This is a genomic window from Martelella mediterranea, from assembly GCF_004342225.1.
Taxonomy (GTDB): Bacteria; Pseudomonadota; Alphaproteobacteria; order Rhizobiales; family Rhizobiaceae; genus Martelella; species Martelella mediterranea_B.
Genome location: NZ_SMAR01000008.1, coordinates 1 through 57,671, shown reverse-complemented (window position 1 = coordinate 57,671; position 57,671 = coordinate 1). Strand labels below are relative to the sequence as shown.

The following is a 57,671-nucleotide window of genomic DNA, read 5'->3' as shown; positions in this document are numbered from 1 at the left end:
CAGAAAGTGCGTCCTCTGGCCCGCATGGGGTACATGGATTATTGCGATGGCGGGGAGCCGTTCATGATGAAGCGTCCCGCATAGAGTGCTGATCAGGCGTTTCCGAACGCCTGTTTGATCATTCCAATATGTGCGGGGTGCGCTGCAAGTTTTCCGGCAAAACCGGAACGCGCGGCGCGCTCGCAATCACTTTCATAAAGGCTTGCTTCGACAGTGCTGCCGGTGAAATCGATGGCCGGTATGCCAAGGCGCCGCGCCGCGAGCATCGTAGCCACAGCGCCGTAGCGCATACTGTCGCTGGCTTTGTCGTCACCGTTACGCTGGCCATCCAGCGTGAAGGCATCATAGCCAAGCGCGATCAACCGCTCCAGGCGATGACTAAACTGACCGGCATTCAGAAGTCCGCCAGCGTTATCTCCGATCATCGCGATCAGTGCGATGGACCCTTCGTCGAGTCCGTTTCGTGCTTCGACGACGCGCAACAATGTTTCTGCCATCTGAATGCGCGCTGCATGTTCTACGCCGCGCAGAATGATGCCATCCGGTGCAGCGCTGGCCGCAGCCGTGAAGGCCGAGACATTGTAGGCTTCGGAAATCGGGTCACAGATCAGGAAAACGGGCAGGGCAGGCAGAAGCGTACGAAGCGTCGAAACGCGTTCTGAGAGGTTTTGGCACCCTGTCACAGGCAGACAGAGACAGTCCGGCTTCGTATCATCCGGGGCAAGAGGCGGCTGGTCATCAAATGGTGTGTCCAGCATCCAGACTTTCATACGGCGAATGTCCATGCCTGCCCTCCTTAGTTGCCGGTTCCGCCATGAGGTGCCCTGGTAACCGGCTCCTTGATAATCAGCATGCCTGAGTTAGCGCGCGTTGCAAGCGATCATCGGCGGTTTCCACGCTTATGTAACAGTTTTGTGTCGTGTTTGGTCATTCTTGCCGTTTTGCAAGAGGCAGGGTACATCCCGGTAGGAGCGCCAAAATTCGTTTCGGCGGCGGCAGCCTTGCCGATCCTCAGCTCAGTTCATCCCACTCGGTGCCAGTTTCATGATTCGTAGATTTTTCTCCTATTACCGGCCTTATCGCGGGCTTTTCATTCTGGATTTTGGCTTTGCTGTCTTGTCGGGGCTGATGGAACTGGGATTTCCGGTCGCGGTGCAGATCTTTGTCGACAGGCTTTTGCCGGGTCATAACTGGATGCTGATTTCCATTGCGGCGCTTATTCTGCTGGGCGTTTATTTTATCAATACCGGCCTGATGACAGTTGTCACGTATTGGGGGCACCGGCTTGGGATCAATATCGAAACCGATATGCGCCGTGAGGCCTTCGCGCATGTGCAAAAGCTTTCTTTCGCTTTTTTTGACAACAACAAGACCGGACATCTGGTTGGCCGTCTGACCAAGGATCTGGAAGATATCGGCGAGATCGCTCATCACGGGCCTGAGGATGTATTCCTGGCTCTCATGACGTTTGTCGGCGCGTTCGTGCTGATGGCTGTGACGAATCTGGAACTCGCCCTCCTGACGGCGCTGGTCGCACCACTGATCATCTGGGTTATTACTCATTTCGGCCAGCGCATGACCGTCAATGCGGAAAAGATTTTCCGCCGCGTGAAGGGTTTTAACACGCGGATCGAGGAAAATGTTGGCGGGATGCGTGTGGTTCAGGCTTTCGCCAATGAAGACCATGAACAGGCCTTGTTTGAGGCTGACAACCACAGTTACCGTGAGACCAAGCTTGAAGGCTACTGGTACATGGCCGCTGGCCTATCGCTGTCCTATATGGGCATGCGTCTGGTGCAGATGCTGGTTATGGTCGCCGGAGCATGGTTTGTGATCCGCGGTGAACTGACTGAAGGTGGCTTTATTTCCTTCCTGCTTCTTGTCAACGTCTTCATGCGCCCTGTCGACAAGATCAACGCGATGATTGAACTCTATCCGCGTGGGCTTGCCGGCTTTAAGAGTTTTACCGAACTGATTGATACAGAACCCGATATTGCAGACCGGGCGGATGCAAAACCGGTAGAAATGGTCCTCGGCGATATCGTCTTCGACAATGTCGGATTTCGGTACGCGGTGAATGGCCGCCCCGCGCTGAAAGAGATTTGCCTTTCGGTGCGTGCCGGTGAGACGATTGCTTTCGTGGGCCCATCCGGCGCGGGCAAAACAACCATTTGCTCGCTGTTGCCACGTTTTTACGAGGTGACGGATGGCGCGATCCTGATCGATGGGACCGATGTTCGCGATATTACGCTGGCCTCACTGCGCTCACATATCGGCGTTGTGCAGCAGGATGTATTCCTGTTCGGCGGAACGGTTCGCGAGAATATCGCCTATGGAAAGCTCAATGCCAGTGATGCAGAAATCGCTGAAGCAGCCCGGCATGCGCGGCTGGATGAAGTGATTGAGGCGCTGCCGCAAGGGATGGAAACTGTTATTGGGGAGCGTGGTGTCAAGCTTTCAGGCGGGCAGAAGCAGAGACTGTCTATTGCCCGGATGTTTCTGAAAAATCCGCCAATTCTGATTCTCGATGAGGCGACTTCGGCGCTCGACACTGCAACGGAACGGGCTATTCAGGCATCGCTTGACCAACTTGCCAAGGGGCGCACGACGCTCGTGATCGCCCATCGTCTTGCAACAATCCAAAATGCCGACCGTATTGCTGTCGTCGAAGGTGGGCGGATCATCGAGACCGGAACGCATGATGACTTGCTGAAAGAGAGCGGGGCTTATGCCCGGCTTCACGCTGCCCAGTTCAGTGGGGCTTGAAAAAGAAACCGGCGCTTTGAAAAGCGGAGCGCCGGTTTGAATATGCTTTTACTGAATGACGACGATCTTGACCGGCAGATTGTCGACGCGGTTATAAAGATCGATCACATCCTGGTTCAGCATGCGGATGCAGCCTGAAGAAACGGCTTTACCGATGGAATTCCATTCCGGGTTGCCGTGAACGCGGTAGAGCGTGTCCTTGCCATTTTCAAAAATGTAAAGCGCGCGTGCACCGAGCGGGTTCATCAGTCCGGCCGGCATGCCGCCATTCTTCTCGGAATATTCTTTCAGCTCGGGCTGGCGCTCGATCATTTCCTGCGGCGGGAACCACTTCGGCCATTCCTGCTTCCATTTGATCACACCGTTGCCACCCCAGGAAAAGCCTGCGCGACCAATGCCGACACCATAGCGCATGGCCTTTCCGTTTTCCTCGACGAGGTAAAGGAAGCGGTTCGGTGTATCGACGATCACGGTGCCTGGAACTTCGGTGGTTTCATAATCGACCCGCTGACGATAGTACTGAGGGGCTATCTGTTGCCACGGAACAGCCGGAATCATGTATCCGTTGTCTTCAAGCGGGCCGTACATCGCATTCAGCTCGGCTTCCGTGTAGGGCGTGCCTGCAACAAGTGGTTTGCCGGATGGGCTCATGCCATCGCGTGTGCTGACACACCCTGCAAGCGCTGCTGTGGCGGAAAGTGTGCCGAGGAGAAACGCCCGGCGTGACACCGTTTTATCGATGAACATCAAAGCCTCATAACTAAAAGGGAATATGCAGTTTATAACTGGCTTGTAGCTGAGCGGGTCCCCGGTTCAAAGAAATCAATGGTCACAAAAGCGGGAAATTTAAACTTGGTGCTTTGAGTGTGACCGATTTCCATCAGTTTCTTTCATCCTGATACCTCAGCGCCGGGCCGCATGCCTCTTTGAGAACGAGTTGCGATTGCTCTTAAAACCGCCTTGCAATAGGAAAAGGGCGCAAATCGTATATCTCGAAGTCAGGCAGGAACCCACAATGGCGAAAGCGGACCGCATCAAGGCCTTTGTCATCAATGTTGAGAAGAACACGTTTCGGCGCGAGCACTTCTTCTCACAGGCAGATCAGGTGGGCATGGCGGTCGAGGTTTTTTCAGCCATTACTCCGGATACGCTGGATGAAAACTTTCTGACTTATGATGAAAAACAGGCGCGCCGTTTCACAGGACGGGCGATGATGCAGACGGAAAAGGCCTGTGCAGCGAGCCACATCACGCTGTGGGATCAGCTCGCAGAGGATCCGGAAGCCGACTATTACCTGATTATGGAAGACGATGCCGTTTTCAGCGCGAACCTGGCGGACATTCTGAATGAAACCGACCTTCAGGAAATCGGATTTTTGAAACTGAGTGGTAAAAAACAGCGGCCGCAGAAGAAAATGCAAAGCCTTTCAGGTGGCCGCCAATGCGTGCGTTTTGCGTATGGTCCGCTTGATACGGCGGCCTACCTGATATCGCGGCAGGCAGCGAAGACGCTTGCGGGTTATTGCCGTCAGCTGTTCGCGCCGATTGATATTATGATGGATCGCAGCTACGCCCATGGTGTCGCGGTGTTCGGCATTCTGCCATATCCGGTTTTCGCTGATTTCGATGTCGATACGGCCAGCCCGCTTTCCAGTGATATCGGCACACGATATAAATTCGCAGACGATATCACTGTTGGCGAGCGGATCTGCGTGCGCCTTAATCGGATATTCGGCAGCGTGCAGCGCAGTCTTGCAGCTTACAGGCTGAACAAAGGATAAGAATGGGCTCCGGATCAGGGAATCTCGCAGCCCATATCTTTTCCAAGATTGCAGATCGATTTCAGCCTTTCCGTCATCTCTGGCGTCCAGTTTTCCGGATTTGTAACGGCAACCCATGCGTCGATATAGTCACGTGCGACATAGTTGTGGCCGTATCCCGCTGGCAGCGCCTTGGCCAGTGCCATATCGAGCGCCAGCTGAAACTGGGTGACCACCGGCATGAAGCGCAGCTTCGGTGATACATCAGGTGCTGGCTTTTCTTTCATCCACTGCGGTTCGAACCAGAATGCACCCGGCTCGAAAAAGACAATCGGGTCTGAGGCATACTGGAGGAAATTAATTCTGATCCTGCCCCATGCGTTGCCTTCGGATTCCGGTGTGCGATACTGCGAGGAAAAACGAACGACTTCATTATTGCCGACCTTCGGCAATACGTAGGGCGTGCCTTCGTTGCGGGCCGCAACAGTCTGTCGCCAGATTTCAGACGGGAAGGGCGGACCGGCCCACAGCGCACCAGCCACCGGCTGGTTCATCATCTGAAAGACATTGAAGGAATACATCGACGACCAGGCGCCGAGACTGATACCATGCATGAACAGCTGCGGACGGTCATCCTCCGGCAATGTCAGCCAGTAATCGTATATCGTCTGCATTGTCGCTGTTGCCTGATCAAGGCCGGTAGCTGTTTCTATCACCAGCGCCAGAGGGGATTGCAGGTAGGAATATTGCACAGCGACGGTCGCGATATCCCCGTTTTCGATGAATTCGAGTGTTTCGTGCGCGCCCGGATCCAGCCAGCCGGTGCCGGTTGGACTGGCGACCAGAAGGACTTTGCGATCAAAAGCATTGAGGCGTTTCAGCTCTTCGAGCGCCAGTCGGGCACGCTCTTTCGGGTCATCATCCTGAGCGCGGCCGACATAAACGCGGATCGGGCGTTTTGCCGGGCGACCCGAGAAGGCTTCAATGTCGGCTGCGGTGTCAGCGCCGGTGACGAAGTTGCGTCCCGGTTGCCCCATTGCTTCCCAGCTGACAAGCGATTGCGCACTGCCTGGGATCAGTGGATCTGTCGGAGCAGGCGGAGCCGTGTCAAACAGATCCTGTGCGGTTTCGTAGGAATCATCCAGGAAGACAACGATATTCGGCAGCACCCAGTCGCGGGAAGCAAGGAACACAACGCTGAGAACGACGGCCAGGCCGAGCACATTGGCTGCACGGGGTGCTATGTAACGGTAAAGCCGGCGTCGTAGCATATCGAAAATACGCTGAAAGCCGAGGCCAATGGCAAAAAGAACCAGAAAAACCGCTAGTCCAAGCCCAAGGATGCCGAAGCTGGAACTGCCGTCAAGCGGTTCCATGCCAACGCGAATCCGAACCGAGTTTTGCCAATCGGTTGCCATGTAAAGGCAAAAGACCAGAAGACCCAGTGCTGCTGCGACAATGATGCCATGAACCCAGATTGCAACACGACCCTCTGGTTCTGGTATTTCGATACCACGCCAGAGCGAAACCAGAAACCGGCCAATCATATAGCCGAGCGCCATGACAAGCCCTGCCAGTATGCCCTGAAGCACCCACCCGCGCGGGATCAGCGATGGCGTGAGCGATGCCGCGAAAAATACGAGGCCAAGCGAGAAAGCGAAGAAACTGAAGCGATATCGCTTGCTCCGGCGGGGCTCTGACATGTTGCGGTCCAATCTGTCGTTTCGTTCCGGTCCTGATTTTTAGTCTGAACGGGCTAAGGCTGATTTTGCAGAATGCTTTCAACGCCCTGTCTGAAGACATCCTGCTGCTCGCTCGCCGCGGCAAGAATGGCTTCAATTTCAAAAAAGTCCATTGTCTCGAATTGTCCCACAGGCGGTGCGATGAAGAGATCCGGCTGACTGGTCTGAAGCTTTTCGAGAACGATCGAATGCTGTGTTATGCTCATTGAGCCGGTCCACGTATCCATGGAACTTGGAATTTCGCCGGTATCCTCATCATCCGATCCCGTCACATCAATACCGATTGTCGCATAGCGGCTGGAATCAAGGATATCGAACGGTGTCGGGTTTACAAAACCACCGTCAATGAGCACGCGCCCGTCCACACGAACGGGGGTTAAAAGAACCGGTAGTGCAGACGAGGCGGCAATCGCGGGAAGCAGAGGTCCCTCGCTCATGATCTTCTGTGACTGGCCGTAAAAATCGGTGGCAACGACTTTCAGGGGAATGTCGAGATCGGAAAACCGGTCCGGAAAACCCTCTGGCAACAAAGACTTCAGCAAGACCTCCGGCTCGATAACCGCCGGACGAAACAGGTTGAAGAGTGAAGACCAATTATCGCCTGTGTCCAGAAGCAGCCGCTTGAAAAGCGAGGGGCCTCCAGAAAATGTTTCGAGCGCGAACTCGCGAATTCCGCGGCCAGACATCCCACCGCAATAAAGCGCACCGATGATCGAGCCCATGGATGTGCCGGCAATCTGCTGCGGGCGAATGCCCATGTCATCAAGCGTTTCAAGAAAGGGAATATGGGCGAACGCCTTGGCTGCCCCGCCGCCCAGCGCCAGAGCGATACCGTTTCTGGATGGCTGGGGAGTATCAGCGGGCGTCATGTCATCCTGCTCAGCACGTGAGGACCCGCTTGCCGCGGCCAGTCCAAGACCCGCAGCAAGAAGGAAATTGCGTCGTTTCACCATTCTGTCGGCCTCTATCGGATTTGGTCCGAGACTATAATTCTCTGTTCGCTGCCGGGCAAGCTGACGGTTCGTGCGTGCCCGGTCAGATCAGATAAAACAGGGATGTCAGATATCGAGATTTTCCGCAAAAGCGGCGTTTTCCTGAATGAAGCGGAAGCGCGCTTCTGCCTTCGTGCCCATCAGGTCATCGACGGCGACTTTTGTTCCCTCGAAGTCAATCTCATCGATATTGACCTGCAAAAGGGTCCGCTTGCCCGGATCCATCGTCGTTTCTTTCAGCTGGGCAGGCAGCATCTCACCAAGCCCTTTAAAGCGGCTGATTTCAACTTTTCCACGACCGGTAAAGACCGATTTCATCAGTTCTGCGCGGTGACCGTCGTCGCGGGCATAGGCTGTCTTGCCGCCCTGGGTGATTTTGTAGAGCGGCGGGACTGCCAGATAAAGATGTCCCTGACGGATAAGCTCCGGCATTTCCTTGTAAAAGAACGTAATCAGCAGTGAGGCAATATGAGCGCCGTCTACGTCCGCATCGGTCATGATGATGATGCGTTCATATCTTAAATCTTCTTCGCGATATTTTGTCCGTGTGCCACAGCCAAGCGCCTGGATGAGGTCTGCGAGGAGCTGGTTGGACGAAAACTTCTCCCGCCCGGCACTTGCAACGTTCAGAATTTTGCCACGCAGCGGCAGAATGGCCTGATTGGTCCGGTTCCGGGCCTGCTTGGCCGAGCCACCAGCGGAATCGCCCTCTACGAGGAACAGCTCGGCGCCCTCTGCACTTTTTTGGGAGCAATCAGCCAGTTTCCCGGGAAGACGCAGTTTTTTGACGGCTGTCTTGCGATTGACCTCACGCTCCTTGCGGCGGCGCAGGCGTTCTTCAGAACGTTCAACGACCCATTCCAGAAGCTTTTCCGCTTCTGCCGGGTTGTCGGAAAGATAGAGATCGAAAGGGTCGCGCAGGGCATTTTCAACAATGCGCTGGGCTTCGACAGTTGCGAGCTTGTCCTTGGTCTGGCCTACGAATTCCGGTTCCCGGATAAACACCGACAGCATGCCAATGGCCGAGATCATCACATCATCCGTGGTAATCTGGGCGCCGCGCTTGTTTCCCACCATTTCGGCATAGTTTTTCAGGCCGCGCATGAGCGCCTGACGCAGCCCGGCTTCATGGGTGCCGCCTTCCGGCGTCGGAACAGTATTACAATAAGAGTGCACATTCGGGTCGCCACCATACCAGGCAACCGCCCATTCGACCGCACCATGGCCGCCGGTCTTTTCGGTCTTGCCAGCAAATATCTCACGCGTGACCGTGAAATCCTTGCCAATGGTTGCGGCCAGATAGTCCTTCAGACCTCCGGGGAAGTGAAAAACGGCCTTTTCAGGAACATCGTCTTTCCCTTCAACCAGTGAAGGATCACAAGACCAGCGGATTTCAACACCACCGAACAGATAGGCCTTCGAACGGGCCATCCGGAAAATGCGCGCCGGGTCAAATTTTGCCCGCGGACCAAAGATTTCCGGATCAGGATGGAAACGAACGCGTGTGCCGCGACGGTTCTGAATAGATCCGCAGTCTTCAAGCTCTGTCTGAGGAACACCACGCGAGAAGGTCTGACGGTAAAGATGGCGGTTGCGCGCGACCTCAACTTCCAGAAAGTCGGACAAGGCGTTCACGACCGACACGCCGACACCATGAAGTCCGCCGGAGGTCTCATAAGCCTTGCCGTCGAACTTTCCGCCGGCATGCAGCTTTGTCATGATGACTTCGAGTGTCGACTTTCCGGGTGCTTGCGAGTGCTCTTCAACCGGTATGCCGCGGCCATTATCGGAAACGGTCAGTGTACCTTCGGTGTCGAGGTAAATCTCGATAAAGTCCGCATGGCCAGCCACGGCTTCATCCATCGAGTTGTCGATGACTTCAGCAAAAAGATGGTGCAGTGCCTTATCGTCGGTGCCGCCGATATACATGCCGGGGCGCATACGCACCGGCTCAAGACCTTCCAGGACGCGGATTGAGGAGGCGCCGTAATCGCCATCCTCAGATGGATCGACCGAGCTTTTGCGCTGCGGTCTGCTGCGCTCAGCTTTCGGTGCTTCCGCTGGGGCCGCCGGGCGTTGCTGGGCGGGCTTCTTGGCGCCGGCAAAAAGATCGTCGTTATTATCCATGGTTTCGGACAGACTTTCAAAAGAAACAGGTGCGATGAAAAGCCTTGTAGGCGAATCACTCAGCTATTTTGACAAATTATCACCCTCAACGCGATGATGTGCCAAATTGTCGCAGAATGGATGTGGAAAGTTTTTTAGCTGGCGACCGGTGTCGTGCCTCTGGGAAGGGGCAGTTTGTGGCGATTATCCGTTTAAATCGACATTGAATCGATTTGGTGTCTGACACGGGCCAGTTGTCCTTACTTTGTCCTAAAGCAAAGCCATTGTGGATAATCAGGCTCAAGAGGAAGCGTTCAGACCCGATTGGTGCTGTCAGATTTCGACGAACTGGTGAACGCGGCCTGAGCTTCGTGGTAATAGTCTGTCTTATCAGTAAAGGGAGAGGCAAACAGGATGGCTGCAGATATACGCCCGATGGTGGCCGGGAACTGGAAAATGAACGGCACCCGTTCCGAGCTGGATCAGATCAGGGCGATTGCACATGGCGTCAGCGGACCGTTGTCAAAGAAGATTGATGCACTGATCTGCCCACCATCTACGCTGCTTTATGTGGCGACGACGTTGACCGTGGACACAAAGCTTCTGGTCGGTGCACAGGATTGCCATCAGAAGGCCAGAACGGGTGCGCATACCGGCGATATCTCGGCCGAAATGATCAGGGATTGTTTTGCCACGCATGTGATCGTCGGTCATTCGGAGCGTCGCAAGGAGCATGGCGAAGACAATTATACCGTGTCTATGAAAGCGCGCGCGGCATATGATCAGGGCCTGACGGCGATCGTGTGCATAGGGGAAACACGGGCCCAGCACAAAGCCGGGCGAACGATGGATGTCATACACCGGCAATTAAATGAATCGATGCCGGCCGATGCCACGGCTGAAAATACGATCGTTGCTTATGAGCCGGTGTGGGCGATCGGAACCGGCCAGACGCCGGGAGCAGATGATGTCGCACGGGTTCACGCCCGGATGCGTGCAGATCTGGTTGAGCGTTTCGGAGCGCGCGGCGAGGCAATCCGGCTGCTTTATGGTGGGTCGGTGAAACCTCAAAACGCGCCTGAATTGTTGTCGGTTCCCCACGTCAATGGGGCGTTGATCGGCGGTGCCAGCCTCAAGGCAGCCGATTTCCTGGCGATCTATCATGCCTATGAAGAAATCCTTACTGGCCTATAAAGTACAATATTGCCTTTGATACCCTTTGAAAAAAGGGTTGGATTGCGCGCGCGGCTCATGTACAGAAACGCCAGAAAAACGAATTGCCCCGATGGAAACGGGGCTGGATTGGATTTCCATGCAGACGGTACTGATCGTAATACATCTGATAATCGTCGTTGCGCTTGCCGGTGTCATTCTTATTCAGCGCTCAGAAGGCGGTGGACTCGGCATCGGTGGCGGCTCCGGTTTCATGACAGCGCGTGGCACAGCCAACGCTTTGACCCGGACGACCGCGATTCTCGCGACGCTGTTCTTCATTACTTCGCTCGGGCTCGGCATCCTGGCGCGTTATCAGGGTAACCCTTCCGACATTCTCGACCAGATCGAGCAGAACGCCCAGACCGATGGTCAGGGGATTCTCAATCAGCTCGGCGGCTCGATTACGTCCGATTCACCTGCAGCACCTGCCGAAAACAGCTCCACCGTTCCGACGACGGGTGGAAGCGAGGCCGAAGCACCGGCTGTCAGCACACCGCAGCAGGATTCGAACGCGACCAGCGTTCCCACCGGCGACTGATCGCTGGTCATAACCAGAATTCATCCGGCGGGCCGTGTGCCCGCCGGATTTTCTTTGAGATTGTGCCCGCTCTTCTTCCTGCCGAATGGTGGGCGGACAGGCCGGGCATTGCAGTTTGATTGGGGCAGCGAGCGTCATTGCCGATTTTATTTTGTAAGGCACTGGCAGAATCGCTCAAAAAACGGTATCGGAATAAGCCCATGGCGCGATATATTTTCATCACCGGCGGCGTGGTTTCCTCACTTGGAAAAGGCATTGCCGCAGCAGCTCTGGGAGCTTTGTTGCAGTCACGCGGTTATCGTGTTCGGCTGCGCAAGCTTGACCCTTATCTCAACGTGGATCCGGGCACTATGAGCCCGACCCAGCATGGCGAAGTGTTCGTGACGGATGACGGGGCTGAAACTGACCTCGATCTCGGTCATTATGAGCGCTTTACAGGGCGCTCTGCGACGAAGACCGATAACATCACCACGGGCCGGATTTACAAAAACATTCTGGATAAAGAACGCCGCGGCGATTATCTCGGTGCGACGGTTCAGGTCATTCCTCACGTCACAAACGAGATCAAGGAGTTTGTCCTTGAGGGCAATGAGGACTTCGACTTCGTTCTGTGCGAAATCGGCGGCACTGTTGGCGATATCGAAGCCATGCCCTTCATGGAGGCAATCCGCCAGCTCGGTAATGACCTGCCGCGCGGAAACGCAGTTTATCTTCATCTCACGCTCATGCCCTACATTCCTGCGGCCGGTGAGCTGAAGACCAAGCCGACGCAGCACTCCGTAAAAGAGCTTCAGGCTCTGGGCATTCATCCGGATATTCTGCTGGTTCGTTCAGACCGCGAAATTCCTGAAGCCGAGCGGCGCAAGCTTTCGCTTTTCTGCAATGTACGCTCATCAGCTGTCATTCAGGCACTTGATGTTGCCAATATCTATGATGTGCCGCTGGCTTATCATCGTGAAGGGCTGGACGACGAAATTCTTCATGCATTTGGTATCGATCCTGCACCAGTGCCGCGCATGGATGCGTGGAAGAACGTTTGCGAGCGAATTCGTACGCCCGAAGGTGAAGTCGATATTGCGATTGTCGGCAAATATACCGGCCTGAAAGATGCTTATAAATCTCTGATCGAAGCTCTTCATCACGGCGGTATTGCCAACCGTGTCAAGGTGAACCTTGAATGGATCGAGTCCGAGGTTTTTGAGAAGGAAGATCCGTCGCCCTACCTCGAAAAGGTCAATGGTATCCTTGTGCCCGGCGGTTTCGGTGAGCGCGGGTCCGAAGGTAAAATCCGGGCGGCCCGCTTTGCGCGGACGCATAAGGTTCCGTATTTCGGAATCTGCTTTGGCATGCAGATGGCTGTGATCGAGGCAGCGCGCAATCTGGCTGGTATCAAAGATGCGTCCTCGACCGAGTTTGATCGCAACGCCAGTGAGCCGCTTGTCGGTCTGATGACCGAGTGGGTGAAAGGCAACAGCCTTGAGACCCGCAGTGAACATGACGATCTCGGCGGAACGATGCGTCTTGGTGCCTACAAGGCACGCCTTGGTGAGGACACCAAGATTGCGGAAATTTATGGCACAACCGAGATTTCGGAACGTCATCGTCACCGCTATGAGGTGAATTTCGGCTATCGTGAAAAGCTGGAAGCCTGTGGTCTCGTCTTCTCGGGCACCTCACCGGATGGCATTTTGCCGGAAACCATCGAATATGCCGATCATCCGTGGTTTATAGGTGTACAATTCCATCCGGAGCTCAAGAGCCGTCCGCTGTCACCGCATCCGTTGTTTGCAAGCTTTATTGCAGCAGCGCTGGAGAAGAGCCGGCTGGTCTGAAGACCAACGGCTGGCTGAAGTGTCCAGATATCGTTTCCGGCGGGGCCTGTTATGGTTGATATCAATGCGTTCTGGTTTGGTCCCAGGCTTGGTGCCGTGCACGCAGCATGCCTGAAATCTTTTGTCAGGCATGGCTACACTGTGCGGCTTCACGTCTATGAGCCGCCGACTGATCTGCCAGAAGGTGTCGAGCTTTTTGATGCGGAACAGCTCATGAAGCGGTCAGAACTGGTCAGTCATGGCAAAACCGGCAGTTATGCGCTGGCGTCCGATAAGTACCGCTATCGCATTTTACGTGCTGGTCTTGGTATTTATGTCGACGCTGATGTTTATTGTCTCAAACCTTTGCCTGAGCGTAACTATCTGATCGGGTGGGAGAATGACAAGGCTGTGAACGGCGCTGTGCTTGCGGCGCCTTCAGACAGTCGTCTGGTTGCCTATCTCAATGATGTTTTTCTGGACCGCAGTTTTATTCCGCCATGGGAGAGGAAGTCCAGAAGGCACAAGTTGATGCTCAAGAAGGCGATCGGTTTGGCAGCCGATCCAACCTCCATGCCGTGGGGAACGTATGGTCCGGCTCTGATCACACATGCGGTAAAGTCATTTGGGCTTGAAGCTGAGATTTTGCCAATCGATACGTTCTATCCTTTGCACTGCAGCCAGCTTTCGCTTCTCTATGATGCTGATATGACGCTGGCGGATATAACGACGCAAAGAACCTGCGTTGTTCATCTTTACAATTTTCTGCTGCCGGACCGCGCTATACCCGAAACCAGTCCTCTTGGCAGAATGCTCGCCGGGAAAGCGTAGTCTCTGGCCGCACGACAGTTTCTTATTAGGGATGATCTTCCGGGGTGAGAGCCGCTTCGGTTAGGATGGAATGAGAGCAATACGGCTTAAACATCTGAAGCTCGTAATTAGCGCGACTGACCGTCTTCGAGAGGTGTTAAAAGCCTCTCGATTTGGTCTGCAGGCACCGGCCTTCCAAGCCCGAACCCCTGCAGCACGTCGCAGCCGAGGCTTGTCAGAAGTTCGATTTGCTCCTTCGTTTCAACGCCTTCGGCAACGACGCGTATGTTCAGTGCCTTGCCGATATCGATAATGGATTTAATGATTGTGCGTTGCTCGCGCGAATGGGTGAGGGGCACCACCAGTTCTCGGGCGATTTTCAGCGCCTGCGGGGCGAGATGAAGCAGACTGGTAATGGATGTGTAGCCTGTCCCGAAATCATCAATCTCGATCTCGATTCCGAGCTTGCGTATTTCGCGCAGATTATACGCACTGATATCGTCCTGACGATCCAGAAAGATCGACTCCAGGAGTTCAAAGCTCAATGTCCGACCGGTGATGTCCAGCTTCTGAAGCGAGGTGACGAGCCCAGGGTCACTCAATCTGCGTGGAGAGATGTTGAGCGAAATGCGCGGTGTATCAAAGCCCTGAGCCTTCCAGCGGGCGCTATCCTGTAGCGCCTTTTCCATAATCGCTTTGTCGATCTGGTTCATCAGGTTCAGACTGTCCGCCAGAGGAATGAATTTTGCTGGCTCGACAATGCTGCCGTCGTGCTTCTTCCAGCGCGCAAGAGCTTCAAGGCCGCAAAGCCGGAGGGTCTTGGCATCAAACTGGGGTTGATAGTAGGGAACGAACGCGCCCTTTTCTATCGCTTCAATCAGGTTTTCCGGAGTGACCTGTGCCATGTTCCCCGATCTGCCTTTGTCGGGTTTGAACAGAGCGATACGGTTTGGTCCTTCTGATTTGGCGCGTCTGAGTGCAGAACCTGCATCCTGGAGGAGCGAACCTGCCCGCTCGGTATCTGAGTCTTGTGTGGTTGCGATGCCGATACTTGCCGTCGCTTTCAGTCTTTTTCCTCCCACCTGGATGGGTTTTGAAAGCTCCAGAAGTATGCGTTCTGCTGATTGCAGCAGGCTTTTTCGGCTACTATCCATGTTTGAGATCATGACGAATTCATCGCCGCTGATTCTGGCGAGGAAATCATTATGACGACTCATGTTCAGCAGCGTGTTAGCCACATGCTTAAGCAGTTTATCGCCAGCTTCATGGCCATAAGTCGCGTTTATTGAGCGAAAATTGTCGATATCGAATTGAAGCAGCGCAATCCTGGTTTCGTCACGCTTCGCAATATCGAGGCGTCTGGAAAGCTCTTCATCAAGGAAGCTTCTGTTGGGTAGGCCTGTCAGATAATCGTGATGAACCGCACGTTCTATATCCGACTTCGCGCGATCAAGCTCAAAGTTTCGCGCTTCTGCAACCTGTTTTGCGGTTAACAGCTCCTGTCGCATCCGCGTTTCTTCCGTTACATCCCAGTTGGTGCCGATGTAGGTCTCCACCCCCTCATCCGTCCTGAACATCGCCACGCGATGCTGGACATGGCGCAGCTCGCCGTCATTTTCCCGGTAGATGCGGAACCGGTCGGTAATTGCAGGGCCATCCACCGTGAGTTTTTGGGCCCGTCGCATCACATTGGCGAGATCATCTGGATGGACACGGGCTACAAAGCGGCTGGCAGGGACTTTGTCTTTTGCGTCTTCAAAGCCGTAAATCTCCGCCATCCGGGCGTCGATAGAGACTTCATTCGTCACAAGATTACGTTCAAAAACACCGATCTGCGACGTTTCAACTGCCAGCTCGAGTCGTCGGCGTGTGCGGGCCAGCAGAAGTTCACTCGTCTTTCTGTCGCTAATATCTCTGTCAGTGCCGACAATTCGTGAGGGTTTGCCATCTTCGAAAAACTCTACGGCGTCACCGCGACACTCGATCCAGATCCAGTGTCCAGCGGCATGTCTCTCTCGATATTCGAAGTTCATGTAATCAGGATTACCATCGCGTTGCTGTGCAATTGCCTGGCGGACAAAATCGCGGTCCTGTGGATGCAAATTTTGCAGCCATTCCTCCTCGGTGGAAAAGTCAAGTGGTTCATCGGGGACTAATCCGCGCATGATCCGCCAGGTTCTGGAATAGAACTTCTCTCCAGTACCATAGTTATGGTCCCATACGCCGAGACCTGAGCTAACCAGTGCATAGTTCCAGCGGCGTGCCCTGCTGGCTTCTGTATCGTGCTGCTTTTTCTGTCGTTCGATATCGACAAGGTGCAGAAGAACGGACGTTGTCTCGCCCTTATCGTCCGACAGCTCTGATATCGTTATCAGACACCAGTGCCAGTCGGCCTCTTTGCCGCATGTGATCCGGACCTCAGCTTGGGCGCTTGGTCCGGAATGCAACGAGGCCGATCCGAATAGGTTTTTGAGAAGTTTTCGATCGTCGGGATGAATGAGTTCTAGAAAGTCCGATTCGTCTGGCAGAGAACGCGTGCAAAAGTGTCTGAAGGACTGGTTCGCCGCCGTGATCGTCCAACGCGTCCGGTCGAGCAACACAAAGGCAACCGGCGAAGTCTCAGGGTCATCAGCGGTTGGTTTTACGCTATTTAACAACAGATCTAACGTCGATGCGCCTTCCACAAGCCATCCTTATATGCGAAGCAAATATTCTACGGTTGCGCTATGCAGAACCTCGTCAACTTAAATGCGCAGCTTGTAAGTGTTGTTCCCGATTCCTCCATTTGGGGATGATTGCGCCTTCTGAATTCAGATCAAAATTGAATATTGCGAATTCCCCATACGTCATAGTGGGATCGTTCGGCATGACATGTCAATCAAATGTGGAAGTACCTTCCGCAAAAATGCGGTAACAGGATCCGCACTCGCGGCTCCTGAACACGTGAGATCGGTTATATTCTGCGGGGATGCGTGCACCTTCTGGCAGTGTTTACCAAGTTTTCTCTTTAAAGGTGCTTCAAATCGATTCTTCGCTATTTGATGCGCGATAGAAAGCGTCCGAACATCAGCGTTCCTTCAGGCCAGGGGCCAAATCCAGCTTTGTCGTCAATATGCCCGGCTTCACCAATGTTGAAGAACTGTGATCCCCATGCATTGGCAATATCACCAGCGTGGTCAACGCTGCCAAACGGATCGTTACTGCTTGCAATCAGAATGGATGGAAAGGGAAGGGGGTCGCGCGGGTACGGGCCGAATGTCATAAGATGTTTCGGCCGGATCTTAGGATTGTCGACCTCGGGTGGTGCGACGAGAAACGCACCGGCAACGGGTTTATCAAAATGCGGTAGCGCATGGATGAGAGCCGGTACACCAAGTGAATGAGCAACCAGAACGACAGGTCTGGTTGTTTCATTCACATGGGTCGTCAGACGGGCGACCCAATCGTCACGTTCCGGCTTCTCCCAGGACTTCTGTTCAACACGCCGTGCAGATGCCAGATTTCTCTCCCAGCGGGACTGCCAGTGGTTTCGCCCGGAATTCTTGAAACCGGGAACGATGAGGATATCTGCTTCGGACGCTTTCATGGCTGCGCTTCAGGTTCTTCGTGTCTTTTGAATGGTTCAGGCTTCGCCGAAAACGCGCTGGAAAATCGTATCCGCGTGCTTGGTGTGGTAGCCGAGATCGAATTTCTCGCGTATCTGCTCTTCGCTGAGTGCCTTGCGGACATCCTCGTCGGCAAGAAGCTCTTCGAGAAAGTCCTTCTGTTCTTCCCAGACCTTCATCGCGTTGCGCTGTACCAGGCGGTAAGCATCTTCACGCGAAACACCAGCCTGAGTCAGTGCCAGCAGAACGCGCTGCGAGTGCACAAGGCCACGGAATTTGTGCAGGTTGTTCAGCATATGCTCGGGATAAACGACAAGTTTGTCGATGACGCCGGTCAGGCGGCCCAGCGCGAAATCAAGCGTGACTGTGGCGTCCGGTCCAATCATGCGCTCGACCGAGGAATGGGAAATATCACGCTCATGCCAGAGCGCCACATTCTCCATGGCTGGCATGGCATAGCCGCGAACCATACGCGCCAGTCCAGTGAGGTTTTCCGTCAACACCGGATTGCGCTTATGTGGCATGGCAGAAGAACCCTTCTGACCCGGTGAGAAGTATTCTTCCGCTTCCAGAACCTCTGTGCGTTGAAGATGCCGTATTTCGACCGACAGCCTCTCAACGGAGGAAGCGATCACACCCAGCGTTGCAAAGAACATAGCGTGGCGGTCACGGGGAATAACCTGGGTGGACACAGGTTCTGCCTTCAGACCCATGGCAGCAGCAACATGCTCTTCGACGCGCGGATCAATGTTGGCAAAAGTGCCGACGGCGCCGGAAATTGCGCATGTGGCAATTTCTTCGCGCGCTGCAACGAGGCGTTCGCGGCAACGCGAAAACTCGGCATAAGCCTGAGCCAGCTTGATCCCGAATGTGGTTGGCTCGGCATGAATGCCATGCGAACGGCCAATCGTGATCGTGTCCTTGTGTTCGAATGCCCTGCGTTTCAAAGCGGCCAGAAGCTGATCCAAGTCATCCAGAAGGATGTCGCTGGCGCGGGTCAATTGAACGTTGAAGCAGGTGTCAAGCACGTCCGAGGAGGTCATGCCCTGATGAACGAAGCGGGCGTCAGGACCGACGATTTCAGCCAGATGGGTCAGAAATGCGATGACGTCGTGTTTGGTGACCGCTTCGATTTCGTCGATCCGGGCGACATCAAACTCTGCGGCACTCCCCTTTTCCCAGATGGTTTTCGCTGCGCTTTCCGGAATGACACCAATTTCCGCCAGCGCGTTGCAGGCATGTGCTTCGATCTCGAACCAGATACGGAACTTTGTTTCCGGGCTCCAGATGGCAGTCATTTGCGGGCGGGAATAGCGCGGGATCATAAGGGTCGTCCTTCAAGCTGATGTTGAAAAAGCGCTTAGCAAAGTCCGCTGCGGAAAACAATCTTTGCAGCTGGATCGTGTCTTTCCGGATAGTTATGGAGTGAAGGGCAGGGCGATCCAGCGACCGTCGCTCCCTTCAAAGCCATGGGAAAGAACTGTTATCAACGCCACATGGAGCGTTTCATTTTCAGCACTTCGATAGGTCATCACGCCGCCAAGGCGGTAACCGGTCGGGCAATTGCGGCTTGTCGGAATGCGGTTGTCTTCATGCAGAAGCTGCACATCCCCCTCACCTTGGGTCAGGCTGAGCCGGAAGCCTCTGGCATCCGGTGTCACAGCAGCGCATGCTGAAGTCGGGTCAAGCGCGAAGTCTTCAAGTAAGAGCGTGTATTCATCCGCAAGGTTTGGGTGCGCGCGATATGTGGTCTCGTCCGGGTTGGCGCTCATCTCGGTCACCGGGCTGAAAGCGGCCAGCGTGCCGGGATGGTTCAGCAGACGGTATTCCTGAATGCGATCCAATGCTTCACTGACGGCCTGAGCGCGAACGTCGCTGATCGTTGCGTTCTCATCTTCAATGCGCGCGCGGATCGGCGTTCCTTCAAGGAAAGCGTCACGCTCAGTGTCAAGGAAGTATATATTCGAATACGGGAAGCCGGAACCGTCTTCGATTCCGAATTCCTCAAACCCAAATACATCACCGCTCTCTGAAAAACCGAGCGGTGTGAAAGTCGCGAAATCACCCGCAACTGATGGTGTCGCCATAAAGGCGACCATCGCCGGGAAAATGGCTGCAATTGTATTGCGGGCAAAATGCATGGGGTCTCTCCTCCGGTGACTTCAGCTTGTCAGTCCGCCAGGGCGGATGCCGGACACGCTTTATTTGCTGGCATCGCGCAAGGCTTTGATTGATGGCGCGTAGCTACCGTTTTCTGCACGGCCAAAGATTGCTGAGCCAGCCACCAATGCATTGGCGCCAGCCTCGGTCACGGCACCAACCGTATCAGGTGCGATGCCGCCATCGACTTCAAGCTCAATCGGACGGTCGCCAATCAGCGCATTGGCCTGACGGATTTTTTCCAGCGTTGCCGGAATGAATTTCTGTCCGCCAAAGCCAGGATTGACCGTCATGATCAGGATCAGGTCGAGATCATCAATCACATGTTCAATCATGGAAACCGGCGTTGCCGGGTTCAGTGCAACACCGGCTTTCTTGCCCAGGTTGCGGATGTTTTGCAGTGAGCGGTGCAGATGCGGCCCGGCTTCTTCATGCACGGTGATGTAGTCGCATCCGGCTTCAGCAAAGGCCGGGATGAACGGATCGGCCGGCTCAATCATGAGGTGGCAGTCGAAAATCGCGTCGGTGTACTTGCGCAGCGATTTCACCACCGCGGGGCCAAATGTGATGTTGGGTACGAAGTGGCCATCCATGATGTCGAGATGGATCCAGTCTGCTCCGTCGGCAACGACGGATCTGACTTCTGGTCCCAGGTTCGAAAAGTCAGCTGACAAGATGGAAGGCGCGATGCGCAGGGGTCTTTTCAATGCTCTGTTCCTTGAGTCTCATTCGGGCGCTGCCTTGTAAGCACAGAAAGCCACATATTTCATTCGTCTGTGTCAAAGATGGGGACAAACTGGCCGTTCTGCCATGACAGCAGCATCAACGGATTATCTGAAAGTTCATGTTCAGGCGTGAAGGATACCGGCCCCAAGGGCGTATCAAAGTGTCGGGTCTGTAGTATTTTCTCGATATCAGTTTCTTCGCTATCAGCGGCGTTCAGCGCCTGAGTGGCGACCAGAACCGCCGCAGCGCCGGGAACAACGTAACCTTCGGCATTAATCCCGGCTTGTTGTGCATCTTCGCTGATCTCAGCTGCCGGGGGCAGGGTGGCGAATTCCGGCAGTGCGGCAGCCAATATGCCGTTTTCAAGTTTTACAGGTTCATCTGGCGCTCTGAGGGAATCACCTCCAAGAATCGTCAGACTTGCGCCGGATTGTGCTGCATCGCGTGCAATGATGGCCGTATCGTTGCGCGTACCGCCAATCAGTATATGGGTGGCGCCTGCCTGTTCCAGTCGACGGACAAGAGCGGCCTGCTGCTCCTGCGCAGGGCGAAATGTGTCAACGATCACCGGTTTTAGCCCGCGTTCCTCGATCCGGTTTCTGACGGCGTTGATAAGTTCACGGAAGTAGATGGTGCCATCATCAAGAAGGGCAACGGGCTTGTCAGCCCATTGCGACATGATGATTTCCGTCAGTTCGTCCGCTTCATCCTTCTGGCTTGGTGCCATGCGGTAGAGTGGCCATCCTGCCTTTAATGCTTCTTCCATCAGTGGTGTTGAGCGGACCGAAACGGTAATCGCCGGGATGCCAGCATCCTTCAGTATGGGAAGGGCGCTGCGCAGGGTTGCCGAACACATGAAACCAATTGCGATTTCAGCGCCGGCGGCAATCAGCTGGTCTGCGACGGCCACGCCACTGCCTTCTTCGCAGCTCTCATCGATGACCGTTACAACGGCGCCGGAATGACTGGCCTGCAACTGAGCACCCTCGGCGAGCTGCTTGCCCAGAATGCTGTAGTCGCCGCTGAGTGGGGTCACCAGCCCTATTGTTCCGCCGTCTACGGCATAGGCATGTCCGGCAAGCAGCATGGCTGTCAGAAAAAGGGTAAAGCGGGCGCGGAATGATCTCTTCATGGTCGGTCTTGGTGCTCATTCTTGGCTCTTGCCTCAGTCATACCCCTTGCCACCAGTGGGGGCAACGCCATAAGTACAGCTTCAGTATCCTGATTTACGGTTCCTGCAGATCCTGAACGCGGGATGCCGCACCAAATCCACGCTCGAGGGGGCCTTTATGCACGACGACTATCCACTGCCCGAGATTTATCGTGAGGCAATGGCGCGCTTTGCCGGGCATGTACAGATCGTGACGACATCGGATGGGGTCAGCCGTCGGGGGATTACGGCGACGGCTTGTTGTTCGATCTCGGATACGCCACCCACCGTGCTGGCCTGCGTGAACCGGCAGAAAGAGCGTAACCACCTGTTTAAAAGCAGTGGTAATTTCGCCATCAATTCACTTGCGGCGAAGCATCAGCCACTGGCTGACGCGTTCGCTGGGCGAGGGGAGCTCTCAGCTGAGGAACGCTTTGCCCGTGGCAGCTGGAGCACTGGTGCAAGTGGTGCGCCGGTTCTGGACGATGCGCTGGTCAGTTTTGACTGCCGCCTTGTCGATGCCAAGGTTGTCGCAACGCACTGGATTCTGATCGGTGAAGTGATCGCGGTGCGTATGGGCGATGACGAAGGAGCGCTCGTTTATTATTCGCGCGGCTATCGTAATCTTTGAGCCGACAAGCGCTTCGCATTTACATGTGAATAATTTTCAGTCTTGACTAAAAAAGCATCATCGGTTTAGATCGAAGCCATACTCAGTTTATTCTTTGTGGTTTTTATCAATCATTTTCAGAGTAGATTTTGTTCAGAATTGGCTTCATTCTTTTGAAACAAAAAAGCACGTTTTCGATTTGAGCCGCTTCTGCCTCCGCGCAGGGCGGCTCTTTCACTTTGCGCTGCATTCGGCATAGAAAAAGCCGCAGAAAAGTTCCTGCGGCCTTGATCGTTTATCGTCTTCATGAAGGAAACAAGCGCGGTTTTGGGCTCGCTTCAGCCTTTGGCGGCAACCAGCATAAAGGCTGGGATGTCGTCTCCGAAACCGACCGGCGTCGGCTCGTCATCGCGATCCTTGCGGCGCGAACGGCGGCGATCATCATTGGCCGGTTTGCTCTTCGTGTTCTGTCCGGAAGATGTGGCGGGCTGCTCAGCTGGCTTTTCGAGCTTTGCATTGTCCGGAGCTGCCTCGGCTTTCTTGGTGGTGCCGGAAGCTTTGCTGCCTGCACTACGTCCGCGGCGACCACGGCCGGAGGATTTTTCCTCAGTTTCTTCTTCCGCACCGAGCGAAGACAGGTCGCCATCCAGCCAATCAATCTTCCTGTCAATCAGCTTTTCAATGGCGTCGAGATGCTTCGTATCCTTCGGCGTGACCAGTGTGTAGGCCTTGCCCTTGCGTCCTGCGCGGCCTGTCCGGCCAATACGGTGGACATAGTCTTCAGCATGAATTGGTACGTCGAAATTGAAGACATGGCTGACATCGGGAATATCGAGGCCACGCGCTGCAACATCGGAAGCAACCAGAATTGGCAGTTTTCCGTCTCTGAAATTCTGCAGAATGGTCGTACGGGAATGCTGATCCATATCGCCATGAAGCGCACCTGCGGCATATTCGTGGCGCTGGAGAGAGCGTAGCAGGTCCGCGACAGACTTTTTCCGATTGCAGAAGACAATCGCATTTTTCAGTTCATTTTTCTCGCTGTCGATGACTTTACGCAGGGCTGCGCGCTTTTCGTAATCCTTCGACTTTGTCGCGATCAGCTTTTGCTCAACAGTCAACGCCGTCGAAGATGGCGGAGCGACTTCAATGCGTTCGGGGTTCTGCAGAAAACGATCAGCCAGTTTCTGAATTTCCGGCGGCATGGTTGCAGAGAAGAAAAGGGTCTGGCGTGTAAACGGAATCAGCTTTGCAATGCGCTCAATGTCAGGGATAAAGCCCATATCGAGCATGCGATCTGCTTCATCAATGACGAAGATTTCGACGCCGGTCATCAAGAGCTTGCCGCGTTCTGAGTGATCCAGCAGGCGTCCGGGTGTGCAGATCAGAACATCAGCGCCGCGTTCAAGCTTGCGATCCTGTTCCTCGAAGGAAACGCCGCCGATCAGAAGTGCGACGTTCAGCTTGTGATTGACGCCGTACTTTTCAAAGTTCTCTGCAACCTGCGTCGCCAGCTCGCGTGTTGGTTCCAGGATCAGGGTACGCGGCATTCTGGCTCGTGCCCGTCCGCGCTCCAGCAGCGTGAGCATGGGCAGAACAAACGATGCTGTTTTGCCAGTGCCGGTCTGCGCAATACCGCACACATCACGTCTGTTCAGTGCGTGCGGAATCGCACCAGCCTGAATGGGAGTTGGTTCGCTATATCCGGCTTCGGTAACAGCGGTGAGTACTTTGGCACTAAGCCCAAGATCTGAAAATGAGGTCAAAGGGAAACGTGTTCCGTTTTGCTTGTTGAAACAAACCGACGGTTAACGCGCCGTCTTCGCTTTTTACACGGGGCGGAATAGTCTTAAAAACAAGCAGAGTCAAGGAAACCGCAACCGCCTGACTTAAGCGCTTGCGGATTTACGCATGTAATCGGGAAATCGTGGCCGGAGTTAGGCCGGGTGACGCTGGAACCGCTCAGCCTTTTACAGATTCCAGAACCGCCGAAGCATGACCTGCTGCCTTAACTTTACGCCAGACGTTGAGGATTTTCCCATCCTCATCGATCAGGAACGTCGAGCGTTCGATCCCCATATAGGTCTTGCCGTACATGCTCTTTTCTTTCCAGACGCCATAGGCTTCGGCGATAACGTGATCCTCATCCGCGCCCAGATGAATATTCAGGTCGTGCTTTTCCTGAAACTTCACATGACTTTTGACTGAATCCGGCGATATGCCGATGATCAGGGTGTTTTCCTTCTCGAAGGCCTCAGCCAGAGATGTAAATTCAATGGCCTCGATCGTGCAGCCTTTGGTGTTGTCTTTCGGGTAGAAGTACAAAACCAGCTTCTTGCCGTGAGCGTCGGCCAGCGAAAATGTTTCTCCACTGCCAAGGGGAAGCGTAAAATCTGGTGCAAGGTCACCTGCGGTCAACTCACTCATGTCAATCTCTCATTCATACTGGGTTCAAATCAGATGTACCACAATCGGCATACGTTTCAGAACTTGAAACGGATTTTCATATTCTGCGCCGATTTGACAATCTCGTGAGTGTTTGATGCTTGAAAGCAGGTGCGGGATCATGCTGATTAGGTTGCAGAGCAACTGTTGAGGATTCGGATCGAATGCGGCCACTGCTGCTAACTTTGCTGGCGGAATGTTTGTCTTGAGCAGGAAGCGCCGGAATGATCCCTATATCAGAGGCGAGAAGACGCATTTCTCGCGGCGTGAGTGGGAAGCGCTGCACGCGCTTCCTTCAGCGCAGGCGCATGAGCCGACCATTGTGCACTGCAAGCCGCGCAGAACACTGGTGCATGCCTGCGCCCGTATGGCTGTTCTCATCAGTTTACTTGTTGCGATATTGCTCGCTCTTGCAGTCTATATCATCGAAAGCGGATCTTTGGACCGCTTTCTCTCCGCAGAAGCCAATCAACAGATCCGCAACGCGATGCCTGATGGATATCACGCACGGATTGCATCAACAAAGCTTCGTCTTGGCAGCGGTCTCAATCTTCAGCTCAAGATCGACGGCGTTGAAATGCTGGGCTCTGAGAATGTTCCTCTGGCCGCGATCGGTGAAATGGCATTTTCACTCGATCCATGGAGGCTGATGCTTGGTCAGGTTTCGATCAACTCCGTTTCTGCCAGCGATATCAACTTCAATTCTGCTGCACTGCCTTCGACGGGCACATTTCGGCTGACCGAGCATCGGGTTGACACTCTGCCCCTGCTTGTCGAACAGATCTTTGATCGCACCGACTTTGCGCGCGGGATACTGACAGCAGCTGATACCCGCATAATCAAGCTGAGTAATATTGCTTTTCCTGTGGGGAGTGCTTCTCCGGGGCAGACCGTCGCGGTCAGCGTACAGTCTGCGACCTTCTCTCTCTTGAGCGATGGTGTGATGCGGGCCGATGGTGAAATTCTGCTCGACGATGAGACGATGCGATTTTCTGCTGAAGCGCTTGCAAAAGACGGGCGGACCGGAAGCCTTCAGGCAGAGGTTCGTAATCTCGATTTAACGCCCTTCCTTTTGCGCGGTGATGATGCTGGCAAGCCTGTTCTGGGGCTTGAAGGCGCCGCTGATGTTGCCTTGTCGCTGGAACGGGCCGATTCCGAGAGTGACCCTGAGGCCTATGCCGAAGTGGCTATCGGTCAGGGGCGCTTTGTTGCCGATACGATCGCCCGTGATTTTGAGAATGCCAGCCTCAATCTGACTTACGACACGACCAAAAACTCAATCGAGCTATCTGACTCATCTATTGATTTTGATGGCAGCGTCTTTCCTTTCAGTGGCGGTATTATCGATCTGGACAGGATCGATAATAATCCTGAACCTGGTTATGGACTTGATTTCCTTGTCAGCGGCGGCCGTTTCAAGTCACGTGAGCCCGGAATGCCACCGCTGATCTTCGACGCGAAGTTTTCCGGAGAATATCACGGTGAAACGCCCAAGCTGTTACTCGATAATATTGCAGTCAGCAGCCCGCAGGGGGTTATGGCAGGGTCCTTCAAGGCCGTGTTTGGTGATGCCAGCCCGGAACTGAGCTTTGGCGCGCGCATTGAGCACATGGATACGGAGGCTGTTAAGCAGCTCTGGCCTTTCTGGATTGCGCGCAAGCCGCGTGAGTGGGTCAGCCGGAATCTTCATGGTGGTCGTGTTGCAAGTGCGGATCTGGCTGTATTTATCCCTGAAGGCCGGATGGAGGGCGTCGGGGTTCCCCTGGAACTCGATGACAGTGAGCTTCGGCTGAAGCTGAACATTGAAGATACACGGATCACTCTGAACAATACATTTCCGGACGTGATGGAGAGTGATGCCCGCGTTTCGATTACCGGGTCACGGGTCGACGTCGAGATCGACGATGGCAGGCTTTCGGTTGATAAGGGCCGCTCGGTAGACCTCGATAGTGGCACGTTCACAATTGCTGACGCGTATGAAAAGCCGCTGACGGGTCAGGTCGATGTCAATTTGTCCGGGGCCGTTGAAAACCTGATCCGGCTTGCCGCTGCGCCGCCTATCAACGCGCTGAACAATACAGATTTTGCGGTTGACGATTTTTCCGGGCGCGCTGTCGTCAATGTTAAGTCGAATTTCATGCTCGAGACGGATTCCTCAACTCTGCCGGCGAACTGGGCGGTGTCGGCTGATATAGAGGATGTTGCTCTTTCGAAGCCTATTCGCGGCTACACTGTTGGCGGATTGACCGGCGTGATGCGTGCGCAGCCATCGCAGATCGCATTTGATGGCAGCGGGTCTGTGAGCGGCATGCCGGTGGATATAAACTGGCGCGAGCCTTTGGGGAGCGCCGAGAGCGATAGCGGCAGCCTCACATTGACCGGTGATATCAGTGAGGCGCAGCGCAAGTCGCTTCTGCCCGGTCTTGGGCAGTATGTCGGCGGGCCTGTCTCTCTGACACTGGATAGTGCCGGGGATGATAGTCGGGTCGCGCTGGATCTGACGCGCACGGTTTTGAGTATGCCCCCGCTTGGTTGGAAAAAAGCGTCTGGCGTTCCTGCTACTCTGACTTTCAACCTCGGGCAGAATGGTGATCACACGGTCATCGAGAATCTTGTGTTCAATGGGGCCGGTTTTAGTGCGACAGGATTGCTGAACCTCGACAAGGATGGTCTGGATTCCGCGACGCTGACCAATGTGGCACTCAGTGAAGGTGACAATCTCAATCTTGCCGTAAGCCGAACGCAGGGCGGTTATGATGTGACTGTCACAGGCAAGCAGTTTTTGGCGCAGAACCTTCTCACCAGACTGACCGGTGAAATGTCGGGTGCGACAGACGGGACTGGTGGTACTTCGGATAATTCAGGCCTGGTCGATCTCAGTTACGATATCGGTCGTGTGATTGGCATGAACAACAGGCCGATGTCCCATGTGAACGGCGATATGCTGCTGAATAATGGTAAGATTCAAACCGCGACATTTGATGCTTTTACCGCTACAGGACAGCCCCTTTCCGCATTTTTGAAGGGCAACAGTGGTTCGAAAAACATTCAGCTTAATACGTCGGGAACCGGTGAACTTTTGCGTTTTCTCGGTATCTATCAGAAGATGACCGGAGGCACGCTGAATGTGAATATGAGCGAAACCGCAGCGGGCTGGCAGGGCATTGCCAATCTCAATACATTCTGGATCGTCCGCGACGAGCAGCTGAAGCGGATGCTTTCCGCACCCACCGGCCGTGATGGCAAGAGCCTGAATGCGACCTACCGCAATCAGATTAATCAGACTGACCAGCGGTTTCAGAAGGCCCAGGCGGCGTTTGATATTTCCAACGGTGTCTTCCGTGTGACAGATGCCTTTGTGCGGGGAGATCAGGTTGGTGCGACGTTCAAGGGGATTGTGCGCGATGCTGCCGGTAATATCGATATCACCGGAACATTCATGCCTGCCTATTCGCTGAACCGGATTTTTGCAGAAATTCCACTTCTTGGTCCGATTCTCGGAAATGGTCAGGATAAGGGACTTTTCGGTATTACGTTCCGTCTGACAGGCAAAACGGCAAAGCCGGAGCTGATCATCAATCCACTCTCGGCCATCGCGCCCGGCGTATTTCGTCGGATCTTTGAATTCCAGCAAAATGACTGACATGAAAAAGGCGGGCCACTTGACCCGCCTTTTGAAGTTATCGCCTGCGCTGAGAGGCTCAGACCGGCTTCACGAGAATATGCTTCTTTTTTCCAAGCGATAGCTTGATGACGCCATCACCGGTGACCTCACCCGTTCCGACATTCAGACGCTCGTCGGAGACGGCCTTGTCGTTGAGCCTTACCGCGCCGCCTTTGATGTGGCGACGGGCTTCACCGTTTGAAGCTGCAAGCCCCGAACGAACCAGAAGCGTCAGCACGCCAATTCCAGCCTGCAGTTCTGCAGCCGGAATTTCGATCGTGGGAAGGTTTTCCGCCACAGCCCCTTCTTCAAAGGTCTTTCTCGCGGTTTCTGCTGCCTCTTCAGCGGCTGCACGGCCATGCAGCATCGCTGTGACCTCGGTCGCCAGGATTTTCTTTACGTCATTGATTTCGGCGCCGCCGAGAGCCGAAAGACGGGCGATTTCATCCATGGGGAGTGTGGTGTAAAGCTTCAGGAACCGTGAAACATCCGCATCTTCGGTGTTGCGCCAGAACTGCCAGAAGTCATAGGCCGAAAGCATATCCGGATTTAGCCAGATCGCACCATTGGCGGACTTGCCCATTTTGGCGCCCGATGCCGTGGTCAGCAATGGCGCGGTCAGTGCATAAAGCTGCGGCGTATCCATCCGGTGACCAAGGTCGATGCCGTTGACGATATTGCCCCACTGATCGGACCCACCCATCTGCAGCCGGCAATCGTAATTGCGGCAGATCTCGACGAAGTCATAAGCCTGCAGGATCATGTAGTTGAATTCGAGGAAGGACAGCGACTGCTCGCGGTCCAGGCGTGTCTTGACGCTGTCGAAGGACAGCATGCGATTGACCGAAAAATGACGGCCGACATCACGCAGGAACTCGAGATAGTTGATATCGCGAAGCCATTCAGCATTGTTGATCATCAGCGCGGGAGTGTCAGCACGGTCATAGTCGATATAGTTGGCAAAGCAGCGCTGGATCGAAGCAATATTGTTTTCGATCATATCGACGGTCATCAGTTTGCGTGCCTCATCCTTGAAGGACGGATCGCCAACCATGCCGGTGCCGCCGCCCATCAGGGAAATAGGGCGATGACCGGTCTTCTGAAACCAATGCAGCATCATGATCTGAATGAGCGATCCGGCATGCAGGCTGGGTGCAGTCGGATCGAAGCCGATATAGGCCGTGACCTGCTCCTTGACCAGAAGGTCATCGAGGCCGGTTTCATCGGAAATCTGATGAATGAAGCCGCGCTCGGAAAGTGTGTGCAGGAATTCGGATTTGAATTTCGACATAGCCTTATCTTTTCGTCTGCGATCCTGAATTTGATATAACGCGCGGGCTTTAGCACGGTTTTTCAGGAATGTGCACCTGTTTTGGTTGGCCATGCCGGGCTAAATCAGGTGGTGTCCATAACTGCAGGTGTATTTGTATGGCTTTTCCAATTCCTGAAACCGTCGTGACCGAAAGCGCGCGGCTTTCGTTTTCTGTTTTCAAACCGGAGGATGCGGTTGCGCTTTCCATCCTTCATTCCGATCCGGAAGGCGAACGTTATCTTTTTCGCGATGGTATGCTGTGGAGCCCGGACTATGCGGCCGGCGAAATCACCAAATGGCGTAAGACATTTGCCGAAAGAGGTTACAGCAAGTTCAAGCTGATCCGGAAATCAGATGGTGCTTTTATCGGTCGGGCTGGTTTCGGTTTCGATGAAACCCATGATGTCGCTGAACTTGGATATTCCATCGCACGCGCTGAGTGGGGAAAGGGGTACGCGACGGAAGCGGCCGCACACCTTGCGCGCTGGTTTTTCGAGACGGAGCTTGCAAGCCGTTTTATCGCCTTCGCAGTGCCTGAAAATCAGGCCTCGGTCGCGGTTCTGCGGAAAATTGGTATGCGTGAGATCGCTCCGCTTTCCGTCAAGGGGATTGTCTGCACCGCTTTCGAGCTGACCAATGCTGTTCAGCGCCTCAAGTGAAAAAGCAAACGGCCGGGAAAGGCCCGGCCGCTGAGAATGCATGCGTATCTTAGTTTACCTGATCCGCTTCGGCGCCGGTTCAGGCACCAGTTCGCCATCCATGCGGCGGTCAAGGTAGTCTTCGCATTCGGCCAGAAGCTCATCATTCTTGCCGGAGAAGAAGTGGTTGGCGCCGGGCACAACAGTCTGTGTGATCAGAATGCCCTTCTGCGTTTTCAGCTTTTCGACCAGACCGTTAACATCGCGCTGCGGAGCAACCTTGTCGGCGTCGCCGTGGATAATCAGCCCTGAAGACGGGCAGGGGGCGAGGAACGAGAAATCGTAAATATTCGGCTGCGGTGCAATCGACATGAAACCTTCGATCTCGGGTCGGCGCATGAGAAGCTGCATACCGATCCATGAGCCGAAGGAATACCCGGCAACCCAGCAGTTTTTCGAATCAGGGTGCAGGCTCTGCACCCAGTCGAGGGCTGCAGCTGCGTCGGAAAGCTCGCCTGCACCATGGTCGAATTCACCCTGACTGCGACCGATTCCCCTGAAATTGAAGCGCAGCGTGGTGAAGCCACGACGCTGAAACATGTAGAAGAGCTCATAAACGATCGGATTGTTCATCGTACCGCCGAAACGCGGGTGCGGATGCAGTATGATGGCAATCGGTGCGTTTTTCTCCTTGGATGGCTGATAGCGGCCTTCCAGGCGACCGGCCGGTCCATTGAAAATCACTTCGGGCATTGGCTCTCCGGAAAATTCGGTTCAAACATCCTAGAGACCTTGTTTCAGCAGAGATGACTTGACTAAATATGTCATCTTTTCTAAAACCAGTTTAGAATTGTTCGAAAAAAGATATTCGTTTCTGCGGTTCAAATAGGACAAGCGGGTAACGAATTTCAAGGAAAATGCGTAACGGAACCGTTTGGCAACGCAAATAAGGGCGATATGAGCGTCAATCGTATCTATCTCGACTGGAATGCGACCGCGAAGCTTCTGCCGGAAGCGCGTAAGGCCGTGCTGGATGGTCTTGATCTTATCGGCAATGCATCGTCGGTTCATCGCGAAGGACGCGCCGCGCGGGCACGCATTGAGGCCGCTCGCCGTGAAGTTGGTGCGATGGTGGGAGCTGAGCCGCAGCATATCATTTTCTTTTCCGGTGCCACTGAAGCCGCCAACTACATTCTTACTCCTGATTTTCGCATGGGACGCAGCGCCATCTCGCTTGGCGCACTTTATGTTTCCGGTATCGAACACCCGGCTGTTCATGAAGGTGGGCGTTTCCCTGCTGAAATGACGACTGAGATCGGGATTTCACGGGACGGTCTTGTTGACCTGGCGGATCTTGAGGCGAAGCTTGCAGCCCATGACCCATCAGCAGGGCTGCCGATGGTTGCGATCATGCTGGTCAATAATGAAACCGGCATTATTCAGCCGGTGGAGGCCGCGGCAAAGATTGTTCATGCGCATGGCGGCTTGCTTGTCGTTGATGCCGTTCAGGCCGCAGGGCGTATTCCGGTTGATATCGAGGCGCTGGGAGCTGATTTCCTGATTCTCTCTTCTCACAAGATTGGCGGGCCGAAAGGCGTTGGTGCGCTTGTTTCGCGCGGTGAAACGCTGATGCCTGCACCGCTTGTTCGTGGCGGTGGACAGGAAAAGGGACATCATTCGGGCACTGAAAACCTGCCAGGTATTCTGGGGTTCGGTGCGGCTGCGAAATCTGCATCGTTAGAAATTGAAACACGGAATGCGAGGATCGAAGCGCTGCGTGACAGGCTTGAACGCGGTATGCGCGATGCTGCAGCCGATGTTGAGATCTATGGTCAGGGTCTCAGGCGCGTTGCCAATACCTGTTTTTTTACGCTGCCGGGCATGAAGGCAGAAACCGGGCAGATTGCCTTTGATCTGGAAGGTGTTTCGCTTTCAGCCGGTTCGGCCTGTTCGTCCGGTAAAGTCGGGGAAAGTCATGTCCTAAAGGCGATGGGGCGCGATCCCGATATCGGGGCGCTGCGGATCTCGCTGGGATGGGAGACAAATGACGATGATGTGAGCCAGGCGATTGATGCGTTTGCGAAAATTGCCGGTCGCAGGAAGTTAGACGGGCAGGCGGCCTGAGCTAAAAACTTGCGAAAAGTCAATTTGAATGCGGGAAATGGGGTGAAACCCTCTCCCGGTTTGATTACATAAAGCGTTATATATCGCTTTTACACGAGAAGCCGCCGGACCTTGAATCCGGTAGAATTGGAGTGAAATATGGCTGCCGTGCAGGAAACTGTCGATCAGGTCGCTAAGATCGATGTTGATCAGTACAAATATGGTTTCGAAACGATGGTGGAAGTGGACAAGGCCCCCAAAGGTCTGTCCGAAGACATCATCCGTTTCATTTCGCACAAAAAACAGGAGCCGGACTGGATGCTCGAATGGCGTCTGGCCGCTTATCGGCGCTGGCTGACCATGGAAGAACCGAGCTGGGCGCGCGTTGACTATCCGAAGATCGACTTCAACGATCTTTATTATTATGCAGCGCCAAAATCGGTCAGTGGCCCCAAAACGCTGGATGAGGTCGATCCGGAGCTTCTTGCGACCTATGAAAAGCTCGGGATTCCGCTTCAGGAACAGGAGATCCTGGCAGGTGTTGAAGAAAAACAGCACCAGTCGAGCCGGGTGGCCGTTGATGCCGTCTTTGACTCTGTTTCCGTTGTGACCACGTTTAAAAAGGAACTGGCCAAGGCCGGCGTGATTTTCATGTCGATCTCGGAAGCCATGCGTGAATATCCGGAGCTGGTGCAGAAATATCTGGGGTCTGTCGTTCCGCAGGGCGATAACTTCTACGCAGCCCTCAACTCGGCGGTCTTTACCGATGGTTCCTTCGTGTTCGTTCCGAAGGGCGTTCGCTGCCCAATGGAGCTTTCGACCTATTTCCGCATCAACGAGAAGAATACCGGCCAGTTCGAGCGCACGCTGATCATTGCCGAAGAGGGCGCTTACGTGTCCTATCTGGAAGGCTGCACAGCGCCGCAACGTGATGAAAACCAGCTTCATGCCGCAGTCGTCGAGCTGATTGCGCTGGATGATGCCGAGATCAAGTATTCCACAGTTCAAAACTGGTTTCCGGGCGACAAGGAAGGCAAGGGCGGCATTTACAACTTCGTCACCAAGCGTGGCGATTGCCGGGGTGACAATTCCAAGATTTCCTGGACACAGGTTGAAACGGGGTCGGCTATCACCTGGAAGTATCCGTCCTGCATTCTGCGTGGCGACAATTCGCGCGGTGAATTCTATTCAATCGCCGTTTCGAATGGGCATCAGCAGATCGATAGTGGCACCAAGATGATCCACCTCGGCAAGAACACGTCGAGCCGTATCATTTCCAAGGGCATTTCGGCCGGTGTTTCCAACAATACCTATCGCGGTCAGGTTTCAGCCCATCGCAAGGCAGAAAACGCACGAAACTTTACGCAGTGCGACAGTCTTCTGATTGGCGATAAATGCGGTGCGCACACTGTGCCTTATATCGAGGCTGGCAATGCCTCGGCCCGTTTTGAGCATGAGGCGACCACGTCGAAGATTTCCGAGGATCAGCTGTTCTACTGCATGCAGCGTGGCATTCCGGAGGAAGAGGCGATTGCATTGATCGTTAATGGTTTTGTCCGCGAAGTCATTCAGGAGCTGCCGATGGAATTCGCCGTCGAAGCACAAAAGCTGATTGGTATTTCGCTGGAAGGCTCGGTCGGCTGATCGCCGGTCGTTTTTGCTTACATATTCAAGCGCTTGGAGCGCTACCTTATTCCTTGAAGGAAACACACAATGCTTGAAATCAAGAACCTGCACGCACGCATTGCCGAGGACGGCACGGAAATCATCAAGGGCCTCAACCTGACCATTCAGGACGGTGAAGTGGCAGCGATCATGGGGCCGAATGGCTCCGGCAAGTCGACACTCTCGTATATCCTTGCCGGTCGCGAAGATTATGAAGTGACCGAAGGTGAGGTGCTTTATAACGGCGAGAACATTCTGGAACTCGACGCAGCAGAGCGCGCCGCCAAGGGCCTGTTCCTGGCGTTTCAGTATCCTGTTGAGATTCCCGGTGTCGCCACCATGCAGTTTCTCAAAGTGGCGATCAACGAGCAGCGCAAGGCGCGTGGAGAAGACGAGCTTTCGACACCGGACTTTATCCGCAAGGTCAAGGAAGGCGCTGCCGAACTTCAGATCGATTTTGAAATGCTGAAGCGGCCGCTTAACGTCGGCTTTTCCGGCGGTGAAAAGAAGCGCGCGGAAATTCTGCAGATGGCGCTGCTTGAACCCAAGCTTTGCGTTATGGACGAGACCGATTCCGGACTTGATATTGATGCGCTGAAAATCGTTGCCGATGGCGTGAATGCGCTGCGCTCGCCGGAACGGTCGGTCATGGTCATTACCCATTACCAGCGCCTTCTCGATTACATTGTGCCGGATACCGTTCACGTTCTTTACAAGGGCAAGATCATCAAGACCGGCGGCAAGGAACTTGCGCACGAACTCGAAGCCAATGGTTACGCCGATATCATCGGCGAAGCAGCCTGAAGGCCGGGAGGTTAAATAATGAATGCGCAAAACCAGATTACGCTGACATCAGCGGAAGAGCAGTTGCTGGCCTCATTTGGCCGCAGCTTTGGTTCACTGCCGGGTGATGCATCGGTCACAACGATGCGCGATAAGCTCGCCGGTGAAATCAAGAAAGCAGGATTGCCAACGCGGCGCGTCGAAGCCTGGCATTATACCGACCTCAGAAACCTTCTGAAGGCGGTGCCGGAAGAAGCCGGTGAGGCGGTTAATCCGATCGCGGCTTTGTTTGCCGATACCAGTCTTTTGCCGCTCATTCAGGGCAAGGCATCAGCATCGCTCTCGGTCGATGGTGTTACCGTGTCAACCTTTGCCGAAGCGCTCGGCGGTGGCGATGGAGGTGAGCTGATTGCCGTTTCCCGTGACGACGATGCGATCGGCCGCATCAACGGTGCGATGGTCGCTGACGGCTATGTGATCAATATCGACGCGGGAACAGAACTTCAGCGCCCGCTGGAACTTCAGGCTGCGCACAGCGGTGGTCAGGTGCATGCGCGCCACGCCATTTCCTTTGGTGACGGTACAAGCGGCACATTTGTCGAGCGTCATGTCGCGCCGACAGATGCAGCCGCTCTCGTCAGTAATGTTACCTCGCTTACGCTTGGTAAGGACGCTGAGGTGACCTATGTGATCATGCAGGATCAGGGCGCTTCTGACAGCCATCTCGGAAAACTGAAGATCTCGCTTTCCGAGAATGCGAAGCTTAAGCTGCTGATCGTAAACACCGGCGGCAAGCTGGTGCGTCACGAAATCGAGTGTGAGGTTGAAGGCGAAGGTGCAGATCTGATGCTGCGTGGCGTCAATCTCCTGGGTGGGGATACGCATACCGACATCACCTTCAACCTGGGCCATAATGTTGCCAACACGACATCGACTGAAACCATTCGCAATGTAGTCTTTGATAAGGCACGCGGCGTGTTTCAGGGACTCATCCGCGTTGCGCCCGATGCGCAGAAGGTCGATGCCAAAATGGCCTGCAACACACTTCTGATGACCGATCACGGCAGCTTTTCGTCCAAGCCGGAACTGGAGATCTTCGCGGATGATGTACAGTGCGGTCACGGCGCGACAGTGACCGACATCGATCCAAACCATCTTTATTACATGATGGCCCGTGGTATTCCGCGCAAAGTTGCCAGTGGTCTGCTGATCAATGCCTTCGCCGCGGAAGTGGTGGAAGAGTTTGAAGACGAGCAGCTGACAGAGGCCGTCGAATCTGTGATTACAGAATGGCTGGACCGTCATGACTGAACAGGCATCCACCCAGAAAAACGCTGGCTATGATGTGGAATCTGTGCGGCGGGATTTCCCGATCCTGTCGCGCACGGTGCACGATGGAAAGCCACTCGTCTATCTGGATAATGGTGCTTCTGCGCAGAAGCCACAGGTGGTGATTGACACGATCAGCAACGCATATGCCCATGAATATGCCAATGTACATCGTGGCCTTCATTTTTTGTCCAATGCTGCTACCGATGCTTATGAAGCCGCGCGGGAAAAGGTACGCTCATTTCTGAACGCCGGTTCTGTGAATGAGATTGTTTTTACGCGCAACACGACTGAGGCGATCAACACGGTCGCCTATGGCTGGGCGATGGAGCATCTGAAGGAAGGCGATGAGATCGTTCTTTCGATCATGGAGCATCATTCGAATATCGTGCCCTGGCATTTTCTGCGCGAACGCATGGGTGTGAAAATCGTCTGGGCGCCGGTCGATGATGATGGTGTCTTTCACATGGACGCATTTGAAAGCTGCCTGACAGAGCGTACGAAGCTTGTTGCGATGACACAGATGTCCAATGCGCTCGGAACTGTTGTCGACGTCAAAGAGGTCACGCGAATTGCGCATGAGCGTGGTGTTCCGGTGCTGGTGGATGGCTCGCAAGGCGCGGTTCATATGCCGGTCGATGTTCAGGATATCGGCTGCGACTGGTATGTGATGACCGGCCATAAGCTTTACGGACCGTCTGGCATTGGCGTGCTCTATGGGCAGTATGACCGGCTAAAGGAGATGCGTCCTTTCCAGGGCGGCGGCGAGATGATTGCCGATGTCTTTGAAGATCGCGTTGACTATGCTGAGCCGCCGCACCGTTTCGAGGCGGGAACACCACCGATTGTTCAGGCTATTGGATTGGGCGCTGCCCTTGACTATATGCAAGGAATAGGTCGTGCGGCGATTGCTGCACATGAGGCTGATCTGACGGCTTATGCAAGAGAAACGCTGGGGCAGATAAATGCCCTTCGGATTATTGGCGATGCGCCGGGCAAGGGTGGCATTTTTTCCTTCGTTATCGAAGGTGTACATGCCCACGATATTTCGACCCTGATTGACCGGCGTGGTGTTGCCGTCAGAGCAGGTACGCATTGTGCCCAGCCATTGTTGACCCGGTTTGGCGTAACGTCGACCTGCCGGGCGTCGTTCGGCATGTATAATACACGTCAGGAAGTGGACGCGCTGGCAGAAGCCCTGGATTTTGCGCGGTCCTTCTTTGCCTGAGGGAGATATGTGATGAGTGTTGAAGAAACGGAAAATCAAGCTGCCAATGCTCCGGCAGAAAGCGGCTCGGCTATTCCGCCGGAAGAGCTGGCAAGGCTGTCCGATGATATCGTTTCGGCGCTGAAAACCGTTTATGATCCGGAAATACCGGCAGACATTTTCGAACTCGGCCTGATTTACAAGATCGATATCGACGATAACCGGTTTGTGAAGATCGACATGACGCTGACAGCACCGGGCTGCCCGGTGGCCGGTGAAATGCCGATCTGGGTTGAAAATGCGGTCAGCATGGTTGAAGGCGTGTCCGGTGCGGAAGCCATCATGACTTTTGATCCGCCATGGACGCCGGACCGGATGTCGGAAGAAGCAAAGATCGCTGTCGGCTGGTATTGACCGGTCCGGTTGCCGATGCTGCAATGAACCTCAACCCTGAGCCTTGAACTCAGGTGGCAAGGAGACATCAAATGGGCTTTCAAGTCATTACACTTACAGATGCAGCGGCCAGCCGCATCAACGAAATTGTTGCAAACAAGGGAGAGGACGCCCTAGGCATTCGCGTTTCGATCAAAAAAGGTGGCTGTGCTGGCATGGAATATGCCGTAGACCTCGTGACCAGCGAAAATGCGAACGACAAGGACGACTTCGTCGAGCATGCCGGTGCGAAAGTCTGGGTTGATCCGGCCGCAGCCCTTTATCTTCTCGGCACGCAAATGGATTTTGAAGTCACCAAGCTTCGAACCGGATTCGTGTTCAATAATCCCAACGAGTCCTCGGCTTGCGGTTGTGGGGAGTCGGTTGAACTTAAGGCGGCAGACCTCGCCGAACTGGCCAGAGCGCGGGAAGCCGCCGCGCACTGATTGTTATACATTTCGAGTTTTTGTGGGGCCGTGCTTGAAAGCGCGGCCTTTCTGTTTGCCCGGTGCTTTCATGCGAAAACACCTTCATCTCAGGCATGAACTGATTTATGGCCTATTTTGCGAGATAGGAAGGATCACGGATCATGCTGGAACTATTGCTTAAGAGTGTGCTTGTCGGCATGGCGATTGCTGCACCTGTCGGGCCGATTGGCGCTCTTTGCATCAATCGTTCTTTGACGCGCGGCTTCGTTTCCGGTGTGGCAGGTGGTCTTGGAACGGCTCTGGCTGATGCGTCTTATGGCGCGCTGGCGGCACTCGGCTTCGCTGCCTTTTCAGCTGCTCTTGCGAAAATTTCAACGCCGCTGGCCTTGTTTGGTGGTGCCTTCCTGATTTTTCTGGGGTGGCGCGAGATGCGCAAGACCGGAGCTGCGTCCGTGCAGGAAACTGCGGGCAGGGGGGACCTCATCCGTACTTTGCTGACCACCTATGTGCTGACCATCACCAACCCTGCGACGATCCTCTCATTTGTGGCGATTTTTGCCGGCTTCGGGCTTGCTGATGCCAGTGGCAATCAGGCGCTTGTTGTGGTGGTTCTCGGCGTTTTTGCAGGCTCCCTGCTGTGGTGGGTTTTCTTGAGTGGGTTGGTTGCCATTATCCGCCATAGATTGCCGGTAGAATTTGCCCATTGGGTGGCGCGCATTTCCGGAGGCATTTTGATCGGTTTCGGGCTGGTTGCTGTTTCGTCGGCATTTGCCTGAGTAAAGAAAAGCCCCGGTCAAATGCCGGGGCTTGTCATCTCAGGATTTCCGCACAGATGCTTACTTCGGTGCAATCATCAGTTCCGGACGGACCACTTCGTCATACTCTGCTTCGGTGACGAGGCCGGTGGCGAGCGCTTCCTCGCGCAGGGTCGTATTATTCTTGTGTGCGGTTTTGGCGATCTTGGCGGCATTATCGTAACCGATCTTCGGTGCCAGCGCTGTTACCAGCATCAACGAGCGCTCCAGACCGGCTTTGATGTTTTCTTCTCGGGCCTTGATCCCCGTGACGCAGTGATCTGTAAAGGATACGGCGGCATCGCCCAGAAGCTGCACAGACTGCAGGAAGTTATACGCCATCATCGGGTTGTAGACGTTTAGTTCAAACTGCCCCTGGCTGCCGGCAAAAGTCAGCGCTGCCTGATTGCCGAAGATATGCGCGCAAACCTGCGTCATGGCTTCGTTCTGGGTCGGGTTGACCTTGCCGGGCATGATCGAGGAACCGGGTTCGTTTTCCGGCAATGCCAGTTCGCCAAGGCCGGAGCGCGGGCCTGACGCCAGGTAGCGAATGTCATTGGCAATCTTGAAGCAGGCAGCGGCGGCAGAATTGATAGCCCCGTGCGAGAATACCATCGCGTCGTGCGCGGCGAGAACTTCGAACTTGTTCGGTGCGGTGACAAATGGCAGGCCAGTGATTTTTGCGACTTCTTCCGCAACTTTTTCTGCAAAGCCGACCGGTGCGTTGAGGCCTGTACCCACAGCCGTGCCGCCCTGCGCAAGGTGATACAAACCGGGAAGCGTCAGCTCGATGCGTTCAATCGCGGAAGCAAGCTGAGCCGAATAGCCGGAAAATTCCTGTCCCAGCGTCAGCGGCGTTGCATCCTGCGTATGGGTGCGGCCGATTTTGATGATGTCGGCGAATTCATTTTCCTTGGCGGAAAGGGCTTCGTGAAGATGCTTGAGGCCCGGGATCAGGTGGTGCGTAATCTGCTCGGCACAGGCAATATGCATGGCCGTCGGGTAGGTGTCGTTTGAAGACTGGCTCATATTGACGTGGTCGTTCGGATGAACCGGCTTTTTCGAGCCCTTTTCCCCGCCAAGAATTTCAATGGCGCGGTTTGAGATCACTTCATTGGCATTCATGTTGGACTGTGTGCCCGAACCCGTCTGCCAGACCACCAGCGGGAAGTGGTCGTTCAGCTTGCCGTCAATGACCTCTTGAACTGCTTCAACGATCGCATTGCCGATGTCTTGCGGCAGGCGGCCAAGCGCCATATTGGCCCTTGCTGCAGCCTGTTTGACAATGCCGAGAGCGCGAATGACCGAAAGTGGCTGCTTTTCCCAGCCGATCTTGAAGTTGCCAAGCGAACGCTGCGCCTGTGCGCCCCAGTAACGGTCTGCGGGAACTTCAATCGGGCCGAATGTATCGGTTTCGGTGCGGGTTTCAGTCATGTTTCCTCTACCTCTCTTCAAGCATTGCCGCATTGCGAATTCGCAAAACGCCATTGCGGCTTTATCGCCTCATGCAATCACGCGCAAACAGTGCATCTGTCAAGAAACAGTGTGAACTAATTCGATTAGAACTGAAAAATCGCTGTTTGCGCGGGGGCATTAAGAGATGTGATCCCTCGTTCATTGCCTGGACGTATTTCACCTGCCTTGAATAAATCCGAAACAATGTATTTAAAGCCTTGAGGTACGTCATTCAAATATGGGAACGAGTCACGCTATATCCGTTTTTAAAATGCACCGGGACGCAACGAGGTTTCCGGTCGGTTTGTTCGTGAGGGACAATGCGTACACTGACACGAAATCTGGCCGCAGAGTTTATCGGCACTGCTGCCTTGCTCACCGCAGTGATCGGTTCGGGTGTTATGGCTGATACCCTGGCGGGGGACGCCAAGGCGGTTGCTCTTTTCGGTAATGTGATTCCGACAATTGCGATGCTTTATGTCCTGATTACCGCGCTGCTGCCGGTTTCCGGTGCGCATTTCAACCCGGCTGTGACTGCCGTCTTCTGGTGGCGCGGGGAAATAGACCATCGAAACGCTCTTGGCTATATCGCTGTCCAGTGCGTTGGTGGCATTGCTGGCGTGTGTCTGGCCCATGCCATGTTCAGTCTGGATGTGGTGCAGTTTTCCATACATCCGCGAAACGGCTACGGGCAGTGGCTTGCCGAATGGGTTGCGACGTTCGGTCTCATGCTGACAATTCTGACCGTGCGCGAGACGCGTCCGGATTCCCTTGCCGTGGCAGTGCCGGTTTATATTCTTGCAGCGTGCTGGTTCACAGCTTCAACTTCATTCGCAAATCCTGCAGTCACTCTGGCGCGAATGTTTTCAGACACCTATGCGGGCATTCGCCCGGTGGATGTCGTTCCATTTGTGCTTTGTCAGTTGACGGGCGCATTTTCGGCACATTTTTGCGTCCTTGTTCTGGCGCCGTCAAAACAGTGATTCATCGTCTGTTAATCTATCGGCAATAAATTGATAAATTGAAAATCAGCATCGAATTCAACGCAAAGGGTGTTGTTTTCTTTCAACACAACCGGGAACAATGTCGCGATAGCATAATTGTTATTGGATCGACATGTGATCACAGGGTAGTGTTTCTCTAATTTAAGTTTGTTCTGATGGGGTGAGAAATTGCGCAAAATCCTTTCCGTTTGCGTTTCGTCGGTCGCTTTGGCGGTGGCGGTATCTGCGGTAACCGTTCCGAGTACAGCCAATGCTTTGACTTTGATGGACATTCTTCGCGGTCGTCAGAAAGAGGCTGATCGTGGCGCAGCTGTGCAGCAGCAGCAGCCGACGCAGGCACCAAAGCAGACACGGTCGTATTCCGTGCCGAAGGTCGCGCCACCTAAATATTATACCTACCGTGCAGACCCGATGCGCCTTGTCAGCATCAGCGAGATCAAGGATCCGGTTGTCACCGGTGCGATCGAGCCGGTTGAAAGCGCAGGCGAAGCGGAAAATGCTGAAGTCGCGTCGCTTGACACCGGAACGGCCAGTGATGCCCTGGCTCAGGAAACATCTGTTGCAATCGCTCACGACGATCCACGCCAGTATCTGACGGATGCGAAGGTCAGGGCAAACGATGACATCGCGTCAGCTCTGGAACAGTATTACTCCAATGGCGGAGCGCTCATCTGGGTTTCCGACGGTGAGATTACGCCTGCCGCCAAAAATGCGCTCAAAGTTCTGAGTAACGCCGCTGAGTACGGGCTTGATCCCGCCGATTATCAGGTTGAAGAGCCCGACCTTACGATGGCCGAAGATGACGCAGCGCGTGAAAAAGCGTTGATGCAGTTCGAGCTTGTGCTGTCAGCAGAGGCACTTTCCTACATGCAGGATGCCAAGCGCGGGCGTGTGGATCCGAATCGTATTTCCGAATTTCATGATCTGCAGCGTACGCCGGTTGATCTGTCTGCGGCGATTGAAGGTCTTGAAGCTTCCGACGACGTGACGGCGTTTATGGAAGACTACAACCCGAAAAGTGAGCGCTTCGCTGAACTGAAAACGGCGCTGGCGAAGATTCGCAACAGTGATGAGTATGTCGAGCCGATTGTCTTTTCGCCGGGCACCTATATGCATCCGGGTGAAGATGAAGCCGAACTGCCGAAAGTCGTTAAGGCCATCTGGCGCAAGAGCCCGTCTGAATTCCGTTATGATCATTCCGACTTCTTCGCAAACTACAATGGCGAAACCTCTTACACCGGTGATGCTGTTGAACTGGTGAAGGATTTCCAGCGCTCACAGGGGCTTTACGTTGATGGCGTGATCGGGCCGAAGACGATTTCCGCATTTGATGTGGAAACCAATGCCGACAAGCTTGAGAAGCTCGTGACATCGATGGAACGTCTGCGTTGGCTGCCGGACGATTTTGGCCCGCGTTATGTGTTCATCAACCAGCCCGCTTATCGCGCCTATTATCATGATGACAATGGCGAAAGTTTCGATATGGGCGTGGTCGTCGGCAATCCGACCAATCAGACCTACTTCTTCCGTGATGAAATCGAAACCGTGGAATTCAATCCTTACTGGGGTGTGCCGCGTTCGATCATCATCAACGAATATCTGCCGAAGCTTCGGGCGAACCCGTCCTATCTCGACCAGCGCGGTTTTGAAGTCAGCTATAACGGTCGTCAGGTCTCATCAGCTTCGGTGAACTGGGCTTCTGCGCCAATGGTCGATGTTCGTCAGAAGCCGGGCCCGAGCAATGCGCTGGGTCAGCTGAAAATTTTGTTCCCGAATGATCATGCGATCTACATGCATGATACACCGCAGAAGAAGTATTTTGAACGTGACGAGCGTGCACTCAGCCATGGCTGTATCCGCCTGTCCGATCCTAAGAAAATGGCGGCCGCCGTGCTCGGCGTTCCGGAAGCTGATATCGACGCGGAAATTGCAACGGGCGTGAACACGCCAGTCGAGGTTCCTCAGCAGTTCCCGGTTTATGTATCCTATTTCACCGCGTGGCCGGATGCGAACGGCGAAATCCAGTACTACGACGATGTCTATGATCGTGACATGTATCTGGAGCGTGCTTTCGACGCTGAAAGTGATGCACGCCAGAGCTGATCGTTGAATGAAAATAAGATAACTAAAAGAGCGGGGCGGCTGTGCAACCCCGCTCTTTCTTTGCTACCCGATGAGTTCTTTTATGAGCGCTGACGTTAGCTGGTCGTAATGATTGATGAGCCTGTCGGCGCCAAGCTCTTCAGGCGGGCGATCAGCATAGCCAAAGCTGACAGCTATAGCGGCCACCTTTGCGCCCTTCGCAGAATCGATATCATTGGAGCTGTCTCCGACCATCACCGTGCGTGCGGCATCGCCATTTGCACGTTCGATCGTGCCCAGCACGTGGCGGGGATCCGGCTTGCGGAAAGGAAAAGTGTCGCCGCCCGTGATCACTTTGAAGTGATGTGTGAGATCCAGCCCTTCCAAAAGCGGCATTGTCAGGTTTTCGCGTTTATTTGTGCATACGGCCAGATCATAGCCTGTCGCTTTCAGACGCTCCAGCGCTGCAACAATTCCGGGGTAAGGGCGGCTTTTTCCCGGCATGCCTGCCCGATAGTGCTCCGTGAACCGCGCAAAGCAATTGTTGAAGGTTTCTTCATCGAGCGTCGTCTTGTGGTAGTCGAACGCCCGTTCAATCATCACTCTGACGCCCTTTCCCACGAGAAGGTTCAACTGCTCAATTGTGAAAGGTTTAAGGCCGGCTGGCGCGATAGCGTGGTTCAGGCTTTCGATAAGGTCTGGTGCTGTATCGACAAGCGTGCCGTCCAGATCGAAAATGACAAGTGAAGATGACATGCGTTTTCCTCAGATAATCAGGGGAGGGATATGTGAGGCTATGAAAGCCGTATTTGCGTTTTGCGGTTTAATCTCGCTCGTATTGCTATAGATTGCAGTTTCTGAACAGTGCCGTTTAAAACGTGTGCTCAGTAAACATGAGCCACCGGGTTGTTCAAAGGGTCTTTCGTTTACCGCCTTCGGCGTGTAAACACCTTGGCATTAATCATATGGGAGCATGTGACGCATGGACGCGCGTCAGTTAAAGGTCAAAGCTGCCGAAACGGCTTTAGGATATGTCGAAAACGGGATGCGCCTGGGGATCGGTACCGGCAGCACAGCCCGTGAGTTTGTCACACTTCTCGGTGAGAAGGTGGCCCAAGGATTCGATGTGGCGGGTGTGCCGACCTCCGAAGCGACGGCGCGTCAGTGCCTTGAGCTTGGGATTCCGGTCAAGTCGCTTGATGAAATGCCAGAGCTTGATCTGACGATTGACGGCGCCGATGAAATCGATCCGTCGCTCAGTCTGATCAAGGGCGGCGGCGGAGCTTTGCTGCGCGAAAAAATCGTCGCATCGGCATCGAATCGCATGATCGTGATTGCGGACGATAGCAAGGTTGTCGAAAAGCTCGGTGCGTTTCCACTTCCCGTTGAGGTCATGCCTTTCGGGCTGGAGGCAACGCGACTGAAGATTGAGCGATATGCGACCGAGCTGGGCCTTTCAGGTGCTCTTAACCTGCGCCGATCAGGTGACGGACCGTTCATGACCGATGGCGGTCACTATATTATTGATGCATCATTTGGCCGCATTCCGGATGCACAGGCTTTATCAGACGCGTTGAATTCGATTCCCGGCGTCGTCGAACACGGCCTGTTCATCAACATCGCTACGTTGGCGATCGTAGCGACGGACAGCGGCATTCGCACATTGAAACCAATCGAGTAGACAGGAGTTCATTGATGAATTTTCCAGCAAAGGTCGGCCGATCTGTGGCTGTCGCAGTCGTCGCGCTTGCCGGACTTGGCGTTTTTTCTTCGGCATCCGCGCAGGATGCGACGCCGGAACATCTTGAAGCAGCGCGCAATGCGCTTGATGCGCTCGGCATAACCGAGCAGTTCGACGAAATCCTGCCGAATCAGGCTGATCTTGTTCAGTCGCAGCTGACACAGGTGTATCCGAACTATCATGAGATGATTGATCAGGTCGTGACCGATACAGCTGTTTCCCTGGCCTCGCGTCGCGGTGATCTCGAAAACGAAGCTGCGCAGATCTATGCTAAGATCTTCTCGCAGGAAGAACTGGTAGCTCTTGCTGATTTCTACAGCTCTGATGTCGGCAAGAAGTTCATTCAGTATGGCCCGATTGCGGCCCGTGAGCTGAGCCAGGCCGGTGACATATGGGCACGCGGTATTGCCCGTGATCTCAATGCACAGGCACAGCAGGAACTTAGCCAGCGGATTGCCGATCAGAGTGGCGGTGAAAACGCCTCTGAATAGGTCCCTGTTTTGGGGTGGTTTCCGGTAAATTATAAAGCCCGCCCTCGCGGGCTTTATTTTTGCAATACGGGACGCCATATGCCCTACCGATCATGCGAAGTAATTAAATGATATTGCGCGAAGGAGCGGACGGATGAGCACTTACGATTTTGACCTTTTTGTTATCGGCGGTGGCTCGGGTGGTGTGCGTGCTGCACGTCTTGCCGCGGGTATGGGCAAGCGGGTTGCCATTGCTGAAGAGTATCGCTTTGGCGGAACCTGTGTCATCCGCGGTTGCGTGCCTAAGAAACTGTTCGTCTATGCTTCTCAGTTCCCTGAACACTTCGAGGATGCGACCGGTTACGGCTGGAGTGTGGGAGAGCGCAGCTTCGATTGGAAGGCGCTGATCAGCGCCAAGGACAAGGAAATCGCGCGTCTTGAAGGCCTCTACAGAAAGGGGCTTGAGAATGCGGGGGCTGAAATCCTCGAAAGTCGCGCTGAAATCATCGGGCCGCATCGTCTGCGCCTTGTATCTTCCGGTCGTGAAGTGACGGCGGAGAAGATCCTTGTGGCTGTCGGTGGCGCACCAAACCTTCATCCGGAAATGCCTGGCTCGGAATTTTGCATTTCCTCAAATGATGCATTTCATCTGGAAGAACTGCCGAAATCCATCGCGATTACCGGTGGCGGCTATATCGCGGTCGAGTTTGCCAACATCTTCAACGGCCTCGGTGTCGAAACGACGCTTATCTATCGCGGCGAGGAAATTCTTCGCGGCTTCGATATGGATATGCGAACCAATTTGCGTGAAGCCATGGAGCAGAAGGGCATACGTGTGGTCTGCCGTGATACCATCCTTGATGTGGCGCAGGCCGCAGATGGCCGTCTGAAGGCTGAGACCAAAAACGGGCATGTTTTCAATGTTGACAAGGTGATGATGGCGCTAGGCCGTTCACCCAACACAAATGGTCTGGGGCTTGAATCTGTCGGTGTCGAGACGGATGCCAAGGGAGCGATCAAGGTTGATCAGTATTCGCGTACGAATGTCGATTACATCTATGCGCTTGGCGACGTGACGGATCGTGTTCAGCTCACCCCTGTCGCTATTCATGAGGCAATGTGCTTCATCGAAACCGAGTACAAGGACAATCCGACAACGCCGGATCATGACCTGATTGCAACCGCTGTCTTCTCGCAGCCTGAAATCGGAACCGTAGGGTTGTCTGAAGACGAGGCCGCTGAACGCTTTGAGGAACTGGAAGTTTATCTGGCCAAGTTCCGGCCGATGAAAGCAACTCTTTCCGGGCGTGAGGAAAAGACGGTCATGAAACTGATCGTCAACGCAGCGGATCGCCAGGTCGTCGGTGCGCATATTCTGGGTCACGAGGCGGGCGAAATGGCGCAGCTTGTTGGTATTGCCCTGAAGGGCGGCTGCACCAAGGATGCCTTTGATCGCACCATGGCCGTTCACCCGACCGCGAGTGAAGAGCTTGTGACGATGTATAACCCAACCTATCGCGTTAAAAATGGCGAGAAGGTCTGAGGTTTTCAGCGCCTTGATCTCAGCAGTTTGCTAAACAGAGGAACTGTCCATGAAAGGCCGCGCCATTCTTCATTTTCGAGCGGATCGGAAAGAGGATGGCGCGGCTTTTTCTGCAAGGGTGTCTTTCGAGACAGTGTAAACCAATCAATCATTTTTGACCTCTTCGGAATGAGATGACGATGATTTACGCTTTGAAGCAGAAGCGTTGTAGCTTCAGAAATGAAAGCGCTGTTTCATTCATGTATGCTTTGCGCCGTGTGCAAGCAGCGCTATAGATTCAGGTTTTTGAAGGCTTAATGGTGAGGGCGGAATGGCAGAGGCAGGCTGGGATGATCTTCACCTGTTCTACGTGGTGGCCGAAACCGGCGGCCTGAGTTCCGCTGCACAGCGCACCGGGATATCCGCCCCCACAATCGGGCGGCGAATGCTGGCGCTGGAGCGAACGCTGGGCAGGGCATTATTCGTCAGGTCCAAGCGCGGCTATCAGCTGGCTCATGATGGTGAAATCCTGTTTGAGCGCGTGCGTGCGATGCAGAATATTGCCGAGGATATTTCCGAATGGCATCGCCATGCCTTCGCCCTCCCGGTTGTTTCCATAGCTTCCGATCTGTGGCTTTCCGGTTTCATCGCCAGCCACATCCAGGATATTCGTGGGGCTGACGACAAGTTTCGCATTTGCAGCTGTTCTGCCGGTCCATCGCTTGATCTGACCTTTCGTCCTGCCGATGTTGCGGTTCTTCCCACCCGCCCGGACAGCGGTAATCTGGCTGTTCGCCGCTCGGTCAGTATGTCTTATGCAGTTTATAGACCGCGCGGATCCGACGTGGGGGATCTGCCCTGGATCTCGGTCGCCACGGCCTCAGCAGTGACGCCGCCCGATCGGTGGGTTTTTGAAAACCATGAACCGGGGATCATGACGTGGACAGAAGAACGGCATCTGGTCGCCGAGCTTATTGCAAGTGGTGCCGGACGTGGCGTTTTGCCCGTGCATCTGGGTGATGCCAGCCCAATGCTGAAACGCGACGGAGACGTGATTGAGGAACTGACCCACCCGCTTTTTATTGTGGCAAACGATGATGATCGCCACCGGCCGGAAGTGCGCACAGTGATTGAGCGTGTTGCTGATCTGCTGAAAGCGCACCGTGAAGTGCTTGCGGGTGGTTTCGAGGCCTGACGTGCGGGTATACAAAAAAGGCGGAAACGTCTATAAGCCCGCGTCTAAGGGAGTGAGGCAGGCCCGCAATGTTCCGGGCCGCCAAGTTTAGGTGATGACAATGGATAGTATCAATAACTGGACCCCGGGTAGCTGGCGCAAGAAACCGATTCTGCAGGTGCCAGAATATCCGGATCAGGAGAAACTCGCCGAGGCTGAGGCTTCGCTCGCTTCCTATCCGCCGCTGGTCTTTGCCGGGGAGGCGCGCAAGCTGAAATCGGCTCTCGCCGAAGTGAGCGAGGGAAGAGGTTTTCTGCTGCAGGGTGGTGACTGTGCGGAAAGCTTTGCCGAACATGGTGCTGATACAATCCGTGATTTTTTCCGTGCCTTTTTGCAGATGGCTGTGGTGCTGACGTTTGGAGCGCAGCAGCCGGTGGTCAAGGTTGGCCGCATCGCCGGTCAGTTTGCCAAGCCACGCTCTAAGCCGGATGAAACGATTGATGGCGTGACATTGCCTAGCTACCGCGGCGACATCATCAACGGTATTGATTTTACCGAAGCATCCCGTGTGCCTGATCCCCATCGTCAGATCATGGCCTACCGCCAGTCTGCCGCAACACTTAATCTTCTGCGCGCCTTTTCCATGGGCGGTTATGCCAATCTGGAAAATGTACATCAGTGGATGCTCGGCTTCGTGAAGGACAGCCCGCAGGGAGAACGCTATAAAATCCTGGCAGACCGGCTTTCTGAAACCATGTCGTTCATGCGCGCGATCGGCATTCGGGCCGAGAGTAATCATGCCCTGAGCGAAACTGATTTCTTCACCAGCCATGAAGCCCTGCTTCTTGGTTACGAGGAAGCGCTCACGCGCGTCGATTCGACCTCCGGTGACTGGTACGCCACCTCTGGCCACATGATCTGGATTGGCGACCGCACGCGCCAGGCAGACCATGCACATATCGAATATGCGCGTGGTATCAAGAACCCGATTGGATTGAAATGTGGCCCGTCCATGGATGAAGATGATCTTCTTCGTCTGACGGATATCCTGAACCCGGACAACGAAGCCGGACGTCTGACTTTGATTTGCCGTTTCGGGCATGACAAGGTTGCCGAGCATCTGCCGCGCCTCATCCGTGCCGTGGAGCGGGAGGGCAAAAAAGTCGTCTGGTCGTGTGATCCCATGCATGGCAACACGATCACGCTCAATTCATACAAGACGCGTCCGTTTGAGCGCATTCTTTCCGAGGTTGAAAGCTTCTTCCAGATCCATCGCGCTGAGGGCAGCTATCCCGGCGGCGTTCATATCGAGATGACTGGCAATAACGTAACAGAGTGCACCGGCGGTGCCTGGGCGCTGACGGGTGAAGATCTGCATGATCGCTATCATACCCATTGCGATCCGCGCATGAACGCCGATCAGGCGCTGGAGTTGGCCTTCCTGATGGCAGAACGTATGAAGAGCGCTTACGAAGAGAAGAAACTCGCAATCAACGCTTGATCCGAAGGGCCCTGCGGGGCCTTTCTTTTTGCGTAGAATCGCCTGCTTGATGTTTGATTTTTGCGGCAAAACATGGTGTCCATGAAACCGCAATGAAGCCAGTGAATAAGCGGATGTCATGACCATGGACCGGATGAAAATCGCCCTTGCCCAGCTGAACCCGACGGTCGGTGATGTTGTCGGTAATCTCGAGAAACTGCGTCACGCACGCAGGCAGGCGAAAGAGCAGGGCGCTGATCTTCTTCTTTCAACCGAGTTGTTTTTATCTGGCTATCAGCCAGAAGATTTGGTGATGAAACCTGCATTTCTTGAAGCCTGCCGAAAGGCGGTGGATGATCTGGCTGCGGATACTGCCGATGGCGGACCCGGCATCATCGTTGGTTTTCCGCGCATGGGCGAAAACGGCCGGCATAATTCGGTGGCGCTGCTGGACGGCGGTGAAGTGGTCGCAATCCGTGACAAGGTCGACCTGCCAAATTACGGTGAGTTCGATGAGAAACGCGTTTTTATACCGGGAGATATGCCGGGGCCGGTGAACTTTCGCGGTGTGCGCATTGGTATTCCGATCTGTGAGGATATCTGGGGCGATCTCGGCGTCTGTGAAACTCTGGCAGAAAGCGGCGCAGAGCTTCTCCTGTCGCCGAATGGCTCACCCTATTATCGCGGTAAGGTCGATGTCCGCCATCAGGTCGTGCTGAAGCAGGTGATCGAAAGCGGATTGCCGCTGGTCTATCTGAATACGCTGGGCGGACAGGATGAGCTGGTTTTCGATGGTGGTAGCTTTGGCTTCAATGCGGACAAAACTCTTGCGTTTCAGATGCCGCAATTTACCGAAGAGCTACGGCTTTGCGAGTGGGTTCGTGGTGACGAGGGCTGGCGAATCGAAGGCGGTGTCGTCTCTGATCTGCCGGTAGGAGAGGAATCAGATTATCGCGCCTGCGTTCTTGGCTTCGCGGACTATGTAAACAAGAATGGTTTCAAAGGTGTCGTTCTTGGCCTGTCCGGCGGTATTGATTCTGCCCTGTGTGCGGCCATCGCTGTCGATGCGCTTGGCACTGAACGTGTTCACTGTGTGATGCTGCCTTATCGCTATACGTCTGATGAATCGCTCAAAGATGCAGCCGATTGCGCGAAAGCACTTGGTTGCCGCTACGATATCGTCCCAATCGAAGAGCCTGTGATTGGCTTCCAGTCGGCGTTGTCTGATCTTTTCGAGGGCACGGAAGAGGGGATCACAGAAGAAAACCTGCAAAGTCGTACGCGCGGCACCATTTTGATGGCGATATCGAACAAGTTTGGTTCGATGGTTGTGACCACCGGCAACAAGTCGGAAATGTCCGTTGGATATGCCACGCTTTATGGCGATATGAATGGCGGTTTCAACCCGATCAAAGACCTATACAAGATGCAGGTTTACGGCGTTTCTGCATGGCGCAATACGAAACGGCCGGAAGGTATGTTCGGGCCAGAGACAAATGCCATTCCGCAGAACATCATTGATAAAAAGCCATCTGCTGAACTTCGGCCGAACCAGACGGACCAGGATTCACTGCCGCCTTATCCGGATCTCGACGATATTCTGGAGTGCCTTGTTGAGAAAGAAATGTCGGTCGACGCGGTTGTTGAACGTGGTCATGACCGGGAGACCGTTCATCGTGTTGAGCATCTTCTTTATATTGCCGAGTACAAACGGCGTCAGTCTGCGCCGGGCGTAAAGATTACCCGCAAGAATTTTGGCCGGGACCGTCGTTATCCGATAACCAACCGGTTCCGGGATCGCTGATGCTTGTTCAGGCCGGTGAAGGAGACGGAAATGGGCAGTTCTGTCGAAATCCATGGTCTGAAAGCCGGTCAGTCACGTGTTGTTTTTCAGTCTGATGCATTGATTGAAGCCCCAAACAGGGCGCCTGACGGGCATGCTTTCGCTTTTGTCCGCTACAGTAAAAATGCCTGAGGGCTGGAGTTTTCTATCGTTTTACGGGGAAAACAACGGTTCGACCACCGGTTTGCGGGCGTCTGGGCAAATTGTCATCAAGTTGAAATAAGACTCTGCTTTCAACAGCCTTATCCATGCAATGCATCGCAAGCGCCTGAAACAGGTGAACGGGACGAGGCCAATGGAACCCAGGAAATTCAGAACGCTTTTCATTTCTGACGTGCATCTCGGCTCTAAGGCTGCGAAGGCAGATTTTTTGCTCGATTTCATGCGGCATCACGAGGCTGACACGATCATACTCGTGGGCGACATTATTGATGGCTGGCGCTTAAAGCGCAGCTGGTACTGGCCTCAGGCTTTCAATGACGTTGTGCAGAAGATGTTGCGCAAAGCCCGCAAGGGCACGCGTATCGTCTACATACCTGGCAACCACGATGAATTTCTGCGCGATTTCCCCGGTACACATTTTGGTGGTGTGGAAGTTGCAAAGCAGATGATCTTTGAAGCTGGCGACGGCCGCAAATATCTGGTTATCCACGGCGACGAGTTCGATGTGGTCGTGCGTCATGCCCGTATCGTTGCCTATCTGGGCGACTGGGCCTACGACACTGCGATTGCCATCAATCGCGTTCTCGCTACGATCAGGCGCAAACTCGGCATGCCCTACTGGTCATTTTCGGCCTGGGCAAAACTACAGGTCAAACGGGCCGTTAATTTCATCGGTGAGTTTCAGCGGGTGGTCGTTGAGGAAGCCAAGAAACATGATGTTGATGGCGTTATATGCGGGCATATACATCACGCCGTGATCGATGAGATGGATGGCATTCGCTATATCAATACCGGTGATTGGGTGGAAAGCTGCACCGCAATTGCAGAGCATCATGACGGTACGTTCGAATTGATCTCCTGGCATAAGATCGTTGGTGTCTCGGAGGAGAATGAAGAAGAGCGGGTCGTTGACGAAGACTTGTCTTCGCTGCTTGCCGCTGCCAAATCAGATGAAAGGGCGGCCTGACAGGCTGTTCAAATTCGCGCTACCGCGCCGTCATCCGTCCCAGAAGATATTCAAAAGGCTTGCATTTTAACGTGCGGCATGGAAAGCCTTGTTTGATTGAGCACGAAGGGGACGCAGAACGGAGCACCGTAACCGTTTGCGCTGATTACCCCGATCGTGTTTGCTGAAAGCTTTCAAACTGGCTGAAACCGGAAAACGATATTTTGCAGACCGCAGACGAATCCAATGCTTCGCTGACGATTGAGCCCGCAGACGCAGGGCTTAAACTGCGGCTTTCCGGCGCATGGACGGTTTTCAGTGCGCGCGCGCTGGACGAGGAACTCGAAAGCTCGGCGTCGGAACTCAAAAAAGCTGGCAACGGCAAGGCCGAAATCGATCTGAGCGGCGTGAGCGAAGTGGACACCGCCGGTGCATGGTTGGTCCGTCGTGTCGAATATGCATGTCATGAAGCTGGCCTTAAGCCTTCGCTTTCCGGAATGAGTGACCGCGTCGCGGAGTTGATGGAAGCTATTCCCGACGCTTTGCCGGAGCCGGAGGCAAAGCCTGCGGCCGAAACTGGATTTTCAAAGCGCGTTCTGGAACCGATCGGTAAGTCCGGATATGCCGCCGCGCACGATCTTTCAAATGGTCTTGGCTTTTTCGGGGCGCTCTTCGTCGGTCTTTATGACCTTGTGACGCGCAAAGCCGGTGTGAATATGGCTGCCGTCGCCTCTCAGCTTGATCACGCTGGTGTCCGTGCCGTTCCGATTATTGCGCTGATGTCTTTCCTCGTGGGGGGGATTATCGCCCAACAAGGTGCCTTTCAGCTCAGCTATTTCGGGGCTGAACTTTTCGTGGTGGACTTGGTTGGCATTCTGCAGCTTCGCGAGATCGGTGTGCTTTTGACCGCGATTATGGTGGCGGGCCGCTCCGGCAGTGCGATTACAGCTGAAATCGGTGCCATGCGGATGCGCGAAGAGATTGACGCGCTCAGGGTCATGGGGTTCGATCCGATTGCCGTTCTGGTTTTCCCGCGCATGCTGGCGCTGCTGATTGCGCTTCCACTTCTGACAATTGTCGCAAATTTTTCGGCGCTTGCAGGTGCCGCACTGGTGGTTGATGTCTATTCCGGTATTACCTTTCAGACGTTTCTGCAGCGCCTGAATGAGGCTGTTGATATGTCTTCTGTCGTTTCCGGGATGGCAAAGGCACCGTTTATGGCGCTGATCATCGCCATTGTGGCGTCACTTGAAGGCATGAAGGTCGGAGGCAGTGCAGAATCCCTTGGACAGAAGGTGACGGCTTCGGTTGTCAAATCCATCTTTGTCGTGATCGTTGTCGACGGCATTTTCGCAATCTTCTACGCATCGGTTGATTTTTAAGGAGACAGAGTGAGCGCCGGCACGCAGACATTGCAGAAAAATGATGGCGAACCAATTCTGTCCGTGCGCGGCCTTACCGTTGGGTTCGGAGGGCCGACTGTGCTTGAAAACCTCGATCTGGATGTTTATCGCGGCGAGATTCTCGGCTTCGTTGGCGGATCGGGAACAGGCAAATCGGTGCTGATGCGCACCGTGTTGCGGCTGAATGCGCGCCAAGCGGGTACGATTGAAATTCTCGGCAAGGACTTTGATCGAGTCACATATGGTGACCGGCTTGGAATCGATATGCGCATTGGCGTTTTATTCCAGCAGGGGGCATTGTTTTCCGGGCTTACGGTTCTGGAAAATGTGCAGGTGCCGATGCGCGAATATCTTAATCTGCCTCAGTCGCTGATGGATGACCTGGCGCGTCTGAAGATTGAGCTGGTCGGTTTGCGTCCGGAGGCCGCAGACCGATATCCATCCGAGCTTTCCGGCGGTATGATAAAGCGCGCAGCTCTCGCTCGCGCTCTGGCGCTCGATCCCGATCTTGTCTTTCTGGATGAACCGACATCCGGCCTTGATCCGATTGGCGCCGCGGAGTTTGACGAACTGATTGCACGCCTGCGTGACACGCTTGGCCTTACCGTTTATATGGTCACGCATGATCTGGACAGCCTGCATGCGGTCTGCGACAGAATCGCGGTACTGGGAAAAAAACGCGTGCTGGTGGAAGGCACGCTTGATGATATGCTGAAATTCGATGACCCTTGGGTCCAGAGCTACTTTAAAGGAAAACGGTCGCGGGCGGTTTTTAACACTGGCGAAGATGGCCGGAAGGACTAACAGCAGGTATGGAAACCAAAGCAAATTATTCCGTCGTCGGATTTTTCATTCTGGTGGTTCTGGCAGCCGGTGCTGGCTTTATCTATTGGATGCAGGAATATGGTCGTCAGGGACCGGTGGCCGAGCTGGTCGTGCGTATTCCCGGCTCCGCCAACGGTTTGAGTATCGGGTCGCCAGTTCGCTTTAATGGCATCCAGGTTGGTTCGATCAAGAAGTTGCTGATCGATCCGAAGGATCCGCGTTACACGATTGCCAACACGGAAGTGAAGGCCAACACACCGGTTTATACGAGCACAACTGCGAAGCTCGAGCTTCAGGGGTTGACGGGCGCCGGCTATATTGAGCTGTCTTCAAATGGTGCGGAAAAAGGACCGAATATTCTGCAGGAGGCGATCGATAACGACACCTATGCAGAACTGACAGCCGATCGTTCAAGTCTTGCTAATCTTCTGACAACCGCAGACCGGATTATGAAACGTCTGGACAGCACAGTTGGTCAGGTGCAGGGCGTCGTTGATCAGATGAGCGGGCCGCTGACAGAGACGGTTAAAAATGTCGAGAGCTTCACCGCTGTGCTGGCCGACAATTCTGATGAGATCGGTAATTTTCTGCAGGCGGCAGGCAAGCTTTCCGATACTGTAGACGGGCTTTCCTCCAGTCTTGATACGACACTGGCATCACTTAACAAGGTCATCGAGGCTGTCGATCCGGATCAGGTTTCTACAATCATCGACAACGCTGGCACGATTACAACGAATGTCGCGAGTGCGTCCAAGAATCTTGACAGCGTAATAGATGAATTCAGTGGTGCCGTTGATACCTACAGGCAGTTCGGTGCAGAAGCCGACAAGGCTTTCAAGCGCGTCAACGAAATCGTAGACGCAGTCGATCCGCAGAAAGTCGGGAGTTCGGTTGACGATCTTGCAGAAGTGCTTGCTGAATCGAAAGCCGCTGTTGCCTCGATCCGGCAGGTTGCCGATAACGTCAATGCGCGTTCTGATGACATCGACAATGCCATTGCCAATGTTAGTGAGCTTTCGACCAAACTGAATTCTGCCTCGACGAAGCTGAATACCGTCCTCACACGTGTGGATGAAATTCTGGGTTCGGATGACACGGAATCGCTATCGGACCAGGCCCGTGCCACATTGACGTCCGTTCAGCAGGCCGCCGAAACGCTTAATGCCCGCATCGGACCGATCCTGAACAATCTGGATAATTTCTCCGGTTCCGGGCTGCGTGACGTACGTGGCCTGATCGATGATACGCGTCAGACTGTGAATTCGCTTGACCGTACATTGCAGGAACTGAGCCGCGATCCGCAGCGTCTGATTTTCGGTGGGCAGGATGTGAAATCTTATGATGGGCGCAACCGCTACTGAATGAAATCACGCTCCCGTCTTTCGAATGACGGGGCATGGCAGAAAAGGGGTTGAGATTTCAGTCTTTTTTATGTTCAGTGGCTGAGCGCTATCCGTTCGGAGGGGATTCCGGAGCGGGTGACGGTATAGTTATCATGGAGCGGACAGGCGTTTTGCCATGAAATGTTCGCCGGAAGGGTCAAAGTAATGATGGGTGCGGCGATTGAGAAAGCAAAGACCAAGGCAGGACCGTTTTTGGTCGCCGGGCTGGTCGTTGCCACGCTTTCCGGCTGTGCGCTGCGTCCCAACAATGACACGTTTGATCTGACAGCGAGTGCGGGAACGGTTTCGGCGGAGCGCGTTCGCGCCCGCAACCTGCAGATCCTGGTCCCCAAACCATCGGCGTTGCAGGCGCTGGATAGTCGTAATATCGTTGTTCGTCTGGGCGGTTCAGAGATCCGGTATCTGGGCCAGGCACAGTGGAGTGATCAGCTGCCGTCTATCATTCAGGCACGGCTTGTTGCCGGTCTTGAAAATACTGGCCTCTTCGGTGGCGTCGGTATGCCGGGCCAGGGGCTGGCGATCGACTACCGGGTCATTGTCGAAGTGCGTGAATTTGCGGTGGATGCGACCGGTCCCGGCGCCGCCAATGTCACGCTTTCAGTCAAGCTTTTGAACGATCGTACCGGCGTTGTTACAGCTCAGCGGTTGTTCAGCACGAGTGTTGCTGTGAATGCCAGCAGCTCTAATGGCGTTCTCGTCTCTGCACTTGATCGGGCGTTTGCCGATGCCCAGACAGAGATTGTGGCCTGGATTTCTTCAGAAATCTGAACGCCAGAGGGGTTTTCCTTTTTCGGCCTTTCTGTGCCTTGTTGAAAGGCTGCGGATTTTCCCACGTATTTTTCTTTGATTGAGTAACGCTGTGTCGCCCTACCAATGCGAGCGAACTTAATGACTTCGCTTCTTCTGTTCCACAGAATGGTGAGAGCACCCGCCCTTTGCAGGCGGTGTCGTGCGTTAAAACATGTCTGAACCCTCTATAGACCTGCCCCTGACGCTATTGAAAAATAGAAATTCACTATCATGTCCCGAACATTTTTCCTTGGAATGGTAACCACCTCCAAAACAGGGATATGAAAATGGATCCACTAAATAACGCGCAGCAGGCAGGGCAGCAGCCTGCTGCAAACCCGGCCCCCCAGCACCCTCCTGTCCGTCAGCATGCTCCGTTGAGGCGTACAGCGAATGTTGATCAGCAGCAACAATACCCTCCGCTAAGACGTATAGTGAATGTTGACCAACAGCAACAAAACCCTCCGCTAAGGCGTACAGCGAATGTTGGACCTGTCACGGTTTCGTTCCGCCCCAGGTTCTCGTTTAAGCCACTTTCCGTTCGAAAGCGACGGGGCTTTTCCAGCCCAACGCTGAGTGTCG

At 54.3% G+C, this 57,671-nt stretch carries 50 protein-coding genes (1 of these 50 running past the window's edge); 32 read left to right on the top strand and 18 right to left on the bottom strand.

Annotated elements, in window-relative coordinates; translation table 11 throughout:
• Positions 1-84, top strand: partial view of a flavin reductase family protein gene (locus tag EDC90_RS07495; protein ID WP_132310113.1) — the end only. Its footprint begins 516 nt before the window's first position; only the last 84 of its 600 coding nucleotides appear in the window; its start codon lies beyond the left edge, outside the window; its stop codon occupies positions 82-84.
• A gap of 8 nt (positions 85-92) precedes the next feature.
• On the opposite strand, the gene EDC90_RS07490 is transcribed toward EDC90_RS07495, so the two are convergent.
• Entirely contained in the window at positions 93-785 is a 693-nt protein-coding gene (locus tag EDC90_RS07490) for a hypothetical protein (protein ID WP_132310111.1), read from the bottom strand.
• A gap of 259 nt (positions 786-1,044) precedes the next feature.
• Between EDC90_RS07490 and EDC90_RS07485 the strand changes: the two genes are divergently transcribed.
• Positions 1,045-2,766, top strand: a complete 1,722-nt coding sequence (locus EDC90_RS07485) for an ABC transporter ATP-binding protein (RefSeq protein WP_132310109.1) — start codon at positions 1,045-1,047, stop codon at positions 2,764-2,766.
• Positions 2,767-2,814: 48 nt separating this feature from the next.
• Here the strand turns inward: EDC90_RS07485 and EDC90_RS07480 are convergent, their stop codons facing one another.
• Positions 2,815-3,513, bottom strand: coding sequence for a L,D-transpeptidase (locus EDC90_RS07480; protein WP_132310107.1), 699 nt, complete (start codon positions 3,511-3,513; stop codon positions 2,815-2,817).
• A gap of 268 nt (positions 3,514-3,781) precedes the next feature.
• On the opposite strand from EDC90_RS07480, the gene EDC90_RS07475 reads away from it, so the two are divergent.
• On the top strand, positions 3,782-4,546 hold the full coding sequence (locus tag EDC90_RS07475; protein ID WP_132310105.1) for a glycosyltransferase family 25 protein: 765 nt from the start codon (positions 3,782-3,784) through the stop codon (positions 4,544-4,546).
• A 14-nt stretch (positions 4,547-4,560) separates the two neighbouring features.
• On the opposite strand, the gene EDC90_RS07470 is transcribed toward EDC90_RS07475, so the two are convergent.
• From EDC90_RS07470 to parE, 3 genes are all read right to left on the bottom strand, one after another.
• Complete coding sequence (locus EDC90_RS07470; protein WP_132310103.1) at positions 4,561-6,228, bottom strand: alpha/beta hydrolase; 1,668 nt, start codon at positions 6,226-6,228, stop codon at positions 4,561-4,563.
• A gap of 53 nt (positions 6,229-6,281) precedes the next feature.
• Entirely contained in the window at positions 6,282-7,220 is a 939-nt protein-coding gene (locus EDC90_RS07465; protein ID WP_132310101.1) for a patatin-like phospholipase family protein, read from the bottom strand.
• A 105-nt stretch (positions 7,221-7,325) separates the two neighbouring features.
• Positions 7,326-9,386 (bottom strand): DNA topoisomerase IV subunit B, encoded by a 2,061-nt coding sequence (gene parE, locus EDC90_RS07460; RefSeq protein ID WP_132310099.1) that lies wholly within the window; start codon positions 9,384-9,386, stop codon positions 7,326-7,328.
• A gap of 393 nt (positions 9,387-9,779) precedes the next feature.
• Here parE and tpiA point away from each other — a divergent pair, with 393 nt between their 5' ends.
• The 4 genes from tpiA to EDC90_RS07440 all read left to right on the top strand — a co-directional run bounded on the left by tpiA (position 9,780) and on the right by EDC90_RS07440 (position 13,760).
• Positions 9,780-10,559: a triose-phosphate isomerase gene (tpiA, locus tag EDC90_RS07455; RefSeq protein ID WP_132310097.1), complete on the top strand. Its 780-nt coding sequence runs from the start codon at positions 9,780-9,782 to the stop codon at positions 10,557-10,559.
• A 118-nt stretch (positions 10,560-10,677) separates the two neighbouring features.
• Positions 10,678-11,118 carry a preprotein translocase subunit SecG gene (gene secG, locus EDC90_RS07450; protein WP_132310095.1) on the top strand — a complete coding sequence of 147 codons (441 nt, stop codon included), beginning with the start codon at positions 10,678-10,680 and terminating at the stop codon, positions 11,116-11,118.
• A gap of 200 nt (positions 11,119-11,318) precedes the next feature.
• Positions 11,319-12,950, top strand: coding sequence for a CTP synthase (locus EDC90_RS07445; RefSeq protein WP_132310093.1), 1,632 nt, complete (start codon positions 11,319-11,321; stop codon positions 12,948-12,950).
• A 51-nt stretch (positions 12,951-13,001) separates the two neighbouring features.
• Entirely contained in the window at positions 13,002-13,760 is a 759-nt protein-coding gene (locus tag EDC90_RS07440) for a glycosyltransferase (RefSeq protein ID WP_132310091.1), read from the top strand.
• Positions 13,761-13,867: 107 nt separating this feature from the next.
• On the opposite strand, the gene EDC90_RS07435 is transcribed toward EDC90_RS07440, so the two are convergent.
• The 6 genes from EDC90_RS07435 to EDC90_RS07410 all read right to left on the bottom strand — a co-directional run bounded on the left by EDC90_RS07435 (position 13,868) and on the right by EDC90_RS07410 (position 21,362).
• Entirely contained in the window at positions 13,868-16,186 is a 2,319-nt protein-coding gene (locus EDC90_RS07435) for a sensor domain-containing protein (RefSeq protein ID WP_132310089.1), read from the bottom strand.
• Positions 16,187-16,773: 587 nt separating this feature from the next.
• Positions 16,774-17,325, bottom strand: coding sequence for an RBBP9/YdeN family alpha/beta hydrolase (locus tag EDC90_RS07430; RefSeq protein WP_132310087.1), 552 nt, complete (start codon positions 17,323-17,325; stop codon positions 16,774-16,776).
• A 36-nt stretch (positions 17,326-17,361) separates the two neighbouring features.
• The gene (gene purB / locus EDC90_RS07425; RefSeq protein WP_132310085.1) at positions 17,362-18,669 is read right to left on the bottom strand and encodes an adenylosuccinate lyase; all 1,308 of its coding nucleotides are present in this window, start codon (positions 18,667-18,669) and stop codon (positions 17,362-17,364) included.
• 93 nt (positions 18,670-18,762) lie between these two features.
• A complete protein-coding gene (locus EDC90_RS07420) occupies positions 18,763-19,485 on the bottom strand; it encodes a DUF2259 domain-containing protein (RefSeq protein ID WP_132310083.1) in 723 nt (240 codons plus the stop codon).
• Between the two features lie 60 nt (positions 19,486-19,545).
• Positions 19,546-20,211, bottom strand: a complete 666-nt coding sequence (gene rpe, locus EDC90_RS07415; RefSeq protein ID WP_132310081.1) for a ribulose-phosphate 3-epimerase — start codon at positions 20,209-20,211, stop codon at positions 19,546-19,548.
• A 59-nt stretch (positions 20,212-20,270) separates the two neighbouring features.
• The gene (locus tag EDC90_RS07410) at positions 20,271-21,362 is read right to left on the bottom strand and encodes a branched-chain amino acid ABC transporter substrate-binding protein (protein ID WP_245510978.1); all 1,092 of its coding nucleotides are present in this window, start codon (positions 21,360-21,362) and stop codon (positions 20,271-20,273) included.
• A 157-nt stretch (positions 21,363-21,519) separates the two neighbouring features.
• Here EDC90_RS07410 and EDC90_RS07405 point away from each other — a divergent pair, with 157 nt between their 5' ends.
• Positions 21,520-22,011, top strand: a complete 492-nt coding sequence (locus tag EDC90_RS07405) for a flavin reductase family protein (RefSeq protein WP_132310079.1) — start codon at positions 21,520-21,522, stop codon at positions 22,009-22,011.
• A 317-nt stretch (positions 22,012-22,328) separates the two neighbouring features.
• On the opposite strand, the gene EDC90_RS07400 is transcribed toward EDC90_RS07405, so the two are convergent.
• Complete coding sequence (locus EDC90_RS07400) at positions 22,329-23,756, bottom strand: DEAD/DEAH box helicase (RefSeq protein WP_132310077.1); 1,428 nt, start codon at positions 23,754-23,756, stop codon at positions 22,329-22,331.
• Between the two features lie 196 nt (positions 23,757-23,952).
• On the bottom strand, positions 23,953-24,417 hold the full coding sequence (gene bcp, locus EDC90_RS07395; protein WP_132310075.1) for a thioredoxin-dependent thiol peroxidase: 465 nt from the start codon (positions 24,415-24,417) through the stop codon (positions 23,953-23,955).
• Positions 24,418-24,640: 223 nt separating this feature from the next.
• Here bcp and EDC90_RS07390 point away from each other — a divergent pair, with 223 nt between their 5' ends.
• A complete protein-coding gene (locus tag EDC90_RS07390) occupies positions 24,641-28,078 on the top strand; it encodes a DUF3971 domain-containing protein (protein ID WP_165972772.1) in 3,438 nt (1,145 codons plus the stop codon).
• A 58-nt stretch (positions 28,079-28,136) separates the two neighbouring features.
• On the opposite strand, the gene tyrS is transcribed toward EDC90_RS07390, so the two are convergent.
• Entirely contained in the window at positions 28,137-29,390 is a 1,254-nt protein-coding gene (gene tyrS / locus EDC90_RS07385; protein WP_132310071.1) for a tyrosine--tRNA ligase, read from the bottom strand.
• A 137-nt stretch (positions 29,391-29,527) separates the two neighbouring features.
• On the opposite strand from tyrS, the gene EDC90_RS07380 reads away from it, so the two are divergent.
• Entirely contained in the window at positions 29,528-30,070 is a 543-nt protein-coding gene (locus tag EDC90_RS07380; RefSeq protein ID WP_132310069.1) for a GNAT family N-acetyltransferase, read from the top strand.
• A 54-nt stretch (positions 30,071-30,124) separates the two neighbouring features.
• Here the strand turns inward: EDC90_RS07380 and EDC90_RS07375 are convergent, their stop codons facing one another.
• Positions 30,125-30,802 carry an alpha/beta hydrolase gene (locus tag EDC90_RS07375; RefSeq protein WP_132310067.1) on the bottom strand — a complete coding sequence of 226 codons (678 nt, stop codon included), beginning with the start codon at positions 30,800-30,802 and terminating at the stop codon, positions 30,125-30,127.
• 204 nt (positions 30,803-31,006) lie between these two features.
• Between EDC90_RS07375 and EDC90_RS07370 the strand changes: the two genes are divergently transcribed.
• The 8 genes from EDC90_RS07370 to EDC90_RS07335 all read left to right on the top strand — a co-directional run bounded on the left by EDC90_RS07370 (position 31,007) and on the right by EDC90_RS07335 (position 38,772).
• On the top strand, positions 31,007-32,173 hold the full coding sequence (locus EDC90_RS07370; RefSeq protein ID WP_132310065.1) for a cysteine desulfurase family protein: 1,167 nt from the start codon (positions 31,007-31,009) through the stop codon (positions 32,171-32,173).
• 138 nt (positions 32,174-32,311) lie between these two features.
• Entirely contained in the window at positions 32,312-33,796 is a 1,485-nt protein-coding gene (gene sufB / locus EDC90_RS07365; protein WP_132310063.1) for a Fe-S cluster assembly protein SufB, read from the top strand.
• A gap of 69 nt (positions 33,797-33,865) precedes the next feature.
• Positions 33,866-34,621, top strand: a complete 756-nt coding sequence (gene sufC, locus EDC90_RS07360) for a Fe-S cluster assembly ATPase SufC (protein WP_132310061.1) — start codon at positions 33,866-33,868, stop codon at positions 34,619-34,621.
• Positions 34,622-34,639: 18 nt separating this feature from the next.
• The gene (sufD, locus tag EDC90_RS07355) at positions 34,640-35,911 is read left to right on the top strand and encodes a Fe-S cluster assembly protein SufD (RefSeq protein WP_132310059.1); all 1,272 of its coding nucleotides are present in this window, start codon (positions 34,640-34,642) and stop codon (positions 35,909-35,911) included.
• Positions 35,904-37,157 carry a cysteine desulfurase gene (locus EDC90_RS07350; RefSeq protein ID WP_132310057.1) on the top strand — a complete coding sequence of 418 codons (1,254 nt, stop codon included), beginning with the start codon at positions 35,904-35,906 and terminating at the stop codon, positions 37,155-37,157. The genes sufD and EDC90_RS07350 overlap by 8 nt, the downstream gene beginning before the upstream one ends.
• A gap of 12 nt (positions 37,158-37,169) precedes the next feature.
• Positions 37,170-37,550 (top strand): SUF system Fe-S cluster assembly protein, encoded by a 381-nt coding sequence (locus EDC90_RS07345; protein WP_132310055.1) that lies wholly within the window; start codon positions 37,170-37,172, stop codon positions 37,548-37,550.
• A 71-nt stretch (positions 37,551-37,621) separates the two neighbouring features.
• Positions 37,622-38,014, top strand: a complete 393-nt coding sequence (sufA, locus tag EDC90_RS07340; RefSeq protein ID WP_132310053.1) for a Fe-S cluster assembly scaffold SufA — start codon at positions 37,622-37,624, stop codon at positions 38,012-38,014.
• Positions 38,015-38,157: 143 nt separating this feature from the next.
• Positions 38,158-38,772, top strand: a complete 615-nt coding sequence (locus EDC90_RS07335; RefSeq protein WP_132310051.1) for a LysE family translocator — start codon at positions 38,158-38,160, stop codon at positions 38,770-38,772.
• A gap of 60 nt (positions 38,773-38,832) precedes the next feature.
• Here the strand turns inward: EDC90_RS07335 and fumC are convergent, their stop codons facing one another.
• On the bottom strand, positions 38,833-40,224 hold the full coding sequence (gene fumC / locus EDC90_RS07330) for a class II fumarate hydratase (protein ID WP_132310049.1): 1,392 nt from the start codon (positions 40,222-40,224) through the stop codon (positions 38,833-38,835).
• A 341-nt stretch (positions 40,225-40,565) separates the two neighbouring features.
• Here fumC and EDC90_RS07325 point away from each other — a divergent pair, with 341 nt between their 5' ends.
• On the top strand, positions 40,566-41,228 hold the full coding sequence (locus EDC90_RS07325) for an aquaporin (protein WP_132310047.1): 663 nt from the start codon (positions 40,566-40,568) through the stop codon (positions 41,226-41,228).
• Between the two features lie 11 nt (positions 41,229-41,239).
• Here EDC90_RS07325 and EDC90_RS07320 read toward each other — a convergent pair whose 3' ends face one another.
• Positions 41,240-41,521, bottom strand: coding sequence for a hypothetical protein (locus EDC90_RS07320; RefSeq protein WP_132310045.1), 282 nt, complete (start codon positions 41,519-41,521; stop codon positions 41,240-41,242).
• Between EDC90_RS07320 and EDC90_RS07315 the strand changes: the two genes are divergently transcribed.
• Positions 41,514-43,352, top strand: coding sequence for a L,D-transpeptidase family protein (locus tag EDC90_RS07315; protein WP_132310043.1), 1,839 nt, complete (start codon positions 41,514-41,516; stop codon positions 43,350-43,352). The genes EDC90_RS07320 and EDC90_RS07315 overlap by 8 nt on opposite strands.
• A 63-nt stretch (positions 43,353-43,415) precedes the next feature.
• Here the strand turns inward: EDC90_RS07315 and gph are convergent, their stop codons facing one another.
• A complete protein-coding gene (gene gph / locus EDC90_RS07310) occupies positions 43,416-44,087 on the bottom strand; it encodes a phosphoglycolate phosphatase (protein ID WP_132310041.1) in 672 nt (223 codons plus the stop codon).
• A gap of 226 nt (positions 44,088-44,313) precedes the next feature.
• Between gph and rpiA the strand changes: the two genes are divergently transcribed.
• The 12 genes from rpiA to EDC90_RS07255 all read left to right on the top strand — a co-directional run bounded on the left by rpiA (position 44,314) and on the right by EDC90_RS07255 (position 57,068).
• Complete coding sequence (gene rpiA / locus EDC90_RS07305; RefSeq protein WP_132310039.1) at positions 44,314-45,012, top strand: ribose-5-phosphate isomerase RpiA; 699 nt, start codon at positions 44,314-44,316, stop codon at positions 45,010-45,012.
• A 14-nt stretch (positions 45,013-45,026) separates the two neighbouring features.
• Complete coding sequence (locus tag EDC90_RS07300; RefSeq protein WP_245510977.1) at positions 45,027-45,563, top strand: DUF2059 domain-containing protein; 537 nt, start codon at positions 45,027-45,029, stop codon at positions 45,561-45,563.
• Positions 45,564-45,696: 133 nt separating this feature from the next.
• A complete protein-coding gene (gor, locus tag EDC90_RS07295) occupies positions 45,697-47,085 on the top strand; it encodes a glutathione-disulfide reductase (RefSeq protein WP_132310035.1) in 1,389 nt (462 codons plus the stop codon).
• A 310-nt stretch (positions 47,086-47,395) separates the two neighbouring features.
• The gene (locus EDC90_RS07290) at positions 47,396-48,259 is read left to right on the top strand and encodes a LysR family transcriptional regulator (RefSeq protein WP_132310033.1); all 864 of its coding nucleotides are present in this window, start codon (positions 47,396-47,398) and stop codon (positions 48,257-48,259) included.
• A gap of 100 nt (positions 48,260-48,359) precedes the next feature.
• Positions 48,360-49,739: a class II 3-deoxy-7-phosphoheptulonate synthase gene (locus tag EDC90_RS07285; protein ID WP_132310031.1), complete on the top strand. Its 1,380-nt coding sequence runs from the start codon at positions 48,360-48,362 to the stop codon at positions 49,737-49,739.
• A 124-nt stretch (positions 49,740-49,863) separates the two neighbouring features.
• Entirely contained in the window at positions 49,864-51,522 is a 1,659-nt protein-coding gene (locus tag EDC90_RS07280) for an NAD+ synthase (protein ID WP_207903871.1), read from the top strand.
• 30 nt (positions 51,523-51,552) lie between these two features.
• On the top strand, positions 51,553-51,693 hold the full coding sequence (locus tag EDC90_RS20855) for a hypothetical protein (protein ID WP_165972771.1): 141 nt from the start codon (positions 51,553-51,555) through the stop codon (positions 51,691-51,693).
• A 163-nt stretch (positions 51,694-51,856) separates the two neighbouring features.
• Positions 51,857-52,690: a UDP-2,3-diacylglucosamine diphosphatase gene (locus EDC90_RS07275; RefSeq protein WP_132310027.1), complete on the top strand. Its 834-nt coding sequence runs from the start codon at positions 51,857-51,859 to the stop codon at positions 52,688-52,690.
• 203 nt (positions 52,691-52,893) lie between these two features.
• Complete coding sequence (locus tag EDC90_RS07270; RefSeq protein ID WP_207903870.1) at positions 52,894-54,051, top strand: ABC transporter permease; 1,158 nt, start codon at positions 52,894-52,896, stop codon at positions 54,049-54,051.
• Between the two features lie 9 nt (positions 54,052-54,060).
• Complete coding sequence (locus EDC90_RS07265) at positions 54,061-54,876, top strand: ABC transporter ATP-binding protein (RefSeq protein WP_132310025.1); 816 nt, start codon at positions 54,061-54,063, stop codon at positions 54,874-54,876.
• 8 nt (positions 54,877-54,884) lie between these two features.
• On the top strand, positions 54,885-56,258 hold the full coding sequence (locus EDC90_RS07260; protein WP_132310023.1) for an MCE family protein: 1,374 nt from the start codon (positions 54,885-54,887) through the stop codon (positions 56,256-56,258).
• Between the two features lie 186 nt (positions 56,259-56,444).
• Positions 56,445-57,068: an ABC-type transport auxiliary lipoprotein family protein gene (locus tag EDC90_RS07255; RefSeq protein ID WP_245510976.1), complete on the top strand. Its 624-nt coding sequence runs from the start codon at positions 56,445-56,447 to the stop codon at positions 57,066-57,068.
• Positions 57,069-57,671: the final 603 nt, after the last annotated feature.

Excerpts from the sequence above, each read along its gene's own strand:
- bcp (WP_132310075.1), bottom strand. The coding sequence starts at position 24,417 with ATGAGTGAGTTGACCGCAGGTGACCTTGCACCAGATTTTACGCTTCCC.
- EDC90_RS07290 (WP_132310033.1), top strand. The coding sequence starts at position 47,396 with ATGGCAGAGGCAGGCTGGGATGATCTTCACCTGTTCTACGTGGTGGCC.
- EDC90_RS07430 (WP_132310087.1), bottom strand. The coding sequence starts at position 17,325 with ATGAAAGCGTCCGAAGCAGATATCCTCATCGTTCCCGGTTTCAAGAAT.
- EDC90_RS07315 (WP_132310043.1), top strand. The coding sequence starts at position 41,514 with ATGGACATTCTTCGCGGTCGTCAGAAAGAGGCTGATCGTGGCGCAGCT.
- EDC90_RS07335 (WP_132310051.1), top strand. The coding sequence starts at position 38,158 with ATGCTGGAACTATTGCTTAAGAGTGTGCTTGTCGGCATGGCGATTGCT.
- EDC90_RS07280 (WP_207903871.1), top strand. The coding sequence starts at position 49,864 with ATGGACCGGATGAAAATCGCCCTTGCCCAGCTGAACCCGACGGTCGGT.
- rpiA (WP_132310039.1), top strand. The coding sequence starts at position 44,314 with ATGGACGCGCGTCAGTTAAAGGTCAAAGCTGCCGAAACGGCTTTAGGA.
- gor (WP_132310035.1), top strand. The coding sequence starts at position 45,697 with ATGAGCACTTACGATTTTGACCTTTTTGTTATCGGCGGTGGCTCGGGT.
- EDC90_RS07350 (WP_132310057.1), top strand. The coding sequence starts at position 35,904 with ATGACTGAACAGGCATCCACCCAGAAAAACGCTGGCTATGATGTGGAA.
- EDC90_RS07255 (WP_245510976.1), top strand. The coding sequence starts at position 56,445 with ATGATGGGTGCGGCGATTGAGAAAGCAAAGACCAAGGCAGGACCGTTT.
- EDC90_RS07490 (WP_132310111.1), bottom strand. The coding sequence starts at position 785 with ATGGACATTCGCCGTATGAAAGTCTGGATGCTGGACACACCATTTGAT.
- EDC90_RS07470 (WP_132310103.1), bottom strand. The coding sequence starts at position 6,228 with ATGTCAGAGCCCCGCCGGAGCAAGCGATATCGCTTCAGTTTCTTCGCT.
- EDC90_RS07440 (WP_132310091.1), top strand. The coding sequence starts at position 13,002 with ATGGTTGATATCAATGCGTTCTGGTTTGGTCCCAGGCTTGGTGCCGTG.
- EDC90_RS07375 (WP_132310067.1), bottom strand. The coding sequence starts at position 30,802 with ATGCCCGAAGTGATTTTCAATGGACCGGCCGGTCGCCTGGAAGGCCGC.
- tyrS (WP_132310071.1), bottom strand. The coding sequence starts at position 29,390 with ATGTCGAAATTCAAATCCGAATTCCTGCACACACTTTCCGAGCGCGGC.
- EDC90_RS07285 (WP_132310031.1), top strand. The coding sequence starts at position 48,360 with ATGGATAGTATCAATAACTGGACCCCGGGTAGCTGGCGCAAGAAACCG.
- EDC90_RS07485 (WP_132310109.1), top strand. The coding sequence starts at position 1,045 with ATGATTCGTAGATTTTTCTCCTATTACCGGCCTTATCGCGGGCTTTTC.
- EDC90_RS07405 (WP_132310079.1), top strand. The coding sequence starts at position 21,520 with ATGCACGACGACTATCCACTGCCCGAGATTTATCGTGAGGCAATGGCG.
- EDC90_RS07325 (WP_132310047.1), top strand. The coding sequence starts at position 40,566 with ATGCGTACACTGACACGAAATCTGGCCGCAGAGTTTATCGGCACTGCT.
- EDC90_RS07410 (WP_245510978.1), bottom strand. The coding sequence starts at position 21,362 with ATGAAGAGATCATTCCGCGCCCGCTTTACCCTTTTTCTGACAGCCATG.
- tpiA (WP_132310097.1), top strand. The coding sequence starts at position 9,780 with ATGGCTGCAGATATACGCCCGATGGTGGCCGGGAACTGGAAAATGAAC.
- purB (WP_132310085.1), bottom strand. The coding sequence starts at position 18,669 with ATGATCCCGCGCTATTCCCGCCCGCAAATGACTGCCATCTGGAGCCCG.
- gph (WP_132310041.1), bottom strand. The coding sequence starts at position 44,087 with ATGTCATCTTCACTTGTCATTTTCGATCTGGACGGCACGCTTGTCGAT.
- EDC90_RS07465 (WP_132310101.1), bottom strand. The coding sequence starts at position 7,220 with ATGGTGAAACGACGCAATTTCCTTCTTGCTGCGGGTCTTGGACTGGCC.
- EDC90_RS07300 (WP_245510977.1), top strand. The coding sequence starts at position 45,027 with ATGAATTTTCCAGCAAAGGTCGGCCGATCTGTGGCTGTCGCAGTCGTC.
- EDC90_RS07370 (WP_132310065.1), top strand. The coding sequence starts at position 31,007 with ATGAGCGTCAATCGTATCTATCTCGACTGGAATGCGACCGCGAAGCTT.
- sufB (WP_132310063.1), top strand. The coding sequence starts at position 32,312 with ATGGCTGCCGTGCAGGAAACTGTCGATCAGGTCGCTAAGATCGATGTT.
- fumC (WP_132310049.1), bottom strand. The coding sequence starts at position 40,224 with ATGACTGAAACCCGCACCGAAACCGATACATTCGGCCCGATTGAAGTT.
- sufD (WP_132310059.1), top strand. The coding sequence starts at position 34,640 with ATGAATGCGCAAAACCAGATTACGCTGACATCAGCGGAAGAGCAGTTG.
- EDC90_RS07320 (WP_132310045.1), bottom strand. The coding sequence starts at position 41,521 with ATGTCCATCAAAGTCAAAGCATTGGCTGTACTCGGAACGGTTACCGCA.
- sufA (WP_132310053.1), top strand. The coding sequence starts at position 37,622 with ATGGGCTTTCAAGTCATTACACTTACAGATGCAGCGGCCAGCCGCATC.
- sufC (WP_132310061.1), top strand. The coding sequence starts at position 33,866 with ATGCTTGAAATCAAGAACCTGCACGCACGCATTGCCGAGGACGGCACG.
- parE (WP_132310099.1), bottom strand. The coding sequence starts at position 9,386 with ATGGATAATAACGACGATCTTTTTGCCGGCGCCAAGAAGCCCGCCCAG.
- EDC90_RS07475 (WP_132310105.1), top strand. The coding sequence starts at position 3,782 with ATGGCGAAAGCGGACCGCATCAAGGCCTTTGTCATCAATGTTGAGAAG.
- EDC90_RS07380 (WP_132310069.1), top strand. The coding sequence starts at position 29,528 with ATGGCTTTTCCAATTCCTGAAACCGTCGTGACCGAAAGCGCGCGGCTT.
- EDC90_RS07275 (WP_132310027.1), top strand. The coding sequence starts at position 51,857 with ATGGAACCCAGGAAATTCAGAACGCTTTTCATTTCTGACGTGCATCTC.
- EDC90_RS07345 (WP_132310055.1), top strand. The coding sequence starts at position 37,170 with ATGAGTGTTGAAGAAACGGAAAATCAAGCTGCCAATGCTCCGGCAGAA.
- EDC90_RS07260 (WP_132310023.1), top strand. The coding sequence starts at position 54,885 with ATGGAAACCAAAGCAAATTATTCCGTCGTCGGATTTTTCATTCTGGTG.
- EDC90_RS07480 (WP_132310107.1), bottom strand. The coding sequence starts at position 3,513 with ATGTTCATCGATAAAACGGTGTCACGCCGGGCGTTTCTCCTCGGCACA.
- secG (WP_132310095.1), top strand. The coding sequence starts at position 10,678 with ATGCAGACGGTACTGATCGTAATACATCTGATAATCGTCGTTGCGCTT.
- EDC90_RS07445 (WP_132310093.1), top strand. The coding sequence starts at position 11,319 with ATGGCGCGATATATTTTCATCACCGGCGGCGTGGTTTCCTCACTTGGA.
- EDC90_RS20855 (WP_165972771.1), top strand. The coding sequence starts at position 51,553 with ATGGGCAGTTCTGTCGAAATCCATGGTCTGAAAGCCGGTCAGTCACGT.
- EDC90_RS07420 (WP_132310083.1), bottom strand. The coding sequence starts at position 19,485 with ATGCATTTTGCCCGCAATACAATTGCAGCCATTTTCCCGGCGATGGTC.